Below are 54861 nucleotides of genomic sequence, written 5' to 3'. Positions count from 1 at the left end.
AGGATACGGAACCAACAGGGCCCCTTCGGTCGCCGGTGTGCTGAGTGGAATCACCACGCCAACGACGAGGGGCCCTGCCTCGTCACCACACCCACTGACCACCCCATTTCACCCGCCAGCACAGGATGAAAGAGGCTCAGTAGCGACCGACGAGAGTGCCTGACGCGGCGCGGTTCCACCAAACACGAGAAGGCTCGATCAAAGGGCCCCGCCCACCGTCGCCTCGATGACGGCTTGAGCCCGTGCTGCGGCCGAATCTGCACCAGCCTCGTCCCGCAATCTCCACCTTTCGGATACGGCTTGCGGGACCATTACTCCGCGGATCACACTCAGGAGCTCTTTCACTGTTATCGTCCACAAGTTCGCCTCTTCATCATAAGAAGCGGCTTCCACGCCCGCTCGATTGCATCCCTTGCATAGCACAGAGGGCACGGGCCACGGGTCGTAGTAGACGAAGCGAAATCCGTCATCCAGGAATTCGCTAAGCGTGATGCAATGACCAGACCTTCCATCATGGATGAGTATCGTCGCTAGACCCCTCACACGGCGTTGATCCGTTTCCCGAAGGCAGATTCGAATGAGTAGCTGCACTAGATCTTCCGGCGCAAGAATGCGCTTGTGGCGAACTCGATCCAGGCTCGGAATTTTTTGAGATTGACTTACGTAGATCATCCACGGGAGGTCGGAGACTATTTGCGAGGCGAGAACCAGTTCCTGCATGGTTAGCGGCCGTTCCGAAACCACGTGTTGTTCGTATTCTGCCGCAAACCGTCGATACGTTGCCCCTCTGTTTGCCTCCGTCAAAAATTCGGTCGCTTCCGGTCGGTGCAACCATTCAATCGCAATCCATTCGAATAGGTATCCATTCAACTCCCATGGTTCGAGAGACTCAAGCGGGCTGCGGGGGGCGGTTGCATTCATTTTTCCCGCCCCGGACCCGCCTCCGAACAGAGGCTCATCAGCACGTGCGTCGCCTCCTACCTGTCCCATAGCAGGACCCCCCAGGATACGGTCGCGGTTGCCGATGCGATCCAGAGCAGCACTATTGCGCGGCGAGCCCACCGGTCCATGACTCTGAATCGGCTGGTTCGCCATTGCTTGAACTCATCAACGGATTCTACCGAGGTAAGCGAGGGGCGAAGAGCGGCCATAAATGCCCCGCTGGACGCCAGAAGCATCACTGGTGGAATCACGGCAACCACCTGCCATGAAGTGTTGATCTTGCTGAATCCCAGGAAATTGGTAACCACGAAATAGAGAGGGATCGCACCCGAGGTCACCGAGATCATCATCTTGCAGAATTCGCGGATAGTGTCAGCGGACGCCTTGATCCATTCGTGGAGCTCGACTTCCCATATATCGTCACCTGGAATGACGGGTCCATGGTGTTCGTCGATGCGAGCGATGGTCGAGCCTTCGACGATCTCCCCTTGGAGGTCATAACTGAACCGTCGCTTTGTGTCCGGGCAGGTGAGAAATACCGACCAAGGCTTGACTGTAGGAGGCTGCGACTCGGCCTGGCCGCCAAATAGTTCGATCGGCTGGGCGACGGTCACATCGACCTCAAAGCTGTGGTGGCCGTGACACACCGGGCAGTCTGGCACCTGAACAGCGCGCGTCAACGTCACTGACGTCATATCGTCTCCTGATCGTTTTTGCGGCGATCGGGACCCACTTCTACATGGTGCGGGCCGTGACGGACGCCGTCCACTGATCGGAACAGCTCAGTGAGCAACCTGCGTCCCCCGACGTTTCACATGGGCAGGATGGACGGGGCGCTGCGGACCCTTCAGAACGCGGAACGGGCCAGGGTCACACTTGCTGCATGGATGGTCCGGGAAGTGCCGGTCCAGCGCACACTGCTCGCCATGACCTCCGTGCTATTCAGAGAGTTCCAATACCCGACTCCACCGTTACTGACCTTCAAAGCGTGGTGTCGGTAGGGCTGACGGTCCATGATCCCTGCGGTACGCCAAGTGCATGAGGTATGCGCAAGGGGGCGGGCTGACCGACGAACGGCGGGCCTTCCGCGAGAAGTTGCGGTGGGAGGCGGCCGAGCGGTTCCAGCAGGGTGACGAGAACGCGGTCATCGCTCACGACCTGCGGGTCAGCGTCCGGTCGGTACAGCGGTGGCGCAAGGCTTGGTCGCAGTACGGGCCGAAAGCCCTGGTCTCGAAGGGGCCGGCGTCGCTGCCGCTGCTCAGCGATGAACTCTTCGCCGCCCTCGAGCGGGAACTGCTCAAGGGCCCGGTCGCGCATGGCTGGCCGGACCAGACCTGGACGCTGTCGCGGATCAAGACCCTGATCGGGCGACGGTTCCACAAGAGCTACACAGTCCAGGGCGTCGCCGCGCTGCTCAGACGGCATGGCTGGACCTGCCGGGTTCCCGCCCGCCGTGCCATCGAGCGAGACGAGGCGGCGGTGGCCGGCTGGATGAAGGAGACCTGGCCCCAGGTGGAAGGACCGTGGCGGCGCTCGACGCCTGGCTCGTCTTCGAGGACGAAGCCGGATTCTCGATGACGCCGCCGACCACCCGCACCTGGTCCCGCCGCGGCCGCACCCCCGTGGTCCGCCTGCGGGGCCGCTCCCGCCGCCGCTTATCGGTGGCCGCCCTGGCCTGCTACAAGGCCGGCGAACGCTCGCGGCTGATCTACCGGCCCTGCCCGGACGCCCGCCCCGACGGGCGCAAAAGCTTCTCCTGGAAGGACTACCGCGACCTGATCCAGACCGCCCACCAGCAGCTCGGCGGCCCGATCGTGCTGGTCTGGGACAATCTCAACACCCACCTGACTGCCGGAATGCGCCGCTACATCGCCGCCCGCGACTGGCTCACCGTCTTCCAACTGCCGCCCTACGCACCTGACCTCAACCCAGTCGAAGGCATCTGGTCCGTCCTACGACGCACCACCACAGCCAACCGCGCCTTCGCCGACCCCGACGACCTGATCACCGCCGTCCGACGCGGCCTCCGCCAGCTCCAATACCGCCACGACGTCCTCGACGGCTGCCTTACCGGCACCGGCCTCCGACGCCAGCCACCATGACGACATCACGCATTCAAGGTCAGTAGGCTCCAGCGACTCCGGCTTCCGCGATGAGGTCGAAGCCGAGCAAGCCCTCGCCCGTGGCCAGTTGCTCGCCGAGCTGGGTGCCGACGAAGACCGACCGACGCTGGCTGGGCCGGCCGGCGCCGAGGCCGAAGCCCGGCTCGCCGAATTCGCCCGGCACACCGTCTTCGACGGCCAGGTCGTCACTGACGAAGCCCGCCTGCGCCGCATCGTGGCCCGCCACGACCCGCACGTGTACCTGGGGACCTTCGTCACCTGCGTCTACAACCCCGACCGCGCCCTGTGCCGCACTCCCAACGCCCCCGGCGACGGCCGGCCCGTCCTGGCCGACTGTCAGCCCCTGGCCTGCCGAAACACCGCCCTCACGCCTGCCAACCGCCAGGCACTGAACGGCCACCTGACCAAGCTGGAGGAGGCCCTGGCCAACCGCGACCACCTCGCCCCCTACGTCCGCCATCGCCTGGAGGAACAGCACCGTGAAACGGCCGCGTTCCTCGCTCGCCACGCCCCGGAGACCACCGAGTGAAACGTGCCCTGCCCGACGCCGACACCGTCAAGGCCGCCTTCGACACCGTCCTCGAAGAAGCAGCCACCAGAGGACACCGCCCGACCGCCACCGCCATCGAGCGGCGCCTCGGCATCCCCCACGCCACCTTCCACCGCCACTACGCCGACCTGATCGACACCCACTTCCGGCCCCGCATCCCTGCGACCGCCCCACCTATGGTCCAAGCAGAGTCCTCCGGGGCCGACGAGCGGCGGGAGGCGAATCTGGCCCGGCTGCGAAAGGAGAACACCGAGTTGCGCCGCACCCTCACCCTCTACGAGGAAGCCATCCGTAAACTCGCCCTCGAAAACGAGGCCCTGCGCACCGGCGCCACCGTCATCCCCCTCCAAGCCCGATTCCGGCGCACCTCGCAGCCCCCCTCCTGAATCAGCGTGCACGCCAGGCGTGGTCCGCTCCCGTCGGGTGATCGTCGGCGCCCGGGGCCGCACCGCCATCCCCTCGGGCGGTGGTGCACCGGCAAGAGCGACGGCACCGACTGACCGATCGGGGACCTGACGGGATGACGAATGTGTCCATCGCGGCCTGCCTGGACGAGGACTTCGCTCGCTGCCGGAATCACCGCGGCCGCGGCTGGGCTGGAACGTGGGCCTCGTCTCCGGCACCGCGATGATCACCGATGCCGTGCCGCTGGCCACCCGCGCCAAGAACCAGGGCATGGCCGACGTCGCCATCGCCATCGCCGGCGCCACCGGGGGCTTCAGCTCCGGCCTCGTCGTCTCCGCCTACGGCTACCCCGTCCTCGCCCTCACCGGCGGCATCCTCGCTCTCGCCGTCCTCCCAGCGATCGCCACCAGTGCGAGCAGCCGGTGACCCGGCATGCCCGTTGGGGGTAACCGGCCGCCCTCATCGTCGACGGCCCCGGGTACCGTCGTCCACGTCTTCGCCAGAACCTCATCCGCCCGATGCTGAACTCGACAGAGACCGCCAACCCGTCCTCGGCGGCCTCCAGCCAATGGAGGCGGTGCGGTGGATCAGCTGCGGTGCCACGCCGGTGCGGTCACTTCCCGTCGCTGTTCGATGGCGCCGTCGCTGTCGGCTCCGTTTCTTGGGCGGCCGCTTGCTTGTGCTCGATGAGGGCCGTGGTACCGGCTGCCACCGCAGATAGAGCCACTGCGGCGGACAGCATGGCCGAGGTACGGCTGACGTCGCGCCGCAGGCCCGCAGCCAGGAAAGCGGCGGCATCGACCGAGTCCATGACGATGTTCACCGCAAGAAACTGCTGCTGCTGGGGCCGGGTGAAACTGTCCATCCGTTGCAGTCCAAGCCCGAGAGCAGCGTTGCGGATCGCGAACATTCGCGAATAGGGGATCGCGGGGGTACCGCTGGCCGTGAGCTGGAAAACCCGCGCGGCCAGCCGCGGGGTGAACAAGTGGGTGGCCGCGACGATGAAGCGCCCGGTCGTCAGCGCTCTGCGGGAAGGAACCAGGTGGAGGGGGAATTTGGACATGGAGAACCCTTTCAATCCGGAACGGACCGGTCAGTTGTGTTTCATGGGGTTCAGAGCTCGGCGACGGTGCGTCGCAGGAAGCCCGGCGCGATGCGCAGCATGGCGGGCATGACTTTCGTCTGACCGGGGAATGCCATGTTCCGCCTCCGTCGAAGAGCCTTCATCGTGACCGCCGCCACCTGCTCGGGAGCCAGTTTCTTCCCCGTGGCTTCGGCGTTCATGGGCGTGTCCGTGGACGGTGGGAGGACCTCGAGGACATGGGTGCCCTTCGGGGCGAGTTGACGGCGCAGGCCGTCCGCGAAGCCGTGCAGGCCGGCCTTCACCGCGCCGTGGGTAGGCGCGCGAGTGGGCGAGACCAGAGCGAACCCCGAGGTGATGAACACGATCGCGTCGGGCTCTGGCCACCGCTCGAGCACTTCGCCCGTCAAGTGGATGGGGGCGGTGAGGTTCAGCGCCACCTCGTCGTCGAGGGTCGCATTGGGGTTCTTGCCGGCTGCATAGTCTCGTTCCTCGAACGTACCGGCGTTGTTGACCAGCACGTCCAGACGCCCGAAGCGATCAGCGACTGCCTGCAGCAACGCTGCCCGATCAGCTGCGTCCGTCACATCGGCCCGCACGGCCAGCGCCTGCGGGTGTGCCTGCGCGAATCGGTCGAGCGCAGCCTGCGAACGTCCGCAGACGACGACAGACGCCCCGAGCCCGACGAAGGATTGCGCGAGGCTCAAGCCGATGCCTGAGGTTCCGCCAGTGATGAGTACGGTCTGTGACACGGCGTCACCTCTCTGTATAGCGTATCGATCGGTACGAAACACGATAGCACATCCGTACCGATCGGTACCGAAGGCGTAGGATGAAGAAATGACCTCGACGACACCGGTCCCTCCTGGCAGGCCTCGCGCGTTCGACATCGACGAGGCACTCGATCGTGCCGTCTTGGTGTTCTGGTCAAAGGGTTTCGAGGGTGCCAGCCTTGATGACCTCACCGAGGCGATGGGGATCAGCCGCCCCGGCCTGTACAGGGCGTTCGGCAGCAAAGAAGAGCTCTTCTACAAGGCGCTGGAGCGGTACACCGAGGGCTTGACCGCCTACTTCGGGCGAGCTCTGGCAGAGCCCACGAGCGGAGCAGTGGCTACTGCCGTGCTCCACGGGACGGTCGAGGCGGCAACCATGCCGGGATTGCCCACGGGCTGTCTTGGCGTGCAGGGCGCGTTGGTCACCGGGGATGAGAGCCGCCCGGTCCGAGACGCACTCATCGCATGGCGTGAGGATGGGATAGCCCACTTGACGCGCCGGTTTCAACAGGCGGTGGACGCCGGTGACCTGCCGCCTTCCACAGATCCTCATCTTCTCGCGCTCTACCTGAGAACAGTCGCCAATGGGATCGCCGTCCAGGCCGCGAGTGGTAGTTCCCGCACTGAGCTGCTGCAAGTCGCGAACCTCGCGTTGGGCAGCTGGCCAAAGCCGTAGTCAGCCAGCCAGTCAGCCCGGGATCTGCGCACGTACTTCGGTTTTCCGTGGTTCGCGCGAGGCCGGTGTGACTGGCGCGACGGGCGGATGAGCGGCGGTAGCGGGCGGTTCCGAGAGGGCGTGGGATGCCGACGCTGCGACGGGGGCCGGCGAGACGGCGCGTGCCGGGGTCGAGTCGCGCAGCTGACTTGCGATGATCAACTGTTCATCGAGTAGTGCGTGCCGACGGCATCCCGGCTCCCGTCCTTGTCGCGTCGGTGCCCCAGCTGGCTAGCAGGCGTAGTGCCTCCGCGGACGGGGAACCGGGTTCGGCGTGGTACGTCGCCAGTGTCTGTTCGTGGTCGTCGGCCAGGTGGAACGACTCGAGGCGCAGATCGAGTTCGCCGACGAGCGGGTGGCGCAGGCGCTGGATGCCGTGGCACTTGTCCTTGACGTCGTGGGCGGCCCACAGCCGCCGGAACTCCTCGCTCTTCACGGAGAGTTCGCCCACCAGCGCGGACAGCCGAGGGTCATCCGGGTGGGAGCCGGCGTCCAGGCGCAGCTGAGCGACGACGTCGATCGCTTTGTGCTCCCAGTCCACGAACAGGTCGTGGTACTCGGGCCTGAGGAACACCAGCCGCGCCCAGTTCCGCTCGTGCGCGGGCAGCTCGGCCCAGTCGCCGAAGACCGCCGCGGCCATCCGGTTCCAGGCGAGGAGGTCCCCCCGCCGCCCCACGAGGATCGCCGGGCCGCCTTCCATGGTGTCCAGCAGCGTCCGCAGGTGGCCCCGCACCTGCTGGGTGCGGCCGGCCGGCTTCTTCTTGTTCTTGTGCTGTTTCGGCTTCGCCAGGTGTGTGAGGTGGGCGTGCTCGGCGTCGCTCAGCCTGAGCGCGCGGGCGATGGCGTCGAGGACCTCCGCCGACACGTGCTGCCCGTTGCCCTGCTCCAGGCGCGTGTAGTACCCCACCGACACCCCGGCCAGCTGCGCCAGCTCCTCGCGGCGCAGCCCCGGCACCCGCCGGTGCCGTCCGAAGTCCCGCAGGCCCACGTCCTCCGGCTTCAGCCGGGCCCGCCGGGTGCGCAGGAACTCACTGAGCTCGGCACTCGGGTCCAGAGCGCCGTCGGCCGGCTCGTGCACCGGTTCGGGGTATGCGTCCATGCCTTCGAGTATCTCCGGTCGGACGTACACCAGCCTGCACCAGCCAGTGGTAGGCACAGCGGATGTACACAAAGCCGTGACCTGGGTGAATACCGGACCGTCCAGCAGGCTGGCCACTGTGCCCGGCTGGAAGGCAGCCGGGGCGTGGCTTGCATCAGGAACGGAGTACACCCCATGACCGCAACACAGGGGACCGAGTCGAGGACCCACCAGAGCGAAACGGCTGCGGAGGTGGTGGGCCGCCTTCGTGCGACGTTCAACACCGGCGTCACTCGCGGACTGGACTGGCGCATCGACCAGCTGCGGCGGCTGCGGGCCCTGCTGGTCGAGAACGAGCAGGAGCTGATCGAAGCGCTCTGGGCGGATCTGCGGAAGAGCGCCGCCGAGGCGAAGACGCAGGAGATCGACTTCACCGTCGCCGACATCGACGAGACGCTGGCGAATCTGGAGAGCTGGCTTCAGCCTCGCCCGGTGGAGGTTCCCGCCCACTTCGGTGGTCCCGCGACCACGGCCTACACCAAGTACGACCCGCTCGGGGTCGTCCTGGTGATCGCTCCCTGGAATTTCCCGCTGCACCTTCTCATCGACCCCATCATCGGCGCACTGGCCGCCGGGAACACCGTGGTGGCCAAGCCGAGCGAGATCTCGGTGCACACCTCGGCGGTCGCCTCACGCCTTCTGCGCGAGTACTTCGACTCTGACGTGCTCTCCGTGGTCGAGGGGGGCGCCGAGGAGACCACGGCACTTCTGGCGCAGCGTTTCGACCACATCTTCTACACCGGCAACGGCATCGTCGGCCGGATCGTCATGGCCGCGGCCGCCCAGAACCTCACCCCCGTCACGCTCGAACTCGGGGGCAAGTCGCCGGTCTTCGTGGCGCCCGACGCCGACGTGGAGGAGACCGCCAAGCGGCTGGTCGGCGCCAAGTTCGGCAACGCGGGCCAGCAGTGCATAGCCCCCGACTACGTGCTGGCCGATCCTGCCACCGCCGCCGCACTGGTTCCCGCCCTGCGTGCGGCTGTCGAAGCCCAGTTCGGCGCCAGCCCGCAGACCTCGGCCGACTTCGGCCGGATCATCAACGAGCGGCACTTCGACCGGCTCACTCGTCTGCTGGACTCCGGCCGGGCGGCGGTGGGAGGCCGGCACGACCGCGACGACCTGTTCATCGCACCGACCGTGCTGACCGATGTCGACCCGGCATCGCCGGTCATGCAGGAGGAGATCTTCGGTCCGATCCTCGCCGTCGTCGAAGTCGCAGACCTCGATGCCGCCATCGCCTTCATCAACGAACGCGACAAGCCCCTCGCGCTCTACGCCTTCACCGAGTCCGAGGCCACCAAGGCGCGCCTGGTGAACGAGACGTCCTCCGGCGGCGTCGCCTGGGGCCAGCCGGTGATGCAACTGCTCATGACCGGCCTGCCTTTCGGCGGCGTCGGCGAGAGCGGCATGGGCCGCTACCACGGCCGGTACTCCCTCGAGACGTTCAGCCACCTCAAGGGTGTCGCGGACGTACCGCTCAGCTAACCTCGCCCTTTCGTGCAGCAGGCTGTCCGATGGGCGATCGGCCGGCGGAAGTGCCTCAGGCCGAGAATGAGGATCGCTGCGATCGCTGTTCCCGCCACCGCTGCAAGCGCCTTCCAGGTGAAGCCGTGTATCGGACCTCTTCGCGGGTGCGCGTCGAGGCAGTCGATTGCGGCGCGGCCTGCGGACACCGATCCGTACCGACTCCGGCGGCGGCACCCACGACTTCGTCACCTGGCTGACCGCTGATCAAGCGCAAGAAGCGAACGCCCGTACTCCGGCCGGCAGTTGCGCTGACCGGCGCCAACGCCGACGGTATGCGGCTCTCACCGCGTTCGCCGCCAACACCGATCGCGTTCCTGGAACCGCGTCACCGCCAGCGGGCCCGCGTCTGCCCGAGGACCGCATCCGCGCCTCCGCCGGGACAGCGTGGACCCCCTGCGTCGCAGACCTTCATCCCGTTTTCCTCCCTATTGCAGAAAGAAAGAAGCCCATGCCTGTCAACACTTCAGAAGTCTCGCCCGCTCCGTCACTTTTCTCGCCCGTCTCTCTCGGGAAGATCGAGCTCGCCAACCGCATCGTCATGGCACCGATGACCCGGGTCCGGGCCGGTTCCTCCGGCATCCCCGGGGACCTGATGGTCGAGTACTACCGGCAGCGGGCGAGCGTAGGGCTGATCATCGCCGAGGGCACCTACCCCGACCACGCGTCGCAGGGGTATGTCGGTGAGCCGGGCATTGCCACCGACGAGCAGGCGGCCGGCTGGCAGCGGGTGTTCGCGGCGGTGCACGCCGAGGGCGGCCGCATCGTCCTGCAGATCATGCACGCCGGCCGCCAAACCCACCCCGACATCAACGGCGGCCGCCGCATCCTCGCCCCCAGCGCGATCGCCCGCAGCGGCGAGATGTTCACCGAGAAGGGCGAGCAGCCCTACCCCGTACCGGAAGCGATGACCACCACAGAGATCCGTGCAGCCCTTAAGGACTTCGTCACCGCCGCCCGCCGGGCCATCGAGGCGGGAGCCGACGGCGTGGAAATCCACGGCGCCAACGGCTACCTGCTCCACCAGTTCCTCTCCCCGGCGGCCAACCAGCGCACCGATGGATACGGCGGCTCGCCGCACAACCGCGCCCGCTTCATCGTCGAGGTCGTCACGGCCATCGCCCAGGCCGTCGGTGCCGAGCGGGTCGGGCTGCGGATCTCGCCGGAGGTCGACTTCGGGGACGTCTTCGAGACCGACCGGGACGACGTCCTGGCCACCTACGGCACCCTGCTGGACCAGCTGCGCCCGCTGGGCCTGGCCTACCTCTCCGTACTGCACGCCGAGCCGGGCGGCGACCTGGTACAGGAGGTGCGGCGGCGCTTCGACGGCAAGCTGATCGTCAACAACGGCCCCCTCGGCGGGGGGCAGACCACCCGCGAGCGGGCCCTCCAGCAGATCGAGGCCGGCCACGCCGACGCCGTGGCCGTGGGCCGGGCCCTCATCGCCAACCCCGACCTGGTCGAGCGCTGGCAGGGCGGCCACCCGGAGAACGAGCCGCAGCCGGAACTGTTCTACGGGCTGGACGCCGAGGGCTACACCGACTACCCCTTCCTCGAAGCGGCTTGAGGCCCACGGTCACGCCTGTCCATGCGGCAGCCCCACCCACCCATGGACAGGCGCCCGACCGGCGACACCGTGCCCGCCCCTTTGAGCCCGCGGTCACACCGGCGATCACCGGCTCGAGGACCGTCGGGTCCGTCAGGGCGTTGACGGTCCGCAGATCCGGGTCAGCAGCCTGCGTTCTGTGACCTCGTCGAGCACATCGCTCTCGTGCGTGGCCACTGCGGCGGCCCTCGGCCACAGTTGACGCCTATGACAGTTTCCGGCGGCGGCCCATTCACCAGGTCCGCCTTCCGTAAGGGAGTCCTTCGCCGATATCCGTCCCCGCCGTACACCGGCGCCCATACCGTCCAGCCCGAACGCTGGGAACGGGGGTGACGAAAGGGGCTGTCGGCCGGGCGGGATCTGGGTCTGGATGGGGTGGTGGACTACTTCACCCTGTCCGGCGACGAGACGGGCTGGTTACGGAACAAAAGCGGCGCCACCAGGCTGGGCTTCGCCGTCTTGCTTGGCACCGCCGCTCGTTAACGGCTCCCCAACCGAAGCCACCACTGGTCCAGGGCCCTTCACGCCGGAGGGCCCTGAGCCATGCCCACAGTGGACAACGGACAGAACGAAACCCCATCCATAACTTCGGCTCCGCAGCACAGCCAGGCCGCAGATCGGGCACGGACACGGGGGTGGTCAGCATCGGCTCCGGCAGCGTCCATGTCACCTCCCATCCCTTCCACCCGCACTGTCCGCCACCCGAGTGACTGCGCATAGCCCGGCGAGCGACGTACAACTCCGCATGCAGACGACACGAGGGCCCCGGACGCAACCCCCCGAGACGCACCCGGGCAAGGTGTGTCCAGGTGCCACCGTCTGGCACCTCAGGGGCTGGCCTGCTGCTCGCGCAGGAAGCGGCGCTCCTTGATCCGTCGCCGCACCTGCCACCAGCGGGCGGTGTAGGCGAGGTCTTCCCGGCAGAGGTCCAGGAGCGCATCGCGGGCGGCCACCACGGCCTCGGCCTGCCGTTGGAAGCGGTCGCCGCTCTTCTCGTTCGGGTCCAGGTCGCTGGTCGCAGCAACAAGAGTCTCCGCCGCGGCGATGACGTGCACGCTGCCGCACAGCCGCACGCCCTGCAGCGCGCCGATGAGCTCGCTACTCAACTCCCACGCCTGGGGCAGCTGACCCAGCAGTACCTTGTCCGCCGCCCGCCCGGCCTCACGCCGAAGGTGGGCGAACTGGTAGGTGTAGCCGAACGAGCGGGCAGAAGCGTCCAGCAGTCGCCGGTACGCCTCCGCCCGGTCCTCGTTACTGCCCAGCCGGGGCACGCCCGTGGGCCGGTACCGTCCGATCAGAGCGCTGGTCACGCTGCCCGTGGCCTTGATGCCGGCAGCGGCCACGCCCGGCGTTATGAAGGTCATGCCCGGTTCTACCACCGGACGAAGCCGAAGCGTGCACGTTGCGCTCTGCGGCCTTCACGGTGAGCAAGCCGGGATGATATGACTACGTTGCGTGATCTTGTGTGACGGCTCAGTGCCGGGGGGCGGTGAAGTGTGGCTGGGGAGCTTGAGCCAGGCAGCGACGGGGCGAGGCCAGTCTTCGAGAACATTCCGGAGCCGGCATCGCCTCCAGTGGTGGTCACCGCTCCGCAGGGCGCTCCCGCTTTCACACCGCAACAGGCCCTGGCCTACATCTACAAGGCCGACGACTGGGAGGACTTCACCGTCGAATGGGTCCGGGCCTTGGGCCTGTTCAACGGGCGTCCCTACATTCGGGTGAAAAGAATGGGCGGGGCAGGCGACCGCGGAGCGGACGTCGCGGCCTGCCTGACTCCTCAGGGCACCGCCGGCGAGTGGCACTGTTACCAGTGCAAGCACTACAGCAAGGCGCTGACACAGAGCGATGCGTGGCCCGAGATGGTCAAGATCTTCACGGCGAAGGTGCTGCACGAGTACGAGCTGCCCACTCGGTACGTCTTCGTGGCACCGAAGATCGGCCAGACCCTTGATCGGCTCCTTCTGCACCCTCCAAAACTGAAGAAGGACTTCCTCGAGGCCTGGGACAAGACGGACTCCAAGCTCGGGACGGACCTTGACCCGGCCGTACGCCAGGCGGTCGGGGACCTCGCTCGGCAGACGGAATTTTCGATGTTCGAGGCAGCGGACATCGACAACATCCTCGAGTTGCACGCGACAACCCCGCACCACGTACGGCGCTTCCCGCAGCAGCTCAGGCCGCGCCCGGATGCCGATCCGCCGCCCGTAGAACAGAGGGCCGACGAGGCCGTTTACGTGCAAAAGCTCCTGGACGTCTACAACGAGAAGTACAGCCTCAGCCTGGAGACGCTTGTCCATGTTCGCGCGCACGAGCGGATCAACCGACAACTGGCCCGACACCGCGAGGCGTTCTTCCATGCAGAGGCGCTGCGAGTCTTCGCTCGCGAGAGCGTCCCCGAGGCCACCTACAAGGCGATCGAGAAGAACCTGTACAACGCCGTGGTCGACATCGAGGACCGCGACTACAACTGCGGACACGACCGCCTGGACGCCGTACTGGACGCGGCCGCAGCTCACCACCCCAATCCGCACAACATCCTCGCCCCCGTCGTGGAAGTCATCGACCTCAAAGGTCTGTGCCACCATCTGGCGAACGAGGACTTGCTGACCTGGTGCAAAGAGGAGTCCGCGTGAATCCTCTCAACAGCCCCCTGGAAGTCGGCATCCGAGCTTTGGTCCTGCTGTCCGAGACCTTTCCCCGCCGCTTGGACGTTGCCCAGCTCGTCTATCTCGACCATGCGATGCTCCACAGCGGTGACCTCGCCGACGCCCCGTCCAGCCTCCATCCCGACCTTCCCGTCGGCCCTGGCGAACTCGGCCTGCGCCGGCGGCTCATCGAGCAAGGGCTGGTGGTGCTGATGCGTGCCGGCCTCGCCGACATGACCGCCACCGACGACGGATTCCTGTACGGAGCCACAGAGGAGGCCGCCAGCTTCCTCAACGTCCTGGAAGCCCCCTACGTCGGGCTGCTCACGGAGCGGGCCTCCTGGCTGGCCAGCACCTACATGCACGAAGAAACGGACGTCCGCGAGGGCATGAAGCAGATCACCCAGCGCTGGTTCGACCGCCTCACCGCAGACACTCTTCACACAGGGGAAGGGGATGCGCTGTGAACAGGCTGACGCTGGTACACCTGACATTCCTCGGGGTGGGCAAGCCCCCAGCGACCGTGGAGTTCAGCCCTGAGCTGACGGTGATCTACGGCGCTTCCGAGACGGGCAAGTCCTACGTCGAGAAGTCCGTGGACTACATGCTGGGCGCCAGCGTGCTCAAGCCCATTCCGGAGGACAAGGGCTATAGCCGCATCCTGCTCGGGCTTCAGGTAGACGACGGCCGGGTCATGACCCTTTCCCGCGGTCTAGCGGACAGCACCATCGACGTGTTCAACCGTGATCTGCGCCAGCTCACCACGTCGCCGGCAGATGTCACGCTCGGCTTCAAGCACAGCGCCACCTCCCAGCGGAACATCTCTCGATACCTCCTCAAGGTGCTGGGGATCGACGGGCGCAAGATCCTCCGGAACTCGCGTGGTGAGGTCCGGCTGCTCAACTTCCGGGACCTGGCCCGACTGTCTGTCATCAACGACTCGCGCATGGCGGGCGAGCGGTCCCCGGTCCTCACCACGGGACTGCCGCAGAACGAGACCGGCGAGAAGTCAGTCCTCAAACTTCTCCTTACCGGACAGGACGAGCCAGTCGGCCCGACCGCACCCGGCAACGTGGAGAAGAAGGTCGGCAAAGGCCAGGTCGAAATTCTCGACCGCCTGATCGATGACAACCGCGCAAAGCTCACCATCCCCGCGAGCCAGTCGGAGCTGCGCGAGCAGCTGGGACGCCTGCAAGATTCACTGGACAACGCCACCTCCCGATCCGGTCAGCTCATTGCCTCCCGCTCCGCGCTCGTGCGGAGCCGCCGCGGCCTGGAAGCAAGCGACGGCACCAATCAGCAGCGCGCCAATGAAGTGCGTCAACTTCTGGCCCGGTTCTCACTGCTACGCGAGCAGTACGAGTCGGATCTCGAACGCCTGCGCATGGTCGGCGAAGCAGGGAACCTCCTGGGCTACTTCCAGACCGGTACCTGCGTCTTTTGCGGTGCAGGACCAGAGCATCAGCACCCTGGGCATCACCTAGCTGAGACCACGCGATTGGCGGCAGCTGTTGCCGCCGAGACCCGGAAGACCAACGAGCTGTACCGCGACCTCATCAGCACGATCGAAGATCTTGACGCCCAAGCGGCAGAACTGAACGAGGAGAGCGCCCTCCACGCTGACCAGTTCAGGCGTATCGACACAGAACTGCGCGCCCTTGATGAGCAGCTCGAACCACTCACGACAGACACCAGCGAGGTCCTCGCAGCCCGCTCACGTCTTGAGCAGGAGCTGGCCCTCCACACCCAGATCGAGCAGCTCGAAGACATGAAGGCATCGCTGTCGAATGCCCTGCCCGTCCCACCACCGGCCAGGCCGGACGGTATTCCAGCCGCTGACATCACAGATTTCGAGCAGGCGATTCACCAGACGCTTCAAGCCTGGGATGTCCCCGGGGAGAACCACGTCACCTACAACCCGACCAGTGCAGAGATTGCAGTCGACGGGAGGCCAAGAGGGAGCCGAGGCCAGGGCATGCGGTCCATCATCCACGCGGCCTTCGCGGTATCACTGGCCCGCCGCAATAAAGCCCGCGGCCTGATCCACCCCGGATTCGTGGTGCTCGACTCGCCCGTGGTCACCTACCGGCAGCCCGAAAACCGAGAAGCCGATCCAGAGCTGATGACCCACGACGTAGTCGAGCACTTCTACCGAGACCTGCTCGACAACCCTCCGGGACAGGTCATCATCATCGAGAACGGAACTCCGCCCGCCACCATCACCGAACATGCCAGGATCCACGCCTTCAACGCCGACGGTTCCGAGCGTGTCGGCTTCTTCCCGCCTCAAGATCAGACACTCACGGACTGAGCTTCAGCAGATTTTGGCGAGTGGCCGACCACCGCCTGTGACGGCGGCCAGCCACTCGCCAACGGGCGCTACGCCCACTCCATGCCCAGCTCCGCGAGCGCGGCGAGCTGGTCGGCATCCAGCCGGTCCCGCCTCGATTTCGTGTTCGAAATCCATACGCCCAGCTTGATGACCACCGGCTCCGGCTCTCCGTCGACCGCGATCTCCTCAGCGTGACCGCGCGGAACAGGCCGGTGGGCGCCTTCCCGTTCCACCCACTGTGCGAGGGCGGTCAGGCCGCGCTGGAATGCTTGTTGTGCCTTGCTCGGGCCCTTCGTCGCGCGGGTGGTCGCTGGGGCGGGAGACGGGGCCTCAGCGGGTGTCACGCCCAGTGCGGTCAGTCGCTCCTGCTGCTCGGTCGACAGCTGCGCCCAGGTGCCCGGATTCTTCTGCCGCTGGAGCCACTTGCCCAGGTCGTCGCCCTCGAAGAGCACTCCCAGGGCGATGTCGGGCAGGTGGCCGTCGGCGTCGACGAGGTCCGCGAGGACGCGGTAGTGGCGTTGCCAGTCCAGTGGCCAGGGGCAGTTCCAGTCCGGGTCGATCACCGCCAACTGCGCCGCGCGCACGGCGGCCCGCTCCGGGTCCTTGCCCAGGCCGCCTTTCCGGCGCAGGTTGGCCATGTGCTGCCCGATGGGCACCATCGCCTCGCCCTCGCCCCACATCGCGTCCTGTCGCGGCGCGAGGTGTCCGGTGGCCCGTCGGTACGACCGGAGCGCGGCGAGCTTGTTTTCCCACGCCTCTTCGCCCGGCTCCCAGACCATGCCGGCCTCCGGCGCGTCCAGGAGAACCTTGCGCCGTTCCTCCAGCTCCCCGGCCCGCAGTGCCTTGCGCTGCTGGTGGACCCACCGCCCGAGGGAGAAGTCCTTGGTGACGCCGACCTCGACCTCAACGTCGTAGGGCACGGCGTAGAGGCCGGTGATCTCGTTCTCCTTCCGCCAACGGAGCAGGGCTTGGTAGCCCTCCAGCCACACCAGGGATTCGGGCCGGTAGACCCGGGTGCGCAAGAACGCCGCGATAGTCGCCGCGTCGCGCGGACTGGAGAAGTGCAGCAGCGCCGCTTCGGCAGCGGCCTGCGTGTCGTCCTCCTGGTCCTCGCCGTCACCCTCGCCGCCAACCCCGACGATCTGCCCGTCCTCGTCTCGACGGACGTGGACCTTGCGCTTCCCGCTGGTGAGCGCACGGGAAGCGAGCTGCTCGACCAGACGTTCGTCATGCGAACGCGGCCCTTTATCTAGTGCTCGTGAAGTGTTGGGCATGTTTGGCATGTTCAGGGGCGGCAGTCATGAGGGTGTGGCGTGTTGGAGCTGTTAGCGGAAGATCTGTTCGATGCCGAAGACGAGTTTGTGGGCTTGGGGCCATCCGGCGTCGATGAAGGCGTCGCAGATCTGGCGTAGGGCGGTGAGGTTGTCCGGGTTGCGCAGGAGGCTGCGGTGGTCGGCGAGGATGCGTTCCACGAAGGTGACGCAGGTTCCGACGCCGAGGGTGTCTGCGGTGTAGCCGCTTTGGGCCCCGACCTGGGTGATGATGTCGCGGACGGTGAGGAGCGTCTCCTGCGGGCGTGGGTCGGTCATGCGCTCACACAGTCTGACGAGGTGGTGGGCGGTGCGCGCGATTGGGGTCGCCGAGAGCAGCTTGATCAGTGGCTGTGCCTCGTCGAGGAGTCTGGCTTCTTGCGTGGTGGGGGGTGCGCTGTTGGGGACGCCACCGCCTGCGTAGTAGAGCTGTGACGCGATGTGGTCGAGGAGTTGGGCGGTGTTCTTGAATTGCTCACGCTCGGCGTCGGTCAGGGTCTGATCTTGGAGCAGAGCATGACGGGTTCGGTCCAGGGCTGGTTCGGCGAGCTGCTGCATCAGCCTGAGCGCGCGCCGTCGGACAGCGTCGTTGTCGTGGGTGAGCGCTCCGGACACGCGCAGTTCGTGCAGACAACCGGACCAGGTACCGCCGTCCGGCCAGCGAGTGATCATGCGGGTGAGGGCGGTGTCCGTTCCGGGCGTCGCGTGGTGGACCCACAGGAGCCCGCCGGCGGTGGCGCAAGCGGAAGCGGCGGTTTCGCGACCTGAGCGCGAGGCCGCGCGCCCCATGACTGTGGTGAGGATCGAAGCGCCGCGTTGCGCGTCGTTCATACGGAAGCAGGCCGTGGTGACCGTGGCAGCGAGCACAGCGTCGTCGATGTCGTGCTCCGCGAGGTACTCGAGGATTTCCCACGCCGTTCCGGTGTCGCTGACGGCCACAGAAGGCGCGATCAGCGCCACGGTGTGCCGGATGGCCCCCACGGGATCTGCTGTCAGCGCGAGCAGTGCGTGGGTCACCTCGGGGTTGTACTGCGCTGGAATGCCGGCCAGTTGACCAAGACCACGGGCCGCTTCGGTTCGCGGGCCCTGGGGAATCGTCAGGTTGAACGTGGCGTTTTCCGGGGTGGGTTCGGGGCGAGGGCTTCTTGATGCCGAAAGAAGGAGGGTGCGCGCGTGGCTCAGGATTGCCGACGGAGTCTGCGCGCTACGGGTCCAGATCTCAGCAGCATCAGCGAGGGCGTCCTCTGCTTGCGTGCGCAGATCCGCGGACTGTGTTTGCGGCAGGGCCGCTTCTAGCCTGGTCGCCGTGTGCTCGGCAGATGCGATGTCGTCTGAAGAGGCGGTGCCGTTGAGATAGGTACTCGCGAAACTGCTGAGGGCCGCAGTCAGCTGGCGCAGCTCGGCGTCCGCCGGGTCTTCCTCCACGGTTTCGGCGCGCTCCTCACCACCCCAGGCCATGGGGTCAGCGTCAACCGCCGGATCCGGCGCAGTCCTGTCTGCTGTCAGAGATGGGTTGGTGAGGTGCTCTGCGGAGAGCGCGCTGACGAGCCTTCGGTAACGGCGCTGCTCCAGCCCACCCTGCTCGTGGTGAGAAGCGGCTGGCCGGATCGAGAGGATCGCGGACTCCAGGCGGGCAGCTTCGGCAGGTTCGAGTGTGGGGTGCACTGCGCTGATCAGCTCGCACGCAGGTCCGACCAGGTCCGGGATGAGTAGCTGCGTCACGACGTCGGCCGGCTCACTGACCATGAAGGCTGTCAGAGCAGGGTTGGCGGCCGCTGCACGCAGGGTGCGTCGCCACACAACAGCTGCTCGCGGAGACGACGTGAGCGCCTCGCAAAGTGCCTGGGCCTGCGTCTCAGTGGCCGCGACGGCGAAGTCCTGATAGGCGTCGAGCAGCTCCGTCGGGTCACTGTTCGCATCGAGGGAGGCGAATTCCCGTCGGCGCGAGCCGTCCTCAATGATCACGAAAGTGCGGTTTGCCAGGACAGCCGAATGCTCGGGTAGGTCCCGGCCAGCGACTGCCAGGCGGGTGAGAACCGCCAGGGCACGAGGGAGGTGGGACCGCAGAATGGCAGGGAAGTGTTCGACGAGGGGGTACTTGCCCGCGTCGAAGTCCTGCCGGCGATTGGACACGAGTGTGAGCACGGAGCCGCTGCCCAGCTGTGTGCTGGCCGAGGATGTCTCGGTGTGGCTCAGCATGGCCACGTAAAGGTCTTCTGCGAGGTCCGGCAGGAGATCCATCAGCTCCGAAGCCTCGCTGGTAATCGAGTCAAGATCGTTGAATCCACGCTCTTCGAGCTGGGGCGACTCCACAGCGCTTCTGAGCAGCGTCTCTGTCGCGGCCAGGTCGCTTGCTGCGGTTTGGAGTACTGCGGTGATGGCCAGCCGCGAAGCGGGGGCTGGAGGCTGGGTCCACAGGTGTTCGAGTAGGCGCCGCGCTGCAAGCCCGCAGAGCCGCAGCTGCTGTTCGTCCAACACTGCGCGATGGGATGCCAGGTCGGCCACCAGAACACCCAGTGCCGGGAGAGATTGAGCAGGCATCCGGGAGAGGCGCTCAGCGACCTCGGCCCAGACACCTGGATGCTGGAGGTTGCTTTCCTTCAGCTTGAGGGAGACAGCGATAGCGATCGCTGCGAGTACCCGCTTCGCTTCCTCTTCGGTGCGCGGATCCGGTGAGAGCAGCGGCTCCAGGTCTGTTGCCTGCTCGCAGTCGTTTGTGACGACGTCTGCGAGCGCAGTGGCTGCCATCCCGGGTGAGGGCAGCCTCATCAAGGCCAGAGCCAGCGCGCAGAACACGCTGGGGTCTCGCGCCCAGGCTGTCCGCAGGTACATGTCGATGCTGGGGCGGGCGAAGAGCAACAGGTCGGGATCGGCGTCCAGCCGCTCCTGCAGCCCGTCGGGAGTCTGGGAGAGGTAGGTGACCGCGACGGCGTAGTCGAACAGCACGTGGTGCGCGAATTGCAGGGGCCCATTGGTCGTCGGACCCATGACCGTCGGGGCTTGCGTGAGGACCGAGCTGGAAAGGAGGGCCCGCAGGACGTCTGACGCTGCGGTGTCGCCCTCCAAGATCTTCTGGGCGGGGACGGCCAGTCGTCTTTCCTGTACCGCTGCTGCACACAGGCGGCCGAGGAGGGCCGTTTTCGAGATGCCCTCGGTTCCCCGGGTGACGCGTGCCTCCCAGTAGCGCGCCAGCAGGTCCAATCTGCTGTCGACGCTGCGTAGCTCTGCTGCTGCTGCGCCATCCAGCAGGAGTTCGGCAGCCAGGCGCAGGTTGAACGGGTTGCGCATCAGCTTTCGCTGCTGGACGGAAGCCTGGCTCAGAAGGTCACGCAAGGAGGGGAAAACGTTGGTGACCTGGGCGACCTCTTCGTCCGTCAGATCACTCACCTGTACCGGCCCGCCTGGAAAGAGGGCGCGCAGCTGGGGGGAGTGTTGTAGATCCCAAGTGCGGATGGAGGCGACCACCTGCCAGTTCGGCAGCCGGCGGTTGACATCCGCGATGATTGACCGCCACAGCTCGGTGGAGGCATCGACGCGTGCGGCATCCAGAGTGTCGATCGCCAGGAGGCCGGTGCTGCCGGGCTGCCACTGTTCGAGAACGTCGACGAGCGGGTGCTGCAGGTCGAGTTCTGCTTGGAGCATGCCAGGACTCCGGGCATCCACGCCGGCTACGGACAAGAAAAGTACGGGCCGACCCGCTGCGATGGCCTCCCGGGCCAACTCGTGCATCACCACGGTCTTTCCCGCACCCGGCTCGCCAACCACGAGGACCGAGCCCTCCCGGGACGTCGAATCGATGCCTGTGACCGTGCGTGCAATGGCCAGTGGCCCCTGCGGGGTGGGGACGGTAGTGAGGCCATGGCCCAACTGATCGAGGGAGTCCTGCGTGGTTCTTGTCAGGCACTGGACATCCGAGGTGAAGTCTCGGATGGTGGCCAGAGCGATGCCAGCCGATGACAGCGCCTTCTGCAGCTGTCTCATGCCGGTGCCGGAATGGTTGATGGCCAACTGTGCACAGGTACTGAGTAGTACGTGCCACGCCGCGTCCGCTTGGCCGGGATCAGTGATCACGGACGTGCGCAGTGTCTGTAGGGCTTCCCGTTCTTCCAGACCGCCCTGCTCGACGTCGAGTGCCCAGACGTGGCAGTGGGCGAGGAACTTCCTTAGTTCTGCAGCTGAGGGCGTGCTGCCGCGCTGCTTCGCCCACTCCCGGTTCGCGTGAGCGACGAACTTGTCGTAGGCATCAGTCTGGTCGCTGTTGAAGACGAGCGACGCCACGTCCTGCTCGGCAGGAACATTGCGGAGGCGATCAAGAACTTGGGCGAGGTCGTTCCTCACCGGTTTTGAGGCGTCACGGGAGGTGACGAGGACCAGCCGGTCCTGCTCATGGCCTGGCATGAGGTGCTGCTCAACGAACTGCGCGATGGTCTTGCCGAATTCACTCTCCTTGGTCTGGGACAGCGTGATTGATCGCTTGGCTTGGAGCGCCAGTGTCTGGCCATCGGAGGTGCGCACTCGGCAGTCGTCGACCGGTTCGCCGGTTTCGCAGGCAATCTGCTCGACAGCTCCGGTCCACAGCCCCTGGACGCCGGGAGACGCGGAGGCCGCTACAGCGGTGACGGCCAGCCAGGCGGCCACACGGTGCTGGTAGTCGAAGCCGCCCGCCCCGGCGCTCCCCCCGGTGTCTGCCCGTGTTGCCTTACTCACTGCGGATCTCCTTGCTCACGCTTACCTGCGGCCGTTGCCCAGCGCAGGCACGCCGATTATCTCGGGGGAGGGCCAGGGGTGAGGGATGTTTGTTTGGGTTGTCGCCTGCATGGATGGCACTCATCGGAGTGCGGTACGCGATGCTTGGCGTGGTGGTTGTGTTTGTTACGTGGATGCCGAGTTTGTGGCGGAGCGTGCTGTTTCTCCGGTGACCGGTGTGGCGCGGTGGGTGGTGGTCGACGCCGACTCATTCGACCTGCAGGCCGAGGCCGTGGCGTTCCTGGCGTCGTTGCGAGCGCGGGGGTGTTCGCCGAACACCGAGCGCGCGTATGCCGGGCGGGTCGCTCTGTACTTGAGTTACTGCCGAATACGGCGGCTGGACTGGCGAACTCCCGGCTTTCTGGATCTGGCCAGACTGCAGCAGTGGCTGATCGAGACGCCTCTCCCGCCCCGCGCCGACCAGGTGCGGCCCGGTTCTGTCCGTTACCGGTCGCAGGGCACGGCGAACGCCGTGCTGACGGTGGTGGGGGAGTTCCTGCGGTTCGGCGCCGTGCACGGCTGGGTGCCGGCCGATACGACGGCGTTGCTGTCCCGGCCGAAGTTGTTGCGCTTCACCCCGCCCGGCTTCGATACCGGCGAATCGGGCCAGCGGCGCCAGGTTGAGGCGGCCGCGTTCCGCTTTAAGGTCACCGAGCCGGGCTATGAGGACCTCAGCGATGAGCAGATCCGCCGGATGGTCGCTGCGGCGCCGAGTGCCAGGGACCGTTTCCTGGTCGCGCTGCTGGCGTGTACGGGGCTGCGGATCGGTGAGGCGCTCGGGCTGCACCGCGGCGACATGCATCTGCTGGCTTCCTCGCGCGTGGTGGGCTGCGGCGTGGAGGGTCCGCACGTGCATGTCCGCCGCCGCACCGACAATCCCAACAGGGCTCTGGCGAAGTCCCGCCGTCATCGCTTCGTGCCGGTCACCGCCGATCTGATCGCGCTCTACACCGACTACCAGTACGAACGCGACCGGGTAGCCGAGGCGGCGGAGTCGGAGATGGTGTTCGTGAATCTGTTCCGGCCCCCGCTGGGCCGGGCGATGTCGTACCCGAATGCCAAGGAGATGTTCGACCGGCTGGCCCGCGCCGTGGGGCAGGCGTGCCGTCCGCACATGCTGCGTCACTCGGCGGCGACCCGCTGGCTGCGTGACGGCGTCGACCGCGATGTGGTGCAGCGGCTCCTGGGCCAGGCCTCGCCGTTGTCGATGGAGCGCTACCGGCACGTCAACGACGCCGAGGCGCGGGCAGCGGTCGAACGCGTCGGTTCCCTGAAGGAGCGTCGATGAGCAGCATCTCGTCCGCACTGTCGCGGTTGCCCGCACCGCGCTCCGAAAACGCAGTGGATCTCGACGGCGGGGGATGGGCTGCGTGGCTGCGAGGTCATCTCGATCCCCGGTCGGCTGGAACTACCGCATGTCCATCGCCAGCCACTTCTTCGCCCTGATCGACTACGGCCGCCGCTCGGGCGCCGCGGACGACCTCTCGGCCGCCTTCGTCCGTGACCCCGCCCTCCACCGCATCCCTGAGCAGGAGGCCAACGAGGATGAGATCGGCAAGGCGATCCCCGAACCGGTGATCCGCCAGCTTGACTCCCACCTCCACCTCCTCGGCCAGGGCCGGGCCCGCGGCCAGCGCACCCTCGCCCCCGACGACCTGAAGCTGATGTACCGCACGCTGTACATCCTGCTCAGAGACACCGGCCGGCGGCCCCTGGAAGTCTGCTCCCTGCCCCGCGACTGCCTGGAGACCCGCAACGACCAGATCTCCCTGATCTGGAACAACCACAAGGCCCGCCGCCACCGCCGACGCCTGCCCATCACCACGTCCACCGCCCAGGCCATCCGTACCTGGCAAGAACGCCGAGAACAGCTCCACACCAGTCTTCCACCCACCGGCACCGACTACCTCTTCCCCGCCCTCACCCACCTCGCCACCCGCCCCTACCTGCACACCAGCTACCTCGGCGAGACCCTGCGCGACTGGATCGACTCCATCCCCCACCTGCACGGCGAAGGCACCGACACACAAGGCAACCCACTGCCTTTCGACCGCTCCCTCATCTACGCCTACGCCTTCCGCCACTCCTACGCACAACGCCACGCTGACGCCGGAACCCCACTCGACGTCCTGCGCGAACTGATGGACCACAAGTCGGTGAGCACCACCCAGCGCTACTACACCGTCTCCCTGAAACGAAAACGCGACGCCGTCACCAAGCTCGCCGCCCACGTCGTCGACAACCACGGCCACCCCAGCCCCAGCTCCGAGACCGCCTACGAGCTGCGCTCCGTCGCCGTCCCCTACGGCGGATGCACCGAACCCAGCAACGTCAAAGCCGCAGGCGGCTCCTGCCCCATCCGCTTCCAGTGCGCCGGCTGCGGCTTCTACCGCCCCGACCCCTCCTACCTCCCGGCGATCGAACAGCACATCAACGAACTGCGCGCCGACCGCGAAACCGCCCAGGCTATGGACGCCGCCGAATTCGTCATCACCGCCTTCACCGCCCAGATCACCGCCTACGAGCAGGTCACCGACCGTATGCAGCGCCGCCTCGCCGCCCTCCCCGCCGCAGAACGCTAGGAGATCGAGGAAGCCAGCACCATCCTGCGCAAAGCCCGAGCCGGCAACACCCACACCCTCCTGCCGCTCACCGTCGTCTCCAGGACGGACCCGGCATGAACCCCCACGGCAACCCGCACACCCTCGCCCAGGCCCGCCGCCGCACCAGCCTCGACAAACGCCAGCGAGCCCTGACCGCACTCACCACCCTGGAACAACAGGGCAAGAAGATCACGCACACCGCGGTCGCCCGCACCGCCGGCGTCTCCACATGGCTCACCTACACCGAAGGCATCCGCGAGCACATCGAAGCCGCACAACAACGCCAGCACCCCACCACCCCCTCGCCCGCCCGCACCCGCAGCACCACCGCCACGTTGCGCACAGAACTTGAGCTCGCCAGGCAGGAGATCCGGACCCTAAGGGAAGACAGAGACCGTATGCGGCAGGCCGTCCAGCACCAGCTGGGACAGCAACTCGACGCCCTCGACACCAGGAACCTGACCGAACGCGTCGACGAACTTACCCGGAACAACCAACGGCTCGAAGACAGCCTCCAGCAGGCCACCGACGACAACCACCGGCTCCAGGCCCGCGCGGGCACCCTGGAAACAGATCTGGCGGCAGCACGCACCAGCCTCCGACGGATGATCCGGGAGGAGAACACGAACCGCTGAGGGCGTGTCCAGGCGCCCCGCAGGACACGCCACGCTTCAGCAACCCGACAGACCCTGCTGCTAAGCCCACTCGACTCCGAGTGCGGCGAGTGCGGTGCGTTGGTCGTGGGTGAGTTTGTCGCGGCGGGTTTTGGTGTTGGAGATCCATACGCCGAGCTTGTGCTGGTGTTCCTGGCCGTCGATGACGACGGCTTCGACGTGTCCTCTTGGTACTGCCTTGTGGGCGCCCTCGCGCTGGATCCACTGGGCGAGGGCCGCGAGACCGCGTTGGAAGGCTGCTGCCTTCCCCCCACCCTTCGCGGACGGGGTCGGTGTGGGCGGTTCGGCGGGTGTTACCCCCAGCGCGGTCAGCCGTTGCTGCTGTTCCTCGGAGAGTTCCGCCCAGCTGCGGCGTTGTCGCTGGAGCCATTTGCCGAGGTCGTCTCCTTCGAATTGCACGCCGGGCTGGATGTCTGGGAGTCGGCTGTGGGGTTCGTCGGTGGCGAGGTCGACGAGGACGCGGTGGTGGCGTTGCCAGTCCAGTGGCCAGGGGCAGTTCCAGTCGGGGTCGATGGCGGCCAGCTGCGCCGCCCGCATCGCGGCGCGTTCGGGGTTCTTGCCGAGGCCGTCTTTGCGGCGGAGGTTGGCCATGTGTTCCCCGACCGGCACCAGTTCACTGTCGGCGTTGCCCCATAGGGCGTCGCGTCTGGGGGCGAGGTGGCCGTGTGCCCGCCTGTACGAGCGCAGAACTGCGAGTTTGGTCTCCCAGGCTTCCTCGCCGGGTTCCCACACCATTCCGGCTTCGTCGAGGAGGGTCTTGCGGTGGGGATCGAGTTCGCCTGCGCGGTACACGCGCCGCTGCTGGTGGACCCACCGCCCCAGGGGGAACGCCTTGGTGACGCCGGCCTCGGTCTCGGTGTCGTAGGGGACTGCGTACAGGCCGGTGATGTGGTTGTCTTTCCGCCAGTGCAGCAGGGCCTGGTAGCCCTCCAGCCAGACCAGGGACTCGGGCCGGAAGACCCGCGTGCGCAGGAACGCGGCGATCGTGGCGGCGTCCCGGGGAGAGGAGAAGCGCAGCAGCGCGGACTCGGCAGCGGCGTCGGTGTCGTCCTGCTCCTGGTCCTCGCCCACTTCGCCGCCGGCCCCGACAATCCGCCCGTCCTCGTCCCGCTTCAGGTGCACGTGCCGTTGCCCGCTGCTCAGCGCCCGGCTGGCGAGCTGTTCGACGAGGCGTTCCGAGTGCGAGCGCAGGCCTTGGAGGACGGCTACGAGGGGTGTGAACGAGGCGGAGGCGACCATGTCGGTCGGGTCCTCGCCGGGCTGGAGGAAGACGGGCACGATGATCCGGGCGGTCTTGGCCGTGCCGTCGGGGTTCGGTCGCAGTGCACGGCCGATGTTCTGGACGATCTCGACCTGGGAGCCGCGGGTGTCGGCGAAGCAGATCGCCTCCACGCCGCGCTCGCCGACGATGTCGACGCCCTCGCCCAGGACCCGCACGCTGGCCAGGAAAGCCCGGTGCACGCGCTTGTTGCCGGCATCGATGCCGTCGGCGAACTGGCGCAGGACCTCCCGGCGTTCGGCGACGAGGTGGTCACCGCACAGCCATGCCGACCAGACACGGTCCGGCGGTACGTGGCGGCTGGCCTCAAGCTGGTAGAACTCCGCGTCGATCGACGACTTCGGCAGCAAGTCCGCGTCGGCCAGAACATCGTGGGAGACCTCGGCCGCGTACAGCTCGGCGGCCGTCTGCGGCATCTTCTCCGCGAACGCCATCGCCTCCTCCACCCGTTGGTGGAAGGTCATGACCGTGCGCAGGTTCCGCGAGGCGGCGTGCTCCAGGAGCGCCGTCTGCAGCAGAGCGAGGCGCCGACCCCGCTGCGCTTCCTCCGACTCCCCGAGGACGGGGGAGGGATCGTGGATCTCCAGCACGTCGATCTCGAACCCGGCGAGGATGCCCCGTTCGATCGCCTCGGACAGTCCGAGTTCGTAGATCCACTCGCCGTACGGGCCGTCCGGGTCGGACGCCATGGTGGCGATCTCCAGCTCCCGCCCTTCCCGGCCGCGCTGCGGGCGGGGCGGGGCGAGGATGCGGGGGGTGGCGGTGAGGTAGAGCCGGAAGTCCGCCGAGATGCGGGTGTGTCGTGGACAGCCGCCCACGGCCGCCCAAGATCACCGGCGGTTGAGTGGGCTTCGTCGACGACAGCGAGGTCGAACGGGGCCATTGACTGTCCGTACAGCCGCTCCCCGCCGGCCAGAGCGGCCTCCAGCGGCCCGCGTACCTTCGCCCCGCCCGTGATGTCCTCGGGATCCTCGCGGTCCACGAGCGAGGCGTACGTCGCGAACACCACCGCCGGCCCGTGCCCCGCCCACAGCGCCAGCTGGATCGGGTGGGTGGTCGTCCGTACGCCCAACTGCTCCAGGACGTCGTCCTTCTCCAGCGAGCACACCGCGACCATCGGCCCGTTGTGACCGACCCTCCGCCACGCCTGGGCGGTCTGCACGAGCAGATCGAGGGTGGGGACCATGACGAGGATCCACCCGCCACGGAAGCACTCCAGCGCAGCCCACGCGGCCGTGATCGTCTTTCCGGAGCCGGTCGCGGAGACCACCGTTGCACGCAGCCCCTGGGCAGGCGCGGATGACCGTACGGGGAAGCCCGCCCACGCGCGGATCTGCGAGACGGCCTCCGCCTGGTGTTCCCGAAGACTGATCACGACGCATCTCCCGCCTGGCCGGCAGGCTCGGGGCTGTCCTGCTGCTCCGGGCTCTGGGGCGGCGGCTGCTGTAGCGGGGGAGTCTGCTGCTTGCGGCGCCGGCGCAGTTCGCGCTGCGCCTGGGCGCGGGCGCATTCGCGGGTGCAGTACTTGATGCCGCTGGTGCGGTTCTGCCCGTACTCGGCGCGGCCGCGCTGGCGTACGAAGCTGCGGCGGCAGGTCTCGTTGGCGCACTCGCGGATGGTGGCGTCCTCGGCGAGGTGGTTGTAGAGCTGGAGGAACGCCACGGCGAGGATGGTGGGGTAGCGGTCGTCCAGGCCGCCGATGCCGATGCTGAACCGCTTCAGGGCGGCGTTCAGCTCACTCTCCAATTGCATGATCCTGAATTCCAGGGCGAGCTCGCGCAGGTGGTCCAGGTCGCGCGGCCACACCTCCTCCTGGTGTGTGTTCTCGGCACGCCACCGGGCCAGTTCTTCCTCGCAGACCTCAGGCTCGACGAGCGCGTCGAGCCCGCCCTCGCGGCGCAGGGCCAGCCATGTGGTGATGGCCGCCTGGGCCTCCGTCACATAGAGCGTGGCCAGTTCGCCGTGCAGGGCGAACGGCGCGCGGGGGTGCTCGCGCTCGGTGAGCTCCTTGAGCCGCTCGTACACATCGACGTCCCAGCTCCCGGTGTCGATGCTGCCGCCGAGGTGTCCGTAGGCGCGCATCAAGGCGGCCACGGCGTCGAGGTCCTCGGGGTCGACCTCCATGAACTCGCGCAGGTAGAAGTCCTCCGGCACGGGGACCGTGTGCGAGCGGGAACGGGCCTGCGGGGTCCAGACGATCCACTCGCCGTCGGCCCGCGCTCCGCGAAGAGGCATCAACTCCGGTGTCGGCACGGGCGTCCCGGGCCAGAGCGTGGGACGAAAGCGTGGGTCAACGTATGCCGCCATGAGGGGCATCATAACCATCGGAGGGGTAGTACGAACAGTGAACGCTTCGTATCACTGATGTGGGTTGCTGGACTTACTCGAGGGGGGCGCCGCGGTGAGGCAGTGGCAGGACCGCAAAGCGATAGGCGATGCACACGAACACCGCGTAGCGGCCGCTCTGCGAGCACGCGGCTGGAACGTCCATCCCTGCGGACAGGGCACCTACCCGCCCGCCGTGCAAGAAGCCCTGCGCCGAACCCGCTCCGCCCTACGGCACTTCCCCGACCTGATCGCCGCCCGCGGCAGCGACCTGATCACCATCGACGCCAAAGACCGCATGCCCAGCACCGACACCGACCGCTACGCCATCAGCACCGACACCGTCAACGCCGGCCTCGTCTTCACCGCGGCCCACGCCCCGACCCCGCTGTACTACGTCTTCGGCGACCTGAAAGTGCTCACGCCGGCCGAGGTGGTCCACTACACCGCCCACGCCCTGCGCCACCGCAGCGGCGCCTTCCACCTCGTCCGCACAGAGCAGGCGCACCGCTTCGACGACGTCTTCGGATCGACCGGCGCAGCTGCCGCGGCATGACGGCCACCGTGCCCCGCTGCCCGCGAAGGCGATGTGCCTGGCCTTGCGCGCGGGGTGGGCGAACGTCGCGACCCCGCCCCGGGCCCGAGGGCTGACACGGCCGGCCGCCAGTCAAGGGGACGGCGGCGTTTAGGGACCGAGGGTGTTTTCCTCGGGATGGTCGGCGGCAGTGAAGTGGGCGTCGATGATGGGGCTGTACGAGTTGCGGGGGCTTGTGCGGTCCCCCGGGGTGGGACGGGCCTCAGGGTGCCGGGCGGGCGGGCTGGCGAGGTAGGTGTTGAAGCGGGGGCTGTCGCGGAGGGCTTAAGGGAAGGCGTTCGTAGGCGGGCAGGCGGGTGGCGTTGCAGAGCGGACGGACAGCAGCGGTGGTCGTGGTCGCTATGCCAGAAGCTGACGGCATGCGGCGGGGCTTGCTGGCAAAGGGCGCAGACGTCGCCCTGCAAGCGCATGATGGCGTTCCTCCGCAGCACGGTGATCCGGTACCGGCGAACCTGCCGCTCGGCCCTGTCGCAGCGGACGCACAGCGTGTGGTCCTGACCGGGACCCGCGGGTCGGGGGTGTCGTCGTCGCCGCACCCGCCGCAGAAGAAGAGCTCGTCGTCGGCGAAGTCCCAGTCCATGACCGGACCGTAGCGCCGGTCATCGGCGCACCTGCGGGGGCTGGGGTGGTCGGGAGTCTGGCCTTTGGGTGCGGGCGGATGGCGTCGCTGCGGTCGACCAGGTGAGGGCTGCCATGCTGCTCAGACGATGTGGACTCGTTCTGTGTTGCCTTCTTCGTCGCGCAGGAGGATTTCCTTGCCTTCGGCCATTTGCTGGGCGAGGAAGGCGTAGACCTGTACGGCCCGGTTGATGACGTCGGTCTTTGACAGGCCGGTGAGGTGCATGAGCGTGGCGACGGCCTGAGCTGCTGTGGCGATGAGTGTGACGGTGAAGCGCTCGCTCTCCGTGCGTACGGCATGAAGCTTGTCTGCCTGACGTGCCATGTCGGCCTCCTTAAGGGGGGCAGGTGCCTGTTGGGGGCACCCCTTACTCCTCCATCATGACATCTCTGCACCCAGAAGGCACCATATTGGTGCTCCAAACTGTCGGGACGGGTGCGCTCCGATAGTTCAGGTGTGCACGGTCAGGCAGGTGAATCGCTCCACCTGCCTGGCGGGGTACTCAAGGGGGCAGCCTGCCAAGGAGACGGTTCGGGTGCCTTGAAGGCGTTGCCCGGAAGCGTTCAGGACGACTGTGGCCTCGGTGCTGGCTGATCGCCGGCGGCCGAGTGCAGTTCTGAGGCTGTGACCAATCTGGTGATCCGTGGGTGAGTACTAGGTCCGATTCATGTATGCTGTGGTCGCGGCAACCGCCGTGCAGCGAAATTGATCAGAAGGGATCCGCGATGCGGCTTCATCCATGCCAGCGGTTGGGCGGGAGATTTCTAGCCCGTTACTCGGCCCTCTACGACACGTAGGGGCGAGCAGCTGGCTGGGATGACTGATCGAGCTGAGTCGCGTGCCGATTCGCGGTGCGCAGGTTCGATCGCCGCCTCTTGGAGGTTCCAGCCCTATGATCGACAACTCTGCACAGGCCGGTGTTCCGGGCCGCGGCGGCGAGCAGCCGTCGGCCCAGGCCGAAGCGCAGATCTGGACGACCCCCGTCGGCCAGGACGAGGTGCCCAGCAACGATGCGCAGGTGACCATTGAGGTCACCAAGGCGCAGTTCAAGGCCGGGATGCGTGTCCCGGGCCCTCACACCAAGCAGATGATCAACGCCTCGACCCGCATCCTGGGTCTCGTGGGCTCCATCGTCGGCCCCCTGGTGATGCTCAAGATCTCCGTGGACCTCCAGATGCCCTGGCAGGGGATCTGGACCCTGGCCGTGGTGATCGGGGCCCTGCCCGTTGTCCACGTCCTGTTCGGCAACCGCCACGACAAGCGGTAGCCGAACGTACGGCAGACGTACGTGAAAATCAGCGCCGGACCCAAGGTCCGGCGCTTTTTCACGTCTGAGGCTACTTACCAGGACCGATAAGGCCAGTGAGCATGTGGTGGGTGCGGGGGTGGGTGGCGTGGATACGGGTGGTGTGGGTGCCGCGGGTGAGGAGGACGCGGTAGGTGTTGAGGGCGTAGGGGAGGTATTGGTCGGGGGTGAGGTGGCGGAGTTTGGGGTCGCGGCTGCGGTGGGGGTGGGCGGTCCAGTGGTCGTTCGTCCAGGTGAGGTCGGGGCCGATGATGACGCCGGCGTGGTGGTATTCGAGGCCTTGGGCGCTGTAGATGCAGCCGATCTGCTGGTGTCCGCCGGTGTGGGTGGCCCAGAGCTGGTTGTGGGGGGCGAGGGGGTTGCCGTCGGGGTCGGTGAGGGTGTCGGCGGCGTTCCATGCGGCGTTCCAGGTTCGTGCCGGGTTCATGGCGGTGGCGGGGATGTCGATGGTGATGTCGAGGGGGAGGGTGGTGGCGTTGCGGGGGCGGGTGCGGGTCCAGGTCCAGCAGAACCCGGCGGTGGTGCGGGCGGTGTGTCCGGCGGCGGTGGCCTCTTCGGTCCACTGCTGGAGCTGGAAGGGGTCGTCGGCGAGACCAAGGTCGTAGCCGCGGTGTCCGTGCCATGCCTGAGGGGTGCCGTACAAGAGGGCGTCGACCCAGGCGGTGTAGGCGGCGGAGCCGTTGCAGCGGAACGAGCCTTTCAGCTCGAGGTGGTGGTGGGCCCGTCCCATGGCCCGGGCGGCAGCGCGCAGTTCGTCCACGGTGGTGCCTTCGCCGGGGCGGATGATCTGGCGTTCGTCGAGGAACACCACGGCCAGCGGCACCTTGCGTAGGACCTCGGCCAGGGCAGGTGCCAGCCTGTCGTCAGACCTGGCCATGCGCTGGGCTTCGTCGATGATGACGGACCCGGCGTGCTGTGCGGTGCTGTACAGGGAGGAGACGGGTGGAAACAGGTCACGGGCCTGCGCCTGTCCGCCGGCGGCTTCGAGCAGGTGAGTGCGCAGGGTTCCCGAGGGCGTGACGAACCGCGGCCGGCTCTTTTCCCGGTGAAGCATCAGGTAGCCGAGCAGTCGCACCGCGAGCGCGGTCTTGCCGCTGCCCGGTCCGCCGCTCACGGTGACGACCGCGCCCCGGGCGTCTCCCTCCAGCAGGGCGGTGACGAGGGCGCGGATCTGTACGTAGGCACGCTGCTGGTCACCGACGAGCGCGAAGGTCGTCTGCCCCTTGAGCGCGTCACCGACCTGGGCAAGCAGCCGGGCCGACGGCGTCCACTCGATCTCCTCGAACGCGCCGACCTCGTCCGGTGCGGGAGCGGCCAGGCCCGCGCACCCCAGGCGGGCGGCCAGAGCGGCGCCGGTGCCGGCCAGGTCCTGCCCGGTCACCACCGGCACGCCGGCTCCCGCACCGTCCCGGATCCGCAGAACCTCGCCCTGTTCCCGGTCGGCGTTGTGCAGGACCACCGCCGCGCGGATGTCCAGTACGGGCGCCTTCTGCGGCCGCCAGAACTCGAAGAACCTCGCGTACGCCAGGACTTGCTGCACGGGATGCGTGGTGACCAGCCCGTCCGATCGCTGCACCCGCGTCCCGTCCAGGACGCGCGCCCTGTGCCATTGCTTCAACTCGATGACCACGAGCCCCAGAGCACCCTCGGCCGCACTGCCGACCAGCAGGGCGTCCAGGCGCTGACCTCCGCCCGGGGTGCCGTACTCCAGATACAGCTGCAGATCCGACAGCCCCGCCCGCACGAGCGCCTCCAGCAGCGGCGGCCAGCTGTTGCGCCAGCTGCGTACCTCGGCCTCGTCGGGGACCCCGAAGCCTGCGGCCGCGTACCGCTTCACGCACCGGTCGATGAATGCCGGGTCGCTTGCCGCTGCGGCGATCTCGTGTACCCGGCCCGCCGCCACGCACGGCAGGCCGGCCACAGGTTCTCCGGCCGCAGCACCGCTTGCGCGCGGCGACGGCACTGCGACGCCGCGTGCTGTGGTCATCGATGAGTCCTCGGACATGCGGATCCCCCCTTGCTTCCCGCCACGACCCATCGTGCTCCGGCGGGGCCGCACGCGGCTCCCCGGTCTGCTGAGACGTTGTCAGTGGCAGTGTCTAGGCTGCGAGTTGAGCGCCTGATCCTCTGCAGGCTACCCCAAAGCAAAATCTATCGACCACTCGATAAGAGCATGCTTATGATGCCCTGCATGAAGAGTTCGTCGTTCGTCATGGTCCACGTCGGACAGAGCACCGAGTCCCAGCGCAACCTCGAGCACGGCATCGAGACGCTCTCCTGGGGCTTCCCCGAGAAGAAGCCCGAGTACGACGGCGCCCGCCCCCGGTTCGCCGTCCTGGCCACCGGCGCCTCCCCCCGTGTCCAGCTCGCCGACTGGCTCCAGAACACCGCCACCCTCTACCTCTTCCAGGTCCGCGGCGGCTTCTACGAGGGCAAGGCGTGGCACTGGCCCGACGAGGAGGTGGAACGGCGCCTGAAGTACCCCCAGCGCTTCGGCATCGAGCCCCTGGCCAAGCTCGAGAACGTCCCGCTGGGCCCCGAGGGCCCCCTGACCGAGGCCGGCAGCGACGCGATCCGGCGTTCGGGCACCGACCGGGGCATGGGCAAGCTCGTCCAGATGCCGGCCCAGCGCCTCCTGGAGCTCGCTGGCATCCCCTTCGACCCCGCCGACCCGGAAGACGTCCCTCTGGACAAGTCGCCGGGCTTCACGGCCGAACAGGTCGAGGGCAAGAAGAAGCCCCAGCGCCGCCGCCGCGGTGCCGGCTACATCTCCGATCCCAAGAAGCGCAAGACCATCGAAGAGCACGCCGAACAACTCGCCACCGCCCACTACGAAGGGCAGGGCTGGACGGTCGAGAAGTTCGGCAAGCCCTACGACCTGCGCTGCACCCGCGGCGCCGAGGAGCGCCACGTCGAGGTGAAGGGCACGACGGGTGCAGCCACCAGCGTCGAGCTCACGATCAACGAGGTCCTGCACGCCCGGGACAAGGACAACAGCGTCGACCTCTACGTCGTCAGCGACATCAGGGTCGACACCGCCACCGATCCTTACACCGCCAGTGGCGGCACGGTCTCCCACTACCCCGACTGGGAGCCGGCCGAGGAAGACCTCCGGCCCCGCAAGTACGAGTACCGCCTCCCGGACCTCACCGCCTGAACGCACGGCTCCCGCCGCAGGAAGCGAGTCGATGGGCCGTCGCCCAGTCACCTGTCCTACGAACAGGGGGATCTCACTGTGGCACCCCGGCTCCGCGCGTACCAGCTACGTGGTCCAGCCCGCCCGTGTGCGAATTGCAGAAATGGTCGTGGGCTCCAGGAAAGGGGCTGTATAGCCGGTTTTCCAGGCTCAGGATAAGCACCGTGGGGGTCCTGTCAGAGGTGCCTGATAGGCTGTCATAGACAGTGTTGGAGAAAGACATCGGGGAGCCCTCAGGGTTTCCCGGAAAGGCCCCTGACGGGTCGACAGAAAGCCCGTGCCGGGTGTACACTAAGAAGAGAAAGGCAGCGAGGCCTGCCGTAAAGTCAAGCATCGCTCGAATCATAGCCACACCTGTATCTTGCGCCGGAGGTCAACACCCTCCGGCATAACTTTGCCCTGAAACAACCACTATACGTAAACAAAGGATTACTATGAGTACTGACAGTCAGAACACCCTAGACCAGCCCGCAGACTCCAACCAGGGACAGCAGGACAACCCCTGCCGGCTTCGCTGCACAGTCCGCCAGCTGTTCGGTCTCGGTTTCAAGTTCATCAACTTCCTTGGCAACGTCATCAGAATTATCCAGTTCTTTGACCTGTCATAACCACTGAGAACCCCAGTGAGGCCCGTGAACGCCACGAGGCCATTTTTTTTGCCCTTGAACCAGCAGCAGTCATAGACCACCTGCAAATAATGAGGAGAGACGCCCACTAACGAAAGGGACGGTAAAGGAGGTCACCCAAGAGAATAAACGGCAAAATTGATTCACTACCCCAGTACTTGGGGGATCAATGATTCCTAATGCGGTCTGTCAAGCCGTGAGAGCGACGGGCGGCACGAGTTCGTAGGTCCGTCCGTCGCGTAGGAGGGCCCAGAGGACGTTGACCCGGCGGCGGGCCAGGGCGAGGACGGCCTGGATGTGGCGCTTGCCTTCGGCTCGTTTGCGTTCGTAGAACCGGCGGGACTCATCGCAGTGACGGATGCTGAACAGTGCGGAGATGTAGAAGACGCGTTGGAGGCGGCGGTTGTAGCGTCGTGGCCGGCGGAGATTGCCGCTGATTTTGCCGGAGTCGCGGGGCACGGGTGCGACGCCGCCGAAGCCGGCGAGACGGTCTGCGGTGCCGAAGGCGGTCATGTCACCGCCTGTCGCGGCCAGGAACTCGGCACCGAGGATCACGCCCAGGCCCGGCATGCTGGTGATCACGTCGAAGTACCGATGTTCGCGGAATCGGGCCTCGATCGTCTTGTCGAGCTCGGCGATCTGCTGGTTGAGGGCCATCACTTCCCGTGCGAGCGTGTGCACCATCTGAGCGGTCAGTTTCTCCCCTGGCAGGCTGGTGTGCTGGCGCCCGGCAGCCTCCAGAGCGGTCTCGGCGAGCCGGTCGGCGCGCAGGACCTTGCGGTTGCGCAGCCAGGCTTCGAGCCGTTTCTTGCCTGCCCGACGGAGGGAGGCCGGGGTCTGGTAGCCGGTCAGCAGGGTGAGCGGGCCGGTGTTGGTCATATCCAAAGCCCGCTCCAGACCGGGGAAAATGTCGGTGAGTTGGGCGCGGAGCCGGTTGACGGTGCGGGTGCGGTCGGCGACCAGGTCCGTGCGACGGCCGGTGAGGATCCTGAGGTCGGTGACCGTCTCGTCGCCGGTGCGTAAGAGGTGCAGGTCGCGGCGGATGCGGGCCTGGTCGGCGATGACGGCGGCGTCCTTGGCGTCTGTCTTGCCTTCGCCGCGGTAGCTCTCGGAGGCACGGTGGATGGCCCGGCCGGAGATGTAGTACACCCGCTGGGCGTGGTTGGACAGGATCGTGATGACCAGGGCGGCGCCGCCGTCGGCCAGGTCGATGCCCCAGGTCACCTCGTCTCCCAGGGCCAGGACAGCGGTGAGGAGTTCGAGGAGTTCGGGTTCGTCGTTGGCGACGCGTCGGGACAGCAGCCGACGGCCGCTCTCGTCGATCGCAACGCAGTGGTGGTGTGTCTTTCCTGCGTCGATGCCGGCCCAGATCATGACCATGTGGTGCCTCCGCGCGGTGTGCTGCTGGCGCTTCCCGACGGACGACCTCGCTGTCGATTCCCTACTCAGCGATCATTCGCAATTCCTAATTGGCAGCCGAGTCGTCGTGGGGCACCGGGCGGCCAATCACTGAAAGCCACAAGCGGCAGAGCATTTTGAACCACACCCGGCACCCCTGGGTGGATGAACCATACGAGGGGCTCACCACATCCCGCAGAAAAACGTAGGGAGCGTTTTCAGCGTTGCCTCTCCAGGGTGAGGACGGCTGCGGCGATGACCGTCATGCGGTTGGGGCTGCAGCGGGCCCGGCGGAAGATGCGCCAGGACTTCAGTCTCGCGACGCTGCGTTCGACTGGCGCCCGCGCCGCCGAGAGGGCCCGGTTGATCGTCCGCTGAGTCGCGGTGAGGTCCTGATGCGGGAGCCGTCTGACCGGCGTGGTCACCCAGGGGCCGGCCCCGATGTAGGCGCGGTCGGCGAGAACGGGAACGCCCTGGCGTTCACAGATTCGGATGATGCGGTGGGTGCGGGCTGCGGTCAGGTCGTGGGTGCGGCCGGGCAGTGCGGGCGAGATCCACAGCAGCCTGCCCGCGGGATCGGCGACGACCTGCACGTTCACGCCGTGGCGGCGGTGCTTCTGGGAGAAGTCGGCCCGGCTGTCGCCGACCCGGTCGCACTCGGCGAGCGTCCCGTCGAGCAGGACGTGCGCGGGATCGGTCTCCCGCAGGACCCGCAGCAGGCCGGGCGCCCGGCGGGACAGGTGGCCGACGACGGCGGTGACGTAGGCGTGGGCGGTGCCGACGGATATACCGATCGATGGCTCGCGCTGCTCTGCCTGGTCACGGCGGGCGCCATGATCAACCTCTTCCCCTCGGACGACGACCCGACCCCGGCACTGCCCCTGCCCATCGGTCAGCGACTGTGGTCCATGGTGATCATGGCGGCGATCTGGGGCTTCGGCGCCTGGCGCCGGTACCGCAAGCTCCGCGCCGGGGTGCAGCTCAACGTGCACTCGCTGATCCGCCGCGGCCGCTGGGCCCGTGTCGTCCTGGCACAGTCGGGCTGGGCCATGCTCTGCGCCATGCTGATCGCGGGACCTGCCTGGGCAGAGCTGGCCGGGCCACGCCTCCTCTTCTGGGCGGGGCTCGTGCCCGTCGCGGCCACCATCTGGTTCGACAAGAACAAGGCCCGGTAGCTCGTTAGGGGACGCAGCGGACCGAGGTCTGGGGTAGGCGTCGGTCACCCGGACCACCCGCAGGTGGACGCGTTTCTGTGAGTTGCCGGCCATCATGAGCGAAGCGGTGGGCGGCGAGCGGGGCGCCAAGGGGGTATGAGTGGAACGTGCACCTCTCACCGCCAGTCGAGCCAATGCTGCCCGCTCCGTGACGACTCTGCCGCCGCCCGGGGCACGTCCCGTGCTATACGAGCAGAAGGCGGACGGGTTCCGCGTCCTCGTTTTCACCGGCCGAGAGCCGTATCTCCAGTCCAGGCGCGGCGCCGGCCTTGGCCCGGCCTTCCCGGAGATCACCCGAGCGGCAGCCGCTCTCGGTGTCCAGGCGGTCGTCGATGCCGAGCTGGTGGTCTGACACGACGGCAGGTTGGACTTCACAGCACTGCAGCACCGTGCCCGGCTCCGCGGCGACAGGGCAGAGCACGTCGCCCGCGAGCAGCAGCCGATCCCGGAGCAGATGGGCACCGTGAAGCGCTGAACACCTCCAGCCCTGTGCTGGTTCCGGCAAAGCGGGACCTCTACGGGCATGGAGGCGACCCACGGACAGCGAAGGCGTGACCTGTGTGCTTCATCGTCTGTTGCACTGCTGGGGCCCGGGCCCGGGCCAGGGGGATGCGGATGACGTACGGGGAAAGCGCGGTCAGGGCGCTGGAGGCGGTGGCCAATCGGCAGCGGGCGGCCGACCACGGCTGGGCACTGGACTGGGACCTCCGCCCGGTCAAGCAGCGCGTCTTCAATCTCGCCGAACGCGGCCTGACGGAGCTCGCCGACCGGGAAGACCGTGCGGCGCTGTCGGCGTGGGAGGGCAGGGCCGTTCGGTGGGCAGCCCGCCTGACCGCGCCCGGCCACGACCTCCTCCTCTACGACCGCTGCCGTCCCCAGCCCAGTCCGGATGAATCCGGACTGGGGCTGCGGCGGGTGGAGCTGCTGCCGTCGCAGATGACTGCGCTGCGTCTGTTCGTCGCGCTCGCCGGCCGGCTGAGGGTGCCGCCCGCCGATGGACTGGAGGAGCGGGTGCGCGGGGCCCGGCCTGAGGCGGGGGCGAACCGGCACGTGCTGTATCTGTCGCAGGAACAGATGGAGTCGGTGGCGTACGGATTCTGGCTGCACAAGATGTCCGGCTCGGCACTCGAGGCCAACCGCTTCGCCCGCGACTACGGCATCGCCCACCAGCCCGCTCCCGCTGCGGAGCGCTATGTCCAGTCGCACAACGACGCAGGTCGGTCGGGGGCTGTGTAGGCCGGTCCGATACCTCCACTCTGCATTGTCAGATCAAGGGACACCGCGGCACGGACTCCGAGAGTCACAGACTTTGCCTTCCGACCCGCCGGTGACGCGGCGTGGGGTTGTTACTCACTTTCGGGTGACGGTCCGCGCGGTGTCGGGGTGGCGTGGTGTGGCGATTCCGAGAGCCCGGTCAATTGTTTCAAGGGAGCAGGAGCAGTCACCCCGTCAACCTCGTACACCATCGGCATAGATGGAGAATGCACCCGAGAGTCACGGAAATATGGGCAACAGGTAACACAGCCCATGTTTCCCTCCCAACTCCCGCACGGCGTGGACAGAGTGTGTGAGCGCGGTCAGCCCGGCCGCCACCCGCACACCGCACCTACCTCCACGGCGGCCGCAAGGCCGCCCGGGAGGGGTGCCCGCACCATCTGGGGGACTCTTGTCCGCTTCTGCTTCTGTCACCGCCCGCCGTCTGGCCGCTGCCGCGCTCGCGGCCGGCGCTCTGGTCTCGGTGGCGGCGCTGCCGGCGACCGCGGCCGACCACGCCCGCGGACCGCGCGCGAAGGTGGAGATCTCCGCCGTCCAGTACGACTCGCCGGGACGCGACGACCGCTCCAACCGCTCGCTGAACAAGGAGTGGGTGGAGCTGACCAACACCACCCGCCAGAGCGTGAACCTCGACGGCTGGACTCTCACCGACGAGTCCGGCCATAGCTACACCTTCGAGCACTACCGCCTGGCCGGCCGCGCCACTGTCCGGGTCCACACCGGTGAGGGCCGCGACACCCGCACCGACCTCTACCAGGACCGCCGCGCCTATGTGTGGAACAACGACCACGACACGGCCACCTTGCGCAACGACCGCGGCCGTTTCGTCGACGACGAGTCCTGGGGCCACCGTCGTCACCACCACGGCGACTTTCGTCGCTGACCCACCGGCCCTCCAGCAGGGCCATGCCATGGGGCGATCGCTCCTGGCGTGACATGTCGGCGGCGCGCGACCCGGTGGTGCGGTCGCGCGCCGCTTCACGTTCGGAGGGCTACCTCTGTGCTGGGGGCTGCTGGGGTTCGTAGGCTGGAGGTGCTCGGGGCTCACGGTGGTGGGGGTGTGTGGTGCCCCGAACGATTTGGTCCGGCGCGATCAGCTTCGGCCTGGTCACGGTTCCGATCAACGTGGTCAGTGCGACCGAGGACCACAGCATCCGCCGTACCCGGCGCACCTTCGAGCAGACGGTGCAGCTGCTGGAGCTGTTTCCTGCACCGCGAAGGACGCGCTCCCGCCGCCCGCGAGGAGATCCGCGTCGACGGCGACACCGTCAAGATCGGCTCCTGGCTCGCCAAGGCCCGCACCAAACACCGCTCCGGCCAACTGCCCGAAGCACACGCACATCTGGTTGCCGCGCTCTTCGACGAAGACTGGACGGCCGAGGACGCCGTCCCGGCCGTCCTCGGGTAGGTCACGGGGGCGCCCTTGACGGGCCTTGCCGTCTTCCCCGGGCGGGAGGGCCCCTCGGGTCGTCGGACACCAAGTCGGACGACGAGATTGCCGTCCCTTGGGGCCGCTGAGCGACGCGTAGGGGATGCTGACTCCGCCCGCGCACGGCCCGGGATCTGCGCCGACGAGTGTCGTACGGCCCTGTCCCGGGACGCCCCTGTTGTCAGTGCCGCCTGGCATGGTGCTGATCATGTTCGACGGACTTCATGACATCGACTGGGCTTTGATGGAGCACGCGTACGGCTCGGCCGAGGAGGTACCGGCGCTGCTGTGGGCGCTGCGTTCCCCGGACGCCGAGGAACGCCACAAGGCCCTCAACCGCTTCTACGGCGCGGTCCACCACCAGGGCAGCGTGTACCCGTCGACGGCAGCCAGCCTGCCCTTCCTGTTCGAGCTGGCCGCCGACGATGCCACGCCTGAGCGGGCCGCCGTCGTCGCGCTGCTGGTCAGCATCGGCCGGGAGTCCCTCGACCTGGGCTTCGAGGACGACGGCACCGAGATCGAGTATTACCCGCCGATGGGCTGCGGGCAGGCTGTCGCCTTGCTACGCGAGCGGGGTGAGCAGTTCGCCGAACTCGCCCGCGACCGCGACCCGGACGTACGCCTGGCCGCGATTCCCGGGCTCGGGCTTTTCCTTGACGACGCCGACCGGGCCGCCGCTGTGCTGCGCGAGCGCATGGACGTTGAGCGCGGCCTCGAAGTGCGGCTACGGATCGTGGAGGCGGCGGCCACCCTGGCACTGCGCCTGCCGGCGGCCACGCAACAGGTGACGGGCTGGCTCTCCGGGCTTGCCGCCGACCCGGCCCGGGGCCCGGTGACCCGGCTCGCGGCCGTGGTCCAGCGGGCCCGCTGCGCCCCGGATGAGATCGGTGAGGATGCCGTGCCGGTCGCCGTCGGCCTGCTGCGCGAGACTGCCCACGCCATACCCGTGCGGCCAATCGCACCGGCCCCCAGCCGCCCGGCGGCACCCACGGACACAGTCGCGCCCCAGATCGTCGCCGCCTTCGAAGATCTCGACGAGCACACGCGCGTGTACGCACCGACCACGGCCCTGCTGCGTACGTTCCACGAAGTCCTGGGTGCCCGGGTGCCCGAGCGCACCGCGGTGCTGGCCGAGCAGCTGAGCAGCCCCGACCCCGGCTCGCGCCTGGATGCGGTCCGTATGAGCGGGGAGCTGATACGTACCTGGCGGGGGGATCACTCCCGGCTCCTCCTGCTGCTCGCCGACCAGCTCACCACGGCCGACCAGGAGGTTGCCGCCGAGGCCGCAGCCGTGCTGGAGTCCTGTCATCCGATCGCCGCCCCGGCCCGGGAGGCACTCGCCGCGCACATCGACGCCCAACGCGCGGCGCACGGCCCTCACGTATGGGCGGCTCCCGACGCTCTGCTGCGCAGAAGCCACCAGGAGGCCGTGCAAGCCTTGGCGCGCCTCGGCGACGCACGCGCGCTGCCGAGTCTGCTGGCCGCGCTGGACAGCGACGTCGACGCCTGGCGCGCGGTCCAGGTCGCAGGTCATCTGCCGCAGGCGGCGGATGAGTTGGTGCCCCGCCTCGGCGACCACCTGCGCCGGATCGATCTCTCCCAGCAGCGGACCGAGATGAGCGCCAACGCGATCCTGGCCGCCCTGGCCGCGCTGGGCGACCCGGCCGCAGTTCCTGCGGTGATGGCCACGCTCGGCGCCGCGGTGCGCCATGAGCAGCACGGCGTCACGCAATCAGCCCTGAAGGCACTGGCGGCGTTCGGCCCGGCGGCAACTGGCGCAAGGGACACGATCCGGGCGCTTACCACCGCCACCGACGCACGCGTACGGCCCGCCGCCGTCGCCGCGCTATGGGCCGCCGGCGAAGACCTGACCGAGGTCATGCCGCTCCTGCTCGGCCTCCTCGACGACACGATCACCTTCCGCATCAGTGACGCGGCTGATCTGCTCGGCGAGATAGGCCCGCCCGCCTCCGTCGCACTGCCACGCCTGCGAGGCCTCCTGGCGCACGACTACGAATGGGTTCGGGTGCCTTGCGCGGCCGCACTGTGGAAGATCGGCGGTGAGACCGAGGCACCAGCCGTCCTGGACGCCCTACTGCAGGCCATGGCCAAGAACCCCGCGACGGCCACCCACGTCGTGGCCTGCCTGGACCGCATGGGCCCCCTCGCGGCACCGGCCCTGCCCCTGCTCCGCGAGCAACTGGCCCTACCCCGGCGCGGCGGCAGATTCCAGAGCATCGACCACGACGAAGAACTCCAGCGGATCGGCCGCACCCTCATCACCCGGCTCGATCCCCCAGCGCCGTCAGCCCCCGCTCCCCGAACAACCTGAGGCTGCGCCACCCCTCCGCCGGACGACCGCTCGGCCGTCAGCGCGACGTCCCGTCGTCAACGCCACCGGGGGAGGGGCCGGCCCGGGATTTCCGAACGCGGGACGCGCTCGACTTCAGCGTCGCAGTCCGGGGCCGACGCGCTCGTAGGCGCAGCGCTTGGTGACCGGGTTCAGGACGGCGACCTTCAGCGGGCTCCGGGCGGCCTCCTCGATCCTCGAGAACCAGGCTCGGTCGGGCACCAGGATGGTCAGGTCCGCAGGCCACCGGGCGAGCGCTGAGGGATCGGGGCACACCACACCGGCCAGTTGGAACGCGCTGTCCTTGCGCGGACGGCTGTAGAGGAGCAGTCCGTTGCCGTGGGCGGGGCTCTGGGCGCCGCACTCGACGGCCTTGCCCGAGGTGGAGCGGACCATGTGCATGAACGCGGGCCACAGTTCGGCGTCCATGCCCGCGTGCTCGAAGAAGGCCGTCAGCCGCTCCTGCTCCGCCCGCTGTTCCCGCGCCTGTTCCTCAGCGGCCTGTCGGCGGTCCTCGGCAGCTAGTCTGCGCCGTTCGGCGGCAGCGGCCCGCATGTCCGCGGCCTGCTGGCGTTGTTCGGCGGCGGCCGCCTGCAGGACTGCTTCGGCGTCGGCCTCCAGCCGGGCCCGGTCGATGGCCAGTTGGACGTAGGAGCGGGCGGTCCACCACACCGTGGCGTCCGGGCCGGTATGGGGGTGCACCCGTCCCTGAAGAATCCACCGGATCGCATCGACGAGGGAGCAGGAGACGTGGGTCCACGCCGCCTTCGTCTTCAGCGTGTGCGGCGCCGCCCAGGTGTAGCGCGCCATCCCATGGCGCATCGTCCATGCGTCCCCGCGGTTCCTGGGGGGCGCCACCCGCAGGGAGGGCACGCCGCGCTCCCACGGCCGCTTCTCCACCGCAATCCAGCACACCGCCACACCGTCCGCCGCGTAGCGATCGGTCCGCATCCGTGCGTCCTGCGGCGTCATCGGTGACAACTGCGCCTCCAGCGCCATGAACGGCCGGTCCCGCCGGTCGAAGACCAGCACGTCGGCACGCCAGGTCCGGGCCTCGTTGCCGACCTCCAGCTCGGCTCGGAAGCCCGCTGCCCGGGCGGCGGTGGCCAGCTCCAGCTTCAGCAGGTGATGCTCGGGCGACTCGTTCGCCAGCGCGCAGTCGCCGGGCCGCACCTGGTGGTAGAAGTGCCTGGCACGGTGCGCGGAGATGCGCGCGAACACCCTTCCCCGGCACTCCGGACACGCCAGCTTGAGACCTTTCACGCGGTGGACGTCCGCCCAGGACCGGCCGCACCCGAGATCGTCAAGCGACGCATCCAGCCGGCCCCAGTCCGCGTGCAGGGCGGTGTACCCCATCGGCTCCCCATCGTGTGCCCCGAGAAGGCCAGCATCCCCGTGCGGTAAGGGCGGCACACCCGGTTTCCAGGGCATGGCGCGAAGAAGGCGGAGACCGGACCCGCGCGCCAGCCGCGCCGCTGGTCTGGTCGAGGTAGCTACTCCGCTTGACCATCGCGCTGCCGACACACGTCCTGTCCCTCATCTGGCGGTCCGCCGGACTGTGTCGGCGGCCGGACGTACAGTGTCGGGGGCGTTGCTCCCGGGGCGCGGGCGGCGAACGCAGGGCATCCCGCAGGTCGAAGGTGGGGCATGGACAGCAGCGAGTACGACGATTGCGACGCCATTGTCAGAGTCCCGAAGGGCGCGCATCTCACGCGCTCGAGGAAGACCGCAGGCGCTCATCGCGGCATGACACGTGCCCCCGACACCAACCAGGTTGGTCAAGCCGAGATCTTCCTCAAGAAGGAGAACGAGCCGGACCCGGTGGCGGCCTACCCGCAGAGTGGGCCCGACCACGAGTCGGATGCCCGAGCGCAGGAGCGTCGAGAGAGAGCGGAGTTCGCCGCCGAGGTGCTCGTCCAGATCGGCTTCAGGGTGGGGAAGAGTGGCCTGCGCCTTCTATCTGCGTGCGATGGGCGGTTCGGCCGCGGAGGCCAACCGGTTCGCCCGCCAGTACGGTGTCGCCCACCGCGCCTACCGCTCGACCGGCGGCCCGCGACTGACCGGGCTGCTATGAGCCCAATCTCTGTTTCCGGCTGGGCATGCGAGGAGGAGGGTTTGGGAGGGCGCTTCCGGAGCGGCTTGTGCTCCGGAAGCGAGGGAGGTGCTACTTGCCGACCTGGCTTTCTGCTTGGTGCTTGAGGTTGTTGACCCAGTTGTGGAGGGAGTTGTCCAGGGCGGTCTGCAGGGTGGCCTGGTTGGCGGTTACGGGGTCGCCGGTCCAGGATTCCTCGGTGTGGACGAGGACGCCGTCGGTGGTCGGGGTGAAGGTCCAGACGTGGATGGCGGTGATGCCCTGGGCGGGGCCGCCCCAGGCCAGGCGTTTGCCGTAGTCGACCTGCTTGACGGTGGAGGTGATGTCCAGTCCCTCGGTGGTCCAGCGGAAGACGGAGCCGGGGCGCAGGCGTCCGGGAGTGTCCTTGACGACGACGTCGACGTTGGGCTGCCAGGTGGGCCAGTTCTGGACGTCGGTCTGGATCCTCCAGATGGTGTGCAGGGGGGCGTGGATGAGGATGTTGTCGCGGGTGATGACCGGGGCGCTGGCGTCGATCTGCACGTCGTCGGTGTGAGCGGCGGCGCCGGCCGCGATGGTGGTGGCGGTGGTGGGCTTGTCGTCGTTGAGGGCGTGGGCGGTGCCGGTGGCGAGGAGGACAGCGCCGGCGGTGGCGGCGGCGAACTTCGTCGCGGTGAGGATGCGCATGGTCGGGGACCTTTCATCACTTGTGGTGGTGGTTGTCTGCCGGGCAGGGGAGTGGGTGTAGTTACGGGGCGCCGGAGGCGGATGGTGGCGGCTTGAGGCCGTGGGGGTCAGTCGGCCTGCTCAGCGCGGGTCTTCAGCAGGCGAGCCAGGCAGTCAGGGACTGTTCCAGGGCCTGGCCGAGCTGCTGGGGGCGGCGTCGACGGGGGCGCCGCTCAGCTTGGTGGCGTCGCGCACGCCGTGGGAGAGCAGGCACATGCAGTAGTCGTCACCTTCGCGGCTGAGGGACAGCGCACCGGGAGCGCGAACGCTGCGCCCGCCGGGGGACGGATGTGTGTCGCCTTCCGCGTGATGCGTCAGGGGTGCAGGACGACCTTTCCGGCGACGGTGCCGGACTCGGCCAGCCGCATCGCCTCGGCAACCCGGGTGAGGGGGATTTCGGCGGCGATCTGGGCGGTGATCTCACCGCGCCGGAGCGCTCCGAAGACCTCGGTGAGGTCGGCGCGCAGCCTGGCCTGGAAACGGCCGCGGTTCAGGGCTCGGCCGGCCCAGACGTTGAAGAAGTAGGCGTGGCGGTGGTTGGGCAGGGCGTTCCACAGCCATATCCGGCCGAGGAGCTTGAGGACGGGCCACTGCTTGGAGCCCTCGTCGTCCCGGGTGGAGGCGCTGCCGTAGGAGACAAGGGTGCCGCCGGGCGCGAGCAGGCGCCAGGAGTCGACGATGCCGCGACCGCCGACGTGGTCGAAGACGGCGTCCACGCCGGCCGGGGCGAGCTGGCGGACGCGGTCGGGGATGTTCTCGGTGCGGTAGTCGATCGGCGTCACCCCTTGTTCCCGCAGGGTGACGTGGTGGCGCGCGGCGGCTGTGCCGATCACCTTCGCTCCGGCGGCCTGCGCGAGCTGGACGAGTACGGAACCGACGCCGCCGTTGGCGCCGTGCACCAGAACGGTCTGCCCGGCGCGGATGCGAACCTTGCGGTGCAGCATCTGCCACGCCGTGATGCCGTTGATCACGACAGTCTCGGCCTGCGCCGCGCTGATCCCCTGCGGGACCGGCACGGCGTCGGCGGCGTCGACGACCACGTGGCTGGCCCAGCCGCCGACCTTCAGCAGTGCGGCCACCCGGGTGCCGACCAGAGCGGGATCGACGCCGTCCCCGGTCTGCGCCACGGTGCCGACCAGGTCGTAACCGGGGATGAACGGGAAGGGCGGCTGGTCGTAGTAGCGGCCTCGGCGCATCTGCTGCTCGGCGAAGGAGACACCGGTCGCCTCCATGCGGATGACGAGCTGGCCCGCTCCGGGGACCGGAGCGGCGACCTGGCGTACCTGAAGTCCCTCCGGTTCCACCTTGCCCGGCAGTACGACCTCGACCCGTGTTCCCGCGTTCATGACGACCTCCGTCGATCCGGCGCACCAGTTAGTGGGCGGCGCGTTCGTTAGAAGTTATAACTGCTCGATGGAGTGACAGTCAAGAGCGTTCGTAATAGGGTCTAACTCAAGTCGAGCTGCTCGCCCGGCAGCAGACAGTGGTGAGCGAACAGGGGAAGGGACGTCCAGATGACCGTCGCGGGCAAGGAGACACCACGCGAGCGCTACCGCGCCCAGCTACGGGCCGAGGTGAAGGAACGCGCCTGGCAGCAGATCGCCGCCGCCGGGGCCCCGGGACTGTCCCTCAACGCCATCGCCAAGCAGATGGGCATGAGCGGCCCCGCGCTCTACCGATACTTCGCCAGCCGGGACGAACTGATCACCGAGCTGATCCGGGACGCCTATCGCAGTCTCGCCGACACCATCCGTGCCGCGGCCGTCCCGGGTGCGGATCTCGCACAACTCGGGCGCGCACTGAGGGCATGGGCCCTGGAGGACCCCCAGCGGTACTTCCTCATCTACGGCACACCGGTGCCCGGCTATCACGCACCCGAGGACATCACCACGATCGCCTCAAAGATCATGGACGCCCTGCTCGACGCCGCGGCCGGCGCCGCTACGGAAAGCCCGGACGACGACCACCCCGACGCGCGCCTGGAAACCCACCTCGCCGAACACCGGCAGTGGGCCCCCGACCACCCCGCATCACCTGCCGCGCTGCGCCGCGCCCTGCTCTTCTGGAGCCGCCTGCACGGCATCCTCTCCCTGGATCTGGCAGGCCACTTCACCGGCATGGGGTTCGACCCGGGCGAGCTGTACGAGAGCGAACTGCGCCATCTGGTGCGGTGAACGACCCAGCTCCAGCCGGGCGTCCGGAGCCACTCGCGATGGCTCCGGACGCCCGGAACTGTACGCCGTGCGATCCCGGTACGACGGGAGCCCTACGAGGTTCCGTTTGCCGCCGCCTCCACAGCCCTTGTGCCGTCAGTTCGTCATCACGGTGGCACTCCGCCTCACCGAGATCAACGCGCGCGCCGTACCCGCATCGTGGAAGTGACACCGACCTGCGTTGCTGTTCGCGGCCCGTCCGTCGGCTCAGCGGCTGAGCGGTCCCGTGTCAGAGACATGGGCGTCTCGCGTCAGCCCCGTTGTCAGTCCCCTCCGTAGCCTTGGCGCTTCAGTGGCGGTTGCCAAGCTGAGCGGATGGACCGTGGTGAGGAGCAGCTGCTGCGCCTCTACGGCGCCGACCGCGATCACCCGGGCCCGCTGCCCGCCGGCACCGGCCTGCTGCTCGACATCACTGGCTGGACAGCGGACGAGATCCAGACCGGCGTCGCGCTGATGACCGGGCTCGGGCAGTTCGGCACCGGCGGCCGTGCCCTGTACGACCCGCGCCCCGGCGAGCGGAAACGCTGGGACTGGTCCGGCGACTCACCCTGACGCTCCCGGGCCGACTCGCCCAGCGAACCGGCCCGGGGCACGCTGGAGGCGTGACCAGCGCAAGCACCCCGGCGTATCGGACAAGCAGTGGGCTGCACTGCGTGGCGACGCCCTTCCCGAACTCCTCCGTGCCAGCGGGCTGCTGCGCCAGCGCCACGACGACTTCATCTTCATCCATCAGACGTTCGCCGAGTTCCTCACCGCGCGACGGATCGCCGAGAAGCTCACGCTCAGCACTATCGAGTTCCGCAGGGTCTTCCACCACAACCCGCTGTGGCCGTCCTGGGCCCTGGGCCGCCGCTTCTCCGATCCGGCGGCGACCTCCGTGGTCCGCTTCCTGATCGACGCCTGGGGACGCAAAGGCCAATTCGGACTCAAGTCGGCGCTCCGCGGGCTCGCGACTTATGGCGAAGGCGCGGCCCTCATTGCCAGCCTGGTCGCCGACGGAGCGATGGTCGACGGGGCCGCGCGGGAGTCGGCCATCTCTGTACTGCACAGAGCCGCCCTCGAGCTGGATCACGAGGCGGCGATGGCCCTGGCCCGTATGGGAGACGATCGCGGCGTCGGCATCCTCGTTGGTGCCACGCAACGGGACCGAAGTGTGGAGCATCGCCTGAAAGCAGCCCGTGGCCTCGCCGACGTGGGGGACTCCCGTGGTCTCGACACTCTGCGCGCGATGGCGGCCGACACCACCGACCCCGGTCGACTCCTGGCGGCGGAGGAGCTGGTGCACCGGGACGAGCCTGAGGGCACGGCGGCCCTCGTGGAGATGGCGAGAAGTGCCGACACCGGATCGAGGCTCTGGCTCGAAGCTGCCAGGGCGATGATCCGGCTTCAGCTCGCGCAGGGCGTCGAAGCCCTCCTGACCCGCCTGACCGACACCGGCGCGTCCAGCCAGGCGCGCATCCTGGCGGCCGAACACCTGGAAGGACACCATGCCGAGACGGTCGCGCGGACGCTGGCGGAGCTGATCCGGGGCGAGTTGACCCCGGAGGACCGCGTTCGGGCGCTCAGGCTGCTCATGTCGTCCAGTGGGCCGCAGGTCGCCGCGAGGCTCGGTGAACTGGCCGAGGATGCGCGGCTGCCCGTGCACCTGCGGATCGAAGCGGCACACGGCTGTGGCACGGTCCTCAGCCAGCGACAGGCAGCAACGACGACCAGTGCTGGTGAGCTCGTCAGCTGGCTCTCGCTGGCCGGTCATCGTACGACTTGCTACCGCGGGCCGAGTCACCCTGTCAGACCTGTGCGCTACGTTCCTCTGCCTGCAGGCCGGTTGGGGCATGCGGCCGATCCGGCGATGGGGGAGGAGAAATAAGTGTTCGTTGGCGAATACCTCAACTGGACAGAGGGTAACCCCATTGTTCCTTACGAGAACCCTCGGCGAACAAGCAGCACAGGGACGTATTGTGCGGTTCACAGATGGTTCGAGCCGGGTCCCATGAGGTGCACCTACTGCGGCGTTAATGTTTACTGCGCATGCGGTGCTGCGGAGCTGGAGCCGGGTGCAATTTTCCGCGTACGCGTTGCCGATCTTTCGAGGAGACAGGCGACGCTTGATCATTTGATCCCGAGAAGTCGCGGCGGAAGGCACGATGCGGACAATGTTGCTGTCGCATGCCGCAGCTGCAACAGCAGTAAGCAAGATTTGATGTTTCCAGCAGAGTGGATCCCAAACAGAGACTTATTCACTTACATTAAATCATCGGAATCACTTCCGCCACTGGAGGACATTAGCTGGATGGGGCGTCGGATTAGTCGACTCATTTCCGAGTTGAACCCCGAGGAATTTCCTCCGTCTGTAGCTGAGGTCTGCGCAGTTCACCATTGGCGGCCACGGGATGTCCATCTGGCTCTTGCTGAAATGCATCGCGCGGGAGCCTTCTGTGTATTTGCTCATCCGTGTGCCCCTTCAACGCGCTATTACCGGCCCATTGCTGACCTTCAAGATATGTTTGCAGGTGCAGTATGGGTTGACGGGTGGTCATGACTAGCGGTCGCGTCTTCAGCTTGAGCTACGGGGCCTGCGTGGCCAGCGGCCTGGCCCCCGCTCTGCCTCGCACAAAATCTGGCGCGGATCTAGCACGATCCCTTCGTCCCGAACTCTCGGCTGGGAGGTCATTGAGGTCTGGTGGGCTGGTCAGTCAGCCACTGATGGCTGTTGGCGGTCGGCCGCGGTCGTGATGGTTGCTGTACTTCGCTGCTGTACTGCACCGGCTCCGGAGGCCGCCTTCCTCCCTGACATATGCGCAGGTCACAGCTTTAGGTTCGTTCGACGGGGTCGAGTCAGTCCGCGGATAGACCGCGCAGCAGGGCGTACTTCCATGCGGATGCCGATGGTGCACGCCTGCACTGAACCCTCCACGAGTTGGACATTCGGGGATAATGAGCAACGTGGCAGACAGTGCGCTCTGGGTTGCCGTTGTAACAGGCGGAACCGCCATTATTGCAAGTTGGCTAACAAGCCGAGCCAACGCGCGGGCCGCGCGCGAGCAAGCGAGTTACTCTGCAGCAGCTCAGCGGCGTGATCGGCTCAGGGAGATCCAACGTGCCGCGTACCTGAACTTGATTCAACATGCGCAATCAGTTGCCCCACTGGAGAGGCGAGTCGTGGAGCTTATCCGACGGCCGCCCAGCGAACAGCGAACCGCGGACCTGAAAGAGCTGGCCGCGGCAGCGCGCAAGGCACATTTCGACTTCCTGGCCCTCCAGCGTGTGGTCTCGCTGGAAGGTCCACCGATAGTCAAAGAGTGTGCGAACGAGCTAGAACAATGCCTGAGTGCTTACTGCGCAAACCTGGAGAAGGCAATTGATGGAGATAAGGTCGCGGCAGCAAGACTAAATTCCATTTATCACGATGGCGATGAAGCGCTGCAACGCTTCATCGCTGAAGCAGGCAATGCTCTCAACTCCTTGCAGTGATAACAGCGGCCTGAGTGCAGCGAAGACTATTTGGCTCGTGACGAAGATTGCCAAGCCCCTGGACCGTGATCGCGCTTTCTGAGGGGTGTTGCACCACGTGGTCGTGTTGATCAGCCGTGAGGGGTTTATGCAGTCGCACAGCATGGGGTTCGACCCTGCCCCAACCGCCTCGGGAGAGTGGCGGGGGGATTGCGCTGCTGAGCTAGGATTTAAATACCAGGCCAGCTGCTGGTGACTCGGCCGTGAGATACCCTCATCGACCGTTGCTGACCCCCGCATCTGGCACGGCTACGGCACGCCGCGAGCAGAGGGCGCGGAACCTGGCCGGCTCCGTCGGTGCCCGGTGATCAACCGCCGTAGCGGTTGCGCAAAATCTTTGGTGACTCGCGACATCAGCCCAATCGGGCCTTCCGGCGGCGTCTCCACCAGCGGATACGTTCTGTCTGGGGATCGTAGGCAGTCAGCCCGGTCTTCTCTACGATGGCCGCGAGGGCGTAGACCTGGCCGAGCACGACTGCAGCGTCGTCCCCTGCATGCCAGTAGGGCACAGTGATGCTCACCTCATCACCGAAGACGGACAGGTCGATGCCGGTGCCCGAGCGGCTCAGGTCCCGCGACTCCTGCTCGTACTCCGTGATCTCTACTCCGCCCAGCAGGGTCCGAGCCTGCGGCACTATTCGGTCCCACGCTTCAAGGAGGTGGGTGGGGATCGGCTCGCTGTCCTCGGCTGCGCCCTCCATCGCCTCCAGGATCTCATCCCAGGACTGCCCGTCGCGTCGGTTCAAGAAGTAGATGTCGTAGCCACTGAGCTCTTTCAGAGTGGCCACCGGTCGGGTGGCGGGGTGGCCTTCCGCAACGCACGAGGCTCCTGTGCCGTTGAGAGAGGTGTTCGACGTCTCAACTCATCAGCGCAGGAGCCTCGTTGGTTCCCTATCCTGCCGCACTCGACCTCCCGCACGCCCTGGTCGAGGGGGTAACCATGCTCATCGTCACCCGTGAGGGTGACCGCCGCTGCAAGCTCCCGCCTCACCAGCGTGCCCTCGTCGGCCTGGTCTACCTGCGCCGGCACGACACGCTCGCGCAGATCTCCGCCGGTTTCGGTATATCCGTCGGCACCGCCCACGCCTACGTCACCGCCGTCGTCGGCCACCTGTCCCGCCGGGCGCCCGGCCTGCTGCGGGTCCTGCGGAAAACGGATCCCGATCACGTCCTGCTCGACGGGACGCTCGCCGAGTGCGACCGGGTCGGTGACAGCCGGGCTGACTTCTCCCAGAAGCACCGCCGCCGCGGCGTGAACGTGCAGGTCGTCGCCGACCCAGCGGGCAGGCTGCTGTAGATCTCGCCCGCACTGCCCGGCCGCACCCACGACCTGACCGCAGCCCGCACCCACCGCATCATCCGAATCTGCGAACGCCAGGGCGTGCCCGTCCTCGCCGACCGCGCCTACATCGGGGCCGGTTCCTGGATGACCACGCCGATCAGACGTCTTCCCCACCAGGACCTCACCGCGACCCAGCGGACGATCAACCGGGCCCTGTCAGCAGCACGAGCACCGGTCGAACGAAGCGTCGCGAGACTGAAGTCCGGGCGCATCTTCCGCCGGGCCCGCTGCAGCCCCAACCGCATGACGGTCATCGCCGCAGCCGTCCTCACCCTGGAGAGGCAACGCTGAAAACGCTCACTGCGCGATCGTAGGCACGCGAACACTGCGAGGACAGGGCTGAGGCCGCTTGCCCAAGCTGATTCCGTTCATCAGCTTGGGAGGCTGCGGGCATTTGGGGCTTGATTCGACGCTGACCTGGGCGAGCAGCTTGGCCACTGCTCTGGCGGCCACGGCTGTTCTCACCGTGGTTCCCCGCTGTTCCCCGCTCGATCTGGTGCGCTTGTGGTGCGGCCGTGGTCACCCGCGTTAGACCCTGGTGTCATCTGAACACGCAGACCACGCGCCCGTAGTCTTCGATCTGCTGCTGTTGTTCGTCTGGCTGAGGTGCGTGCTCGTCGTCTCCGCACCTGAGGACTGTTCCGTTGTCTCCTTCAAATACGGAGACGACGCCTCCGTGGTAGCTGCAAGCTCCTTGCCGGCCGATGGAGTCTGAGCGCCACCCGTCTCCGCACTCGTAGCCCCGATACGTCCAGTGAACTGGCGTGTACGTGGCGGATGGTGTCCCAGAACTGACGGGCGGATCCTCGGCATCATCGTTCCACCCACTGAGTTGGGCTGTGACCGGGAGGACGACGAAGATCCCCACGCCGATAAGGCCTGCCAGGGAGTAGGCCACCACCCGAGCAACCCGCCACGCGCGGCTCTCGACGAGCCTTTGCCGGAGACTACGCACGGAAGACTTCTAGCGCAGCAACGGGCTGTGGCGAGCTTCTTCGCCGACATTGGCGGCAACTCCTTGCCTGACGCGGCTGCTACAGGTCATCAGGTCCTGCACTCCCGCGCCCCCAACACGCTTTCCAACTGTGTTGGTGGGGAGGCGGGCCTTGTACAAGGTCGTTCACCTGCGTTCATGGACACCCCGACTTCGTGCTGCTCCGGGAGTGGGGTCCCGCCTGAACGGTCGTGAACTCAGTTGAATGAGACGGAAACTGAGACCGGCCGCCCGCAGTAGTGCTCTGTGCATTCCCGGTGAACCAGTGGACGTGCGACCGGACTACGTCCATGCTCATCGCTCATGAACGCTGACGTCCTGTTGCCGATCGCGACGGCTGGAGGGGCTGCCCTAGTGGCGGCCGTCGGTGCGGACGCATGGTCTACCGCGCGTGATGCCGTGGCCCGCGTCGCCGAGGCTCGTAAGCGCGTGCGCACCGCAGAGCAAGAGCTTGAGCAAGTGCTTCGCTATGTGGACCCTGGCGACAGGCCGCGAGATGAGCATTTGGACGCGGATGAGGCGGTTGACCAGGACCCCGACGGGTCATCCAGGGACAGGCCCGAGCCCTTTGGGAGCCGCACTCTTGCGCTCCCGGAACTGTGGGCCGTCACGCACGGTCGCCTGGATCTCTACCACGCGATTGCCACCGGTCAGGCATCCCGGTCCTTTCGCAATGCCCAAATCGCCATGGTCCTCGGCTTCGCCCTCCTCATCGCCTTCGTCATAGTCGCCCTGAGCGCCAGCACCACAGCGGGTGCAGTCGTCGCTGGCGGCTTGGGCGCAGTCGCTGCTGCACTGGCTGGCTATGTGAGCCGGACGTTCGTACGGTCACAGGAGACTGCGGCCAGCCACCTCCGTGCCTACTTTGATCAGCCCTTGGAGTTCTCGCGATACCTCGCCGCGGAGCGTCTCGTCGCCGATGCGAACCTGACCGAGGAGCAGCGCGCCGAGGTCGTCACCGCGCTCGCACAAGCCATGATTGCCGGGCCCGTCGCACCAGTTGCGGACATACCGAACGGCTCGAACGGTGACGCGGGAAACGCGCGTGCGTAGGCGGCCCGCCCCCGCATAGCGGCAGAAATGAACGCAGCCTCATCGAATGGCAAGGCAAGGCAGGCCAATACTGCAACTGTGTCTGTTCTGAGTGCTGGGCAGTTTTCAGGGGCTGTGTCCGCGTCGTTTGTAGTGACTGCGGCGGGCTTGATACTGGCGTCGTCGGCGCCAGG

At 67.5% G+C, this 54861-nt stretch carries 44 protein-coding genes and 6 pseudogenes; 31 read left to right on the top strand and 19 right to left on the bottom strand.

Going from position 1 to position 54861, the window contains the following annotated elements; translation table 11 throughout:
• Nucleotides 1-977: 977 nt before the first annotated feature.
• Nucleotides 978-1637: a hypothetical protein gene (locus ACZ7DE_RS39240; RefSeq protein WP_470769173.1), complete on the bottom strand. Its 660-nt coding sequence runs from the start codon at nucleotides 1635-1637 to the stop codon at nucleotides 978-980.
• Between the two features lie 343 nt (nucleotides 1638-1980).
• Between ACZ7DE_RS39240 and ACZ7DE_RS39235 the strand changes: the two genes are divergently transcribed.
• Nucleotides 1981-3044, top strand: a protein-coding gene (locus ACZ7DE_RS39235; protein WP_470769171.1) for an IS630 family transposase whose coding sequence is annotated in 2 segments (ribosomal slippage) — nucleotides 1981-2424 and nucleotides 2427-3044 — 1062 coding nt in all. Because the reading frame shifts where the segments join, the coding sequence is not laid out codon by codon here.
• 19 nt (nucleotides 3045-3063) lie between these two features.
• On the opposite strand, the gene ACZ7DE_RS39230 is transcribed toward ACZ7DE_RS39235, so the two are convergent.
• Nucleotides 3064-3300, bottom strand: coding sequence for a hypothetical protein (locus ACZ7DE_RS39230; protein ID WP_470769170.1), 237 nt, complete (start codon nucleotides 3298-3300; stop codon nucleotides 3064-3066).
• On the opposite strand from ACZ7DE_RS39230, the gene ACZ7DE_RS39225 reads away from it, so the two are divergent.
• The 3 genes and pseudogenes from ACZ7DE_RS39225 to ACZ7DE_RS39215 form a co-directional block, all read left to right on the top strand.
• Entirely contained in the window at nucleotides 3301-3594 is a 294-nt protein-coding gene (locus ACZ7DE_RS39225) for a hypothetical protein (protein WP_470769168.1), read from the top strand.
• Complete coding sequence (locus ACZ7DE_RS39220) at nucleotides 3591-4001, top strand: hypothetical protein (protein WP_470769166.1); 411 nt, start codon at nucleotides 3591-3593, stop codon at nucleotides 3999-4001. The genes ACZ7DE_RS39225 and ACZ7DE_RS39220 overlap by 4 nt, the downstream gene beginning before the upstream one ends.
• A gap of 205 nt (nucleotides 4002-4206) precedes the next feature.
• A pseudogene (locus tag ACZ7DE_RS39215) lies at nucleotides 4207-4446 on the top strand (MFS transporter); the annotation flags it as partial.
• Nucleotides 4447-4633: 187 nt separating this feature from the next.
• On the opposite strand, the gene ACZ7DE_RS39210 reads toward ACZ7DE_RS39215, so the two are convergent.
• Both ACZ7DE_RS39210 and ACZ7DE_RS39205 read right to left on the bottom strand, forming a co-directional pair.
• Entirely contained in the window at nucleotides 4634-5083 is a 450-nt protein-coding gene (locus ACZ7DE_RS39210; RefSeq protein WP_470769164.1) for a hypothetical protein, read from the bottom strand.
• Between the two features lie 50 nt (nucleotides 5084-5133).
• Nucleotides 5134-5853, bottom strand: coding sequence for an SDR family NAD(P)-dependent oxidoreductase (locus ACZ7DE_RS39205; RefSeq protein WP_470769162.1), 720 nt, complete (start codon nucleotides 5851-5853; stop codon nucleotides 5134-5136).
• Nucleotides 5854-5941: 88 nt separating this feature from the next.
• Here ACZ7DE_RS39205 and ACZ7DE_RS39200 point away from each other — a divergent pair, with 88 nt between their 5' ends.
• Nucleotides 5942-6550 carry a TetR/AcrR family transcriptional regulator gene (locus tag ACZ7DE_RS39200; protein ID WP_470769161.1) on the top strand — a complete coding sequence of 203 codons (609 nt, stop codon included), beginning with the start codon at nucleotides 5942-5944 and terminating at the stop codon, nucleotides 6548-6550.
• A 205-nt stretch (nucleotides 6551-6755) separates the two neighbouring features.
• Here ACZ7DE_RS39200 and ACZ7DE_RS39195 read toward each other — a convergent pair whose 3' ends face one another.
• Nucleotides 6756-7688 carry a helix-turn-helix transcriptional regulator gene (locus ACZ7DE_RS39195; protein ID WP_470769159.1) on the bottom strand — a complete coding sequence of 311 codons (933 nt, stop codon included), beginning with the start codon at nucleotides 7686-7688 and terminating at the stop codon, nucleotides 6756-6758.
• Nucleotides 7689-7862: 174 nt separating this feature from the next.
• Between ACZ7DE_RS39195 and ACZ7DE_RS39190 the strand changes: the two genes are divergently transcribed.
• Together ACZ7DE_RS39190 and ACZ7DE_RS39185 are read left to right on the top strand one after the other, a co-directional pair.
• The gene (locus ACZ7DE_RS39190; protein ID WP_470769157.1) at nucleotides 7863-9212 is read left to right on the top strand and encodes an aldehyde dehydrogenase family protein; all 1350 of its coding nucleotides are present in this window, start codon (nucleotides 7863-7865) and stop codon (nucleotides 9210-9212) included.
• A gap of 490 nt (nucleotides 9213-9702) precedes the next feature.
• On the top strand, nucleotides 9703-10818 hold the full coding sequence (locus tag ACZ7DE_RS39185) for an alkene reductase (protein WP_470769156.1): 1116 nt from the start codon (nucleotides 9703-9705) through the stop codon (nucleotides 10816-10818).
• Between the two features lie 866 nt (nucleotides 10819-11684).
• On the opposite strand, the gene ACZ7DE_RS39180 is transcribed toward ACZ7DE_RS39185, so the two are convergent.
• On the bottom strand, nucleotides 11685-12221 hold the full coding sequence (locus ACZ7DE_RS39180) for a hypothetical protein (protein ID WP_470769155.1): 537 nt from the start codon (nucleotides 12219-12221) through the stop codon (nucleotides 11685-11687).
• A gap of 210 nt (nucleotides 12222-12431) precedes the next feature.
• Here ACZ7DE_RS39180 and ACZ7DE_RS39175 point away from each other — a divergent pair, with 210 nt between their 5' ends.
• Genes ACZ7DE_RS39175 through ACZ7DE_RS39165 form a run of 3 tightly spaced genes read left to right on the top strand, consistent with a single transcriptional unit; the run spans nucleotide 12432 to nucleotide 15813 of the window.
• Complete coding sequence (locus ACZ7DE_RS39175) at nucleotides 12432-13490, top strand: ABC-three component system protein (protein WP_470769154.1); 1059 nt, start codon at nucleotides 12432-12434, stop codon at nucleotides 13488-13490.
• A complete protein-coding gene (locus ACZ7DE_RS39170) occupies nucleotides 13487-13969 on the top strand; it encodes an ABC-three component system middle component 2 (protein WP_470769153.1) in 483 nt (160 codons plus the stop codon). Before ACZ7DE_RS39175 ends, ACZ7DE_RS39170 begins: the two co-directional genes overlap by 4 nt.
• The gene (locus ACZ7DE_RS39165; RefSeq protein WP_470769152.1) at nucleotides 13966-15813 is read left to right on the top strand and encodes a hypothetical protein; all 1848 of its coding nucleotides are present in this window, start codon (nucleotides 13966-13968) and stop codon (nucleotides 15811-15813) included. The genes ACZ7DE_RS39170 and ACZ7DE_RS39165 overlap by 4 nt, the downstream gene beginning before the upstream one ends.
• Nucleotides 15814-15881: 68 nt before the next feature.
• On the opposite strand, the pseudogene ACZ7DE_RS39160 reads toward ACZ7DE_RS39165, so the two are convergent.
• Nucleotides 15882-17090, bottom strand: a pseudogene (locus tag ACZ7DE_RS39160) (helicase associated domain-containing protein); the annotation flags it as partial.
• Between the two features lie 69 nt (nucleotides 17091-17159).
• Entirely contained in the window at nucleotides 17160-21851 is a 4692-nt protein-coding gene (locus tag ACZ7DE_RS39155; RefSeq protein WP_470769151.1) for an NACHT domain-containing protein, read from the bottom strand.
• Between the two features lie 169 nt (nucleotides 21852-22020).
• Here ACZ7DE_RS39155 and ACZ7DE_RS39150 point away from each other — a divergent pair, with 169 nt between their 5' ends.
• From ACZ7DE_RS39150 to ACZ7DE_RS39140, 3 genes are all read left to right on the top strand, one after another.
• Entirely contained in the window at nucleotides 22021-23178 is a 1158-nt protein-coding gene (locus tag ACZ7DE_RS39150) for a tyrosine-type recombinase/integrase (RefSeq protein WP_470769150.1), read from the top strand.
• A gap of 127 nt (nucleotides 23179-23305) precedes the next feature.
• Nucleotides 23306-24472, top strand: a complete 1167-nt coding sequence (locus tag ACZ7DE_RS39145) for a tyrosine-type recombinase/integrase (protein WP_470769149.1) — start codon at nucleotides 23306-23308, stop codon at nucleotides 24470-24472.
• A gap of 95 nt (nucleotides 24473-24567) precedes the next feature.
• Nucleotides 24568-25128, top strand: coding sequence for a DUF6262 family protein (locus ACZ7DE_RS39140; protein WP_470769148.1), 561 nt, complete (start codon nucleotides 24568-24570; stop codon nucleotides 25126-25128).
• A 60-nt stretch (nucleotides 25129-25188) separates the two neighbouring features.
• On the opposite strand, the pseudogene ACZ7DE_RS39135 reads toward ACZ7DE_RS39140, so the two are convergent.
• Together ACZ7DE_RS39135 and ACZ7DE_RS39130 are read right to left on the bottom strand one after the other, a co-directional pair.
• Nucleotides 25189-27821 (bottom strand): annotated as a pseudogene (locus ACZ7DE_RS39135) (helicase associated domain-containing protein).
• Complete coding sequence (locus ACZ7DE_RS39130) at nucleotides 27818-28681, bottom strand: hypothetical protein (protein WP_470769147.1); 864 nt, start codon at nucleotides 28679-28681, stop codon at nucleotides 27818-27820. Before ACZ7DE_RS39130 ends, ACZ7DE_RS39135 begins: the two are co-directional and overlap by 4 nt.
• A gap of 166 nt (nucleotides 28682-28847) precedes the next feature.
• On the opposite strand from ACZ7DE_RS39130, the gene ACZ7DE_RS39125 reads away from it, so the two are divergent.
• A complete protein-coding gene (locus ACZ7DE_RS39125; protein WP_470769146.1) occupies nucleotides 28848-29327 on the top strand; it encodes a hypothetical protein in 480 nt (159 codons plus the stop codon).
• On the opposite strand, the gene ACZ7DE_RS39120 is transcribed toward ACZ7DE_RS39125, so the two are convergent.
• Both ACZ7DE_RS39120 and ACZ7DE_RS39115 read right to left on the bottom strand, forming a co-directional pair.
• Nucleotides 29213-29902, bottom strand: a complete 690-nt coding sequence (locus ACZ7DE_RS39120; RefSeq protein WP_470769145.1) for an endonuclease domain-containing protein — start codon at nucleotides 29900-29902, stop codon at nucleotides 29213-29215. The genes ACZ7DE_RS39125 and ACZ7DE_RS39120 overlap by 115 nt on opposite strands.
• A gap of 164 nt (nucleotides 29903-30066) precedes the next feature.
• Complete coding sequence (locus ACZ7DE_RS39115) at nucleotides 30067-30309, bottom strand: hypothetical protein (protein ID WP_470769144.1); 243 nt, start codon at nucleotides 30307-30309, stop codon at nucleotides 30067-30069.
• A gap of 568 nt (nucleotides 30310-30877) precedes the next feature.
• Between ACZ7DE_RS39115 and ACZ7DE_RS39110 the strand changes: the two genes are divergently transcribed.
• Complete coding sequence (locus tag ACZ7DE_RS39110; protein ID WP_470769143.1) at nucleotides 30878-31252, top strand: hypothetical protein; 375 nt, start codon at nucleotides 30878-30880, stop codon at nucleotides 31250-31252.
• Nucleotides 31253-31322: 70 nt separating this feature from the next.
• On the opposite strand, the gene ACZ7DE_RS39105 is transcribed toward ACZ7DE_RS39110, so the two are convergent.
• A complete protein-coding gene (locus ACZ7DE_RS39105; protein ID WP_470769142.1) occupies nucleotides 31323-33128 on the bottom strand; it encodes a DNA/RNA helicase domain-containing protein in 1806 nt (601 codons plus the stop codon).
• Between the two features lie 354 nt (nucleotides 33129-33482).
• On the opposite strand from ACZ7DE_RS39105, the gene ACZ7DE_RS39100 reads away from it, so the two are divergent.
• Nucleotides 33483-34448, top strand: coding sequence for a protein NO VEIN domain-containing protein (locus tag ACZ7DE_RS39100; RefSeq protein ID WP_470769141.1), 966 nt, complete (start codon nucleotides 33483-33485; stop codon nucleotides 34446-34448).
• Between the two features lie 854 nt (nucleotides 34449-35302).
• On the opposite strand, the gene ACZ7DE_RS39095 is transcribed toward ACZ7DE_RS39100, so the two are convergent.
• Both ACZ7DE_RS39095 and ACZ7DE_RS39090 read right to left on the bottom strand, forming a co-directional pair.
• The gene (locus ACZ7DE_RS39095) at nucleotides 35303-36493 is read right to left on the bottom strand and encodes an IS110 family RNA-guided transposase (RefSeq protein WP_470769140.1); all 1191 of its coding nucleotides are present in this window, start codon (nucleotides 36491-36493) and stop codon (nucleotides 35303-35305) included.
• A gap of 236 nt (nucleotides 36494-36729) precedes the next feature.
• Nucleotides 36730-37305, bottom strand: a pseudogene (locus ACZ7DE_RS39090) (HARBI1 family protein); the annotation flags it as partial.
• A 180-nt stretch (nucleotides 37306-37485) separates the two neighbouring features.
• On the opposite strand from ACZ7DE_RS39090, the gene ACZ7DE_RS39085 reads away from it, so the two are divergent.
• The 7 genes and pseudogenes from ACZ7DE_RS39085 to ACZ7DE_RS39055 all read left to right on the top strand — a co-directional run bounded on the left by ACZ7DE_RS39085 (nucleotide 37486) and on the right by ACZ7DE_RS39055 (nucleotide 42761).
• On the top strand, nucleotides 37486-37686 hold the full coding sequence (locus ACZ7DE_RS39085; protein WP_470769139.1) for a hypothetical protein: 201 nt from the start codon (nucleotides 37486-37488) through the stop codon (nucleotides 37684-37686).
• A gap of 139 nt (nucleotides 37687-37825) precedes the next feature.
• Nucleotides 37826-38077, top strand: a complete 252-nt coding sequence (locus ACZ7DE_RS39080) for an ATP-dependent DNA ligase (RefSeq protein WP_470769138.1) — start codon at nucleotides 37826-37828, stop codon at nucleotides 38075-38077.
• A gap of 263 nt (nucleotides 38078-38340) precedes the next feature.
• On the top strand, nucleotides 38341-38961 hold the full coding sequence (locus tag ACZ7DE_RS39075) for a DUF6417 family protein (protein ID WP_470769137.1): 621 nt from the start codon (nucleotides 38341-38343) through the stop codon (nucleotides 38959-38961).
• Nucleotides 38962-39391: 430 nt separating this feature from the next.
• Nucleotides 39392-39883, top strand: coding sequence for a lamin tail domain-containing protein (locus tag ACZ7DE_RS39070; protein WP_470769136.1), 492 nt, complete (start codon nucleotides 39392-39394; stop codon nucleotides 39881-39883).
• Between the two features lie 182 nt (nucleotides 39884-40065).
• Nucleotides 40066-40158, top strand: a pseudogene (locus tag ACZ7DE_RS39065) (Ku protein); the annotation flags it as partial.
• On the top strand, nucleotides 40133-40408 hold the full coding sequence (locus ACZ7DE_RS39060) for a hypothetical protein (RefSeq protein WP_470769176.1): 276 nt from the start codon (nucleotides 40133-40135) through the stop codon (nucleotides 40406-40408). The pseudogene ACZ7DE_RS39065 and the gene ACZ7DE_RS39060, both read left to right, overlap by 26 nt.
• 229 nt (nucleotides 40409-40637) lie before the next feature.
• The gene (locus ACZ7DE_RS39055; RefSeq protein ID WP_470769135.1) at nucleotides 40638-42761 is read left to right on the top strand and encodes a HEAT repeat domain-containing protein; all 2124 of its coding nucleotides are present in this window, start codon (nucleotides 40638-40640) and stop codon (nucleotides 42759-42761) included.
• A 114-nt stretch (nucleotides 42762-42875) separates the two neighbouring features.
• On the opposite strand, the gene ACZ7DE_RS39050 is transcribed toward ACZ7DE_RS39055, so the two are convergent.
• Entirely contained in the window at nucleotides 42876-44135 is a 1260-nt protein-coding gene (locus ACZ7DE_RS39050; RefSeq protein ID WP_470769134.1) for a competence protein CoiA, read from the bottom strand.
• 586 nt (nucleotides 44136-44721) lie between these two features.
• On the opposite strand from ACZ7DE_RS39050, the gene ACZ7DE_RS39045 reads away from it, so the two are divergent.
• On the top strand, nucleotides 44722-44853 hold the full coding sequence (locus tag ACZ7DE_RS39045) for a hypothetical protein (RefSeq protein ID WP_470769133.1): 132 nt from the start codon (nucleotides 44722-44724) through the stop codon (nucleotides 44851-44853).
• Between the two features lie 90 nt (nucleotides 44854-44943).
• Here the strand turns inward: ACZ7DE_RS39045 and ACZ7DE_RS39040 are convergent, their stop codons facing one another.
• On the bottom strand, nucleotides 44944-45537 hold the full coding sequence (locus tag ACZ7DE_RS39040; RefSeq protein WP_470769132.1) for an SRPBCC family protein: 594 nt from the start codon (nucleotides 45535-45537) through the stop codon (nucleotides 44944-44946).
• Nucleotides 45538-45890: 353 nt separating this feature from the next.
• Nucleotides 45891-46922 carry a medium chain dehydrogenase/reductase family protein gene (locus ACZ7DE_RS39035; protein WP_470769131.1) on the bottom strand — a complete coding sequence of 344 codons (1032 nt, stop codon included), beginning with the start codon at nucleotides 46920-46922 and terminating at the stop codon, nucleotides 45891-45893.
• A gap of 168 nt (nucleotides 46923-47090) precedes the next feature.
• Here ACZ7DE_RS39035 and ACZ7DE_RS39030 point away from each other — a divergent pair, with 168 nt between their 5' ends.
• The 5 genes from ACZ7DE_RS39030 to ACZ7DE_RS39010 all read left to right on the top strand — a co-directional run bounded on the left by ACZ7DE_RS39030 (nucleotide 47091) and on the right by ACZ7DE_RS39010 (nucleotide 51260).
• Nucleotides 47091-47750, top strand: a complete 660-nt coding sequence (locus ACZ7DE_RS39030) for a TetR/AcrR family transcriptional regulator (protein ID WP_470769130.1) — start codon at nucleotides 47091-47093, stop codon at nucleotides 47748-47750.
• Nucleotides 47751-48104: 354 nt separating this feature from the next.
• Nucleotides 48105-48341 (top strand): hypothetical protein, encoded by a 237-nt coding sequence (locus tag ACZ7DE_RS39025; protein ID WP_470769129.1) that lies wholly within the window; start codon nucleotides 48105-48107, stop codon nucleotides 48339-48341.
• Nucleotides 48277-49656: a HEAT repeat domain-containing protein gene (locus tag ACZ7DE_RS39020; protein ID WP_470769128.1), complete on the top strand. Its 1380-nt coding sequence runs from the start codon at nucleotides 48277-48279 to the stop codon at nucleotides 49654-49656. The genes ACZ7DE_RS39025 and ACZ7DE_RS39020 overlap by 65 nt, the downstream gene beginning before the upstream one ends.
• A gap of 123 nt (nucleotides 49657-49779) precedes the next feature.
• Nucleotides 49780-50328 (top strand): HNH endonuclease, encoded by a 549-nt coding sequence (locus ACZ7DE_RS39015; RefSeq protein ID WP_470769175.1) that lies wholly within the window; start codon nucleotides 49780-49782, stop codon nucleotides 50326-50328.
• Nucleotides 50329-50732: 404 nt separating this feature from the next.
• On the top strand, nucleotides 50733-51260 hold the full coding sequence (locus tag ACZ7DE_RS39010) for a hypothetical protein (protein ID WP_470769127.1): 528 nt from the start codon (nucleotides 50733-50735) through the stop codon (nucleotides 51258-51260).
• 392 nt (nucleotides 51261-51652) lie between these two features.
• Here ACZ7DE_RS39010 and ACZ7DE_RS39005 read toward each other — a convergent pair whose 3' ends face one another.
• Nucleotides 51653-52087, bottom strand: coding sequence for a hypothetical protein (locus ACZ7DE_RS39005; RefSeq protein ID WP_470769126.1), 435 nt, complete (start codon nucleotides 52085-52087; stop codon nucleotides 51653-51655).
• 95 nt (nucleotides 52088-52182) lie between these two features.
• Here ACZ7DE_RS39005 and ACZ7DE_RS39000 point away from each other — a divergent pair.
• Both ACZ7DE_RS39000 and ACZ7DE_RS38995 read left to right on the top strand, forming a co-directional pair.
• Nucleotides 52183-52932, top strand: a pseudogene (locus tag ACZ7DE_RS39000) (transposase).
• A gap of 1006 nt (nucleotides 52933-53938) precedes the next feature.
• A complete protein-coding gene (locus ACZ7DE_RS38995) occupies nucleotides 53939-54688 on the top strand; it encodes a hypothetical protein (protein ID WP_470769125.1) in 750 nt (249 codons plus the stop codon).
• Nucleotides 54689-54861: the final 173 nt, after the last annotated feature.

The sequence above is a fragment of the Streptomyces sp. NPDC037083 genome (assembly GCF_055606485.1).
This window is presented reverse-complemented; position numbering and strand designations above follow the sequence as displayed.

What these genes read in the sequence shown, in the direction of transcription:
- ACZ7DE_RS39240 (WP_470769173.1), bottom strand. Translation starts at nt 1,637, where the DNA reads ATGACGTCAGTGACGTTGACGCGCGCTGTTCAGGTGCCAGACTGCCCG.
- ACZ7DE_RS39210 (WP_470769164.1), bottom strand. Translation starts at nt 5,083, where the DNA reads ATGTCCAAATTCCCCCTCCACCTGGTTCCTTCCCGCAGAGCGCTGACG.
- ACZ7DE_RS39200 (WP_470769161.1), top strand. Translation starts at nt 5,942, where the DNA reads ATGACCTCGACGACACCGGTCCCTCCTGGCAGGCCTCGCGCGTTCGAC.
- ACZ7DE_RS39195 (WP_470769159.1), bottom strand. Translation starts at nt 7,688, where the DNA reads ATGGACGCATACCCCGAACCGGTGCACGAGCCGGCCGACGGCGCTCTG.
- ACZ7DE_RS39190 (WP_470769157.1), top strand. Translation starts at nt 7,863, where the DNA reads ATGACCGCAACACAGGGGACCGAGTCGAGGACCCACCAGAGCGAAACG.
- ACZ7DE_RS39185 (WP_470769156.1), top strand. Translation starts at nt 9,703, where the DNA reads ATGCCTGTCAACACTTCAGAAGTCTCGCCCGCTCCGTCACTTTTCTCG.
- ACZ7DE_RS39180 (WP_470769155.1), bottom strand. Translation starts at nt 12,221, where the DNA reads ATGACCTTCATAACGCCGGGCGTGGCCGCTGCCGGCATCAAGGCCACG.
- ACZ7DE_RS39145 (WP_470769149.1), top strand. Translation starts at nt 23,306, where the DNA reads ATGTCCATCGCCAGCCACTTCTTCGCCCTGATCGACTACGGCCGCCGC.
- ACZ7DE_RS39140 (WP_470769148.1), top strand. Translation starts at nt 24,568, where the DNA reads ATGAACCCCCACGGCAACCCGCACACCCTCGCCCAGGCCCGCCGCCGC.
- ACZ7DE_RS39130 (WP_470769147.1), bottom strand. Translation starts at nt 28,681, where the DNA reads ATGCCTCTTCGCGGAGCGCGGGCCGACGGCGAGTGGATCGTCTGGACC.
- ACZ7DE_RS39115 (WP_470769144.1), bottom strand. Translation starts at nt 30,309, where the DNA reads ATGGCACGTCAGGCAGACAAGCTTCATGCCGTACGCACGGAGAGCGAG.
- ACZ7DE_RS39110 (WP_470769143.1), top strand. Translation starts at nt 30,878, where the DNA reads ATGATCGACAACTCTGCACAGGCCGGTGTTCCGGGCCGCGGCGGCGAG.
- ACZ7DE_RS39100 (WP_470769141.1), top strand. Translation starts at nt 33,483, where the DNA reads ATGAAGAGTTCGTCGTTCGTCATGGTCCACGTCGGACAGAGCACCGAG.
- ACZ7DE_RS39095 (WP_470769140.1), bottom strand. Translation starts at nt 36,493, where the DNA reads ATGGTCATGATCTGGGCCGGCATCGACGCAGGAAAGACACACCACCAC.
- ACZ7DE_RS39075 (WP_470769137.1), top strand. Translation starts at nt 38,341, where the DNA reads ATGACGTACGGGGAAAGCGCGGTCAGGGCGCTGGAGGCGGTGGCCAAT.
- ACZ7DE_RS39055 (WP_470769135.1), top strand. Translation starts at nt 40,638, where the DNA reads ATGTTCGACGGACTTCATGACATCGACTGGGCTTTGATGGAGCACGCG.
- ACZ7DE_RS39050 (WP_470769134.1), bottom strand. Translation starts at nt 44,135, where the DNA reads ATGGGGTACACCGCCCTGCACGCGGACTGGGGCCGGCTGGATGCGTCG.
- ACZ7DE_RS39040 (WP_470769132.1), bottom strand. Translation starts at nt 45,537, where the DNA reads ATGCGCATCCTCACCGCGACGAAGTTCGCCGCCGCCACCGCCGGCGCT.
- ACZ7DE_RS39035 (WP_470769131.1), bottom strand. Translation starts at nt 46,922, where the DNA reads ATGAACGCGGGAACACGGGTCGAGGTCGTACTGCCGGGCAAGGTGGAA.
- ACZ7DE_RS39030 (WP_470769130.1), top strand. Translation starts at nt 47,091, where the DNA reads ATGACCGTCGCGGGCAAGGAGACACCACGCGAGCGCTACCGCGCCCAG.
- ACZ7DE_RS39025 (WP_470769129.1), top strand. Translation starts at nt 48,105, where the DNA reads ATGGACCGTGGTGAGGAGCAGCTGCTGCGCCTCTACGGCGCCGACCGC.
- ACZ7DE_RS39015 (WP_470769175.1), top strand. Translation starts at nt 49,780, where the DNA reads ATGAGGTGCACCTACTGCGGCGTTAATGTTTACTGCGCATGCGGTGCT.
- ACZ7DE_RS38995 (WP_470769125.1), top strand. Translation starts at nt 53,939, where the DNA reads ATGAACGCTGACGTCCTGTTGCCGATCGCGACGGCTGGAGGGGCTGCC.